The organism is Sphingomonas sp. BL-S-29 (assembly GCF_055521495.1).
Map to the genome: position 1 here is coordinate 1,710,293 of NZ_CM145482.1, position 56,369 is coordinate 1,766,661.

48 protein-coding genes (1 of these 48 cut by a window edge) are annotated in these 56,369 nt (G+C 66.7%); 23 read left to right on the top strand and 25 right to left on the bottom strand.

Features of this window, described 5'->3' with window-relative positions; translation table 11 throughout:
• Nucleotides 1–230 precede the first annotated feature (230 nt).
• Complete coding sequence (locus ACZ1I2_RS08235; RefSeq protein WP_465174450.1) at nt 231–500, top strand: hypothetical protein; 270 nt, start codon at nt 231–233, stop codon at nt 498–500.
• Between the two features lie 237 nt (nt 501–737).
• Nucleotides 738–1,046 (top strand): hypothetical protein, encoded by a 309-nt coding sequence (locus ACZ1I2_RS08240; RefSeq protein ID WP_465174449.1) that lies wholly within the window; start codon nt 738–740, stop codon nt 1,044–1,046.
• 387 nt (nt 1,047–1,433) lie between these two features.
• On the opposite strand, the gene ACZ1I2_RS08245 is transcribed toward ACZ1I2_RS08240, so the two are convergent.
• Nucleotides 1,434–2,237 (bottom strand): AraC family transcriptional regulator, encoded by an 804-nt coding sequence (locus ACZ1I2_RS08245; protein WP_465174448.1) that lies wholly within the window; start codon nt 2,235–2,237, stop codon nt 1,434–1,436.
• A 150-nt stretch (nt 2,238–2,387) separates the two neighbouring features.
• Here ACZ1I2_RS08245 and ACZ1I2_RS08250 point away from each other — a divergent pair, with 150 nt between their 5' ends.
• From ACZ1I2_RS08250 to ACZ1I2_RS08260, 3 genes are all read left to right on the top strand, one after another.
• Nucleotides 2,388–3,077, top strand: coding sequence for an O-methyltransferase (locus ACZ1I2_RS08250; RefSeq protein WP_465174447.1), 690 nt, complete (start codon nt 2,388–2,390; stop codon nt 3,075–3,077).
• Entirely contained in the window at nt 3,074–3,823 is a 750-nt protein-coding gene (locus tag ACZ1I2_RS08255; protein ID WP_465174446.1) for a siderophore-interacting protein, read from the top strand. The genes ACZ1I2_RS08250 and ACZ1I2_RS08255 overlap by 4 nt, the downstream gene beginning before the upstream one ends.
• Before the next feature lie 203 nt (nt 3,824–4,026).
• Nucleotides 4,027–5,310 (top strand): serine hydrolase domain-containing protein, encoded by a 1,284-nt coding sequence (locus ACZ1I2_RS08260; RefSeq protein WP_465174445.1) that lies wholly within the window; start codon nt 4,027–4,029, stop codon nt 5,308–5,310.
• A gap of 46 nt (nt 5,311–5,356) precedes the next feature.
• On the opposite strand, the gene asd is transcribed toward ACZ1I2_RS08260, so the two are convergent.
• The 6 genes from asd to ACZ1I2_RS08290 form a co-directional block, all read right to left on the bottom strand.
• Nucleotides 5,357–6,208: an archaetidylserine decarboxylase gene (asd, locus tag ACZ1I2_RS08265; protein ID WP_465174444.1), complete on the bottom strand. Its 852-nt coding sequence runs from the start codon at nt 6,206–6,208 to the stop codon at nt 5,357–5,359.
• 346 nt (nt 6,209–6,554) lie between these two features.
• Nucleotides 6,555–8,864 carry a TonB-dependent receptor gene (locus ACZ1I2_RS08270; RefSeq protein WP_465174443.1) on the bottom strand — a complete coding sequence of 770 codons (2,310 nt, stop codon included), beginning with the start codon at nt 8,862–8,864 and terminating at the stop codon, nt 6,555–6,557.
• Nucleotides 8,861–9,355 (bottom strand): MarR family winged helix-turn-helix transcriptional regulator, encoded by a 495-nt coding sequence (locus ACZ1I2_RS08275; RefSeq protein ID WP_465170154.1) that lies wholly within the window; start codon nt 9,353–9,355, stop codon nt 8,861–8,863. Before ACZ1I2_RS08275 ends, ACZ1I2_RS08270 begins: the two co-directional genes overlap by 4 nt.
• Nucleotides 9,356–9,508: 153 nt before the next feature.
• Nucleotides 9,509–12,316: a TonB-dependent receptor gene (locus ACZ1I2_RS08280; RefSeq protein ID WP_465181618.1), complete on the bottom strand. Its 2,808-nt coding sequence runs from the start codon at nt 12,314–12,316 to the stop codon at nt 9,509–9,511.
• A gap of 59 nt (nt 12,317–12,375) precedes the next feature.
• Complete coding sequence (locus ACZ1I2_RS08285) at nt 12,376–13,347, bottom strand: FecR family protein (RefSeq protein ID WP_465170152.1); 972 nt, start codon at nt 13,345–13,347, stop codon at nt 12,376–12,378.
• Nucleotides 13,314–13,892 carry an RNA polymerase sigma factor gene (locus ACZ1I2_RS08290; RefSeq protein ID WP_465170151.1) on the bottom strand — a complete coding sequence of 193 codons (579 nt, stop codon included), beginning with the start codon at nt 13,890–13,892 and terminating at the stop codon, nt 13,314–13,316. Before ACZ1I2_RS08290 ends, ACZ1I2_RS08285 begins: the two co-directional genes overlap by 34 nt.
• A 271-nt stretch (nt 13,893–14,163) precedes the next feature.
• On the opposite strand from ACZ1I2_RS08290, the gene ACZ1I2_RS08295 reads away from it, so the two are divergent.
• Entirely contained in the window at nt 14,164–16,659 is a 2,496-nt protein-coding gene (locus ACZ1I2_RS08295; RefSeq protein ID WP_465174441.1) for a TonB-dependent receptor, read from the top strand.
• A 2-nt stretch (nt 16,660–16,661) separates the two neighbouring features.
• Complete coding sequence (locus ACZ1I2_RS08300; RefSeq protein ID WP_465174440.1) at nt 16,662–18,188, top strand: CehA/McbA family metallohydrolase; 1,527 nt, start codon at nt 16,662–16,664, stop codon at nt 18,186–18,188.
• Between the two features lie 11 nt (nt 18,189–18,199).
• Here ACZ1I2_RS08300 and ACZ1I2_RS08305 read toward each other — a convergent pair whose 3' ends face one another.
• On the bottom strand, nt 18,200–18,469 hold the full coding sequence (locus tag ACZ1I2_RS08305; protein WP_465174439.1) for a DUF6356 family protein: 270 nt from the start codon (nt 18,467–18,469) through the stop codon (nt 18,200–18,202).
• Between the two features lie 20 nt (nt 18,470–18,489).
• The gene (locus ACZ1I2_RS08310) at nt 18,490–19,923 is read right to left on the bottom strand and encodes a glutamate ligase domain-containing protein (RefSeq protein ID WP_465174438.1); all 1,434 of its coding nucleotides are present in this window, start codon (nt 19,921–19,923) and stop codon (nt 18,490–18,492) included.
• Nucleotides 19,924–19,973: 50 nt separating this feature from the next.
• Between ACZ1I2_RS08310 and ACZ1I2_RS08315 the strand changes: the two genes are divergently transcribed.
• Nucleotides 19,974–20,792: an LD-carboxypeptidase gene (locus ACZ1I2_RS08315; RefSeq protein WP_465174437.1), complete on the top strand. Its 819-nt coding sequence runs from the start codon at nt 19,974–19,976 to the stop codon at nt 20,790–20,792.
• Here ACZ1I2_RS08315 and ACZ1I2_RS08320 read toward each other — a convergent pair.
• The 3 genes from ACZ1I2_RS08320 to ACZ1I2_RS08330 are packed head-to-tail and all read right to left on the bottom strand — an operon-like array spanning nt 20,789 to nt 21,875.
• Entirely contained in the window at nt 20,789–21,175 is a 387-nt protein-coding gene (locus ACZ1I2_RS08320) for a VOC family protein (protein WP_465174436.1), read from the bottom strand. The genes ACZ1I2_RS08315 and ACZ1I2_RS08320 overlap by 4 nt on opposite strands.
• A 31-nt stretch (nt 21,176–21,206) precedes the next feature.
• Nucleotides 21,207–21,500, bottom strand: a complete 294-nt coding sequence (locus tag ACZ1I2_RS08325) for a YciI family protein (RefSeq protein ID WP_465170144.1) — start codon at nt 21,498–21,500, stop codon at nt 21,207–21,209.
• 3 nt (nt 21,501–21,503) lie between these two features.
• Nucleotides 21,504–21,875 (bottom strand): VOC family protein, encoded by a 372-nt coding sequence (locus tag ACZ1I2_RS08330; RefSeq protein ID WP_465174435.1) that lies wholly within the window; start codon nt 21,873–21,875, stop codon nt 21,504–21,506.
• 47 nt (nt 21,876–21,922) lie between these two features.
• Here ACZ1I2_RS08330 and ACZ1I2_RS08335 point away from each other — a divergent pair, with 47 nt between their 5' ends.
• From ACZ1I2_RS08335 to ACZ1I2_RS08350, 4 genes are all read left to right on the top strand, one after another.
• Nucleotides 21,923–22,366 (top strand): MarR family winged helix-turn-helix transcriptional regulator, encoded by a 444-nt coding sequence (locus ACZ1I2_RS08335; protein WP_465174434.1) that lies wholly within the window; start codon nt 21,923–21,925, stop codon nt 22,364–22,366.
• A 68-nt stretch (nt 22,367–22,434) separates the two neighbouring features.
• Entirely contained in the window at nt 22,435–24,423 is a 1,989-nt protein-coding gene (gene thrS, locus ACZ1I2_RS08340; protein ID WP_465174433.1) for a threonine--tRNA ligase, read from the top strand.
• A 111-nt stretch (nt 24,424–24,534) separates the two neighbouring features.
• The gene (gene infC, locus ACZ1I2_RS08345) at nt 24,535–25,071 is read left to right on the top strand and encodes a translation initiation factor IF-3 (RefSeq protein WP_299913759.1); all 537 of its coding nucleotides are present in this window, start codon (nt 24,535–24,537) and stop codon (nt 25,069–25,071) included.
• Between the two features lie 255 nt (nt 25,072–25,326).
• Nucleotides 25,327–28,074: a TonB-dependent receptor gene (locus ACZ1I2_RS08350; protein WP_465174432.1), complete on the top strand. Its 2,748-nt coding sequence runs from the start codon at nt 25,327–25,329 to the stop codon at nt 28,072–28,074.
• A 201-nt stretch (nt 28,075–28,275) separates the two neighbouring features.
• Here the strand turns inward: ACZ1I2_RS08350 and ACZ1I2_RS08355 are convergent, their stop codons facing one another.
• Both ACZ1I2_RS08355 and ACZ1I2_RS08360 read right to left on the bottom strand, forming a co-directional pair.
• Nucleotides 28,276–28,656, bottom strand: coding sequence for a VOC family protein (locus tag ACZ1I2_RS08355; protein WP_465170139.1), 381 nt, complete (start codon nt 28,654–28,656; stop codon nt 28,276–28,278).
• Between the two features lie 20 nt (nt 28,657–28,676).
• Entirely contained in the window at nt 28,677–31,424 is a 2,748-nt protein-coding gene (locus ACZ1I2_RS08360; RefSeq protein WP_465174431.1) for a [protein-PII] uridylyltransferase, read from the bottom strand.
• Nucleotides 31,425–31,567: 143 nt separating this feature from the next.
• Between ACZ1I2_RS08360 and ACZ1I2_RS08365 the strand changes: the two genes are divergently transcribed.
• Nucleotides 31,568–32,323, top strand: a complete 756-nt coding sequence (locus ACZ1I2_RS08365; protein ID WP_465174430.1) for a DoxX family membrane protein — start codon at nt 31,568–31,570, stop codon at nt 32,321–32,323.
• Between the two features lie 127 nt (nt 32,324–32,450).
• On the opposite strand, the gene mutS is transcribed toward ACZ1I2_RS08365, so the two are convergent.
• The gene (mutS, locus tag ACZ1I2_RS08370) at nt 32,451–35,030 is read right to left on the bottom strand and encodes a DNA mismatch repair protein MutS (RefSeq protein WP_465177168.1); all 2,580 of its coding nucleotides are present in this window, start codon (nt 35,028–35,030) and stop codon (nt 32,451–32,453) included.
• 668 nt (nt 35,031–35,698) lie between these two features.
• On the opposite strand from mutS, the gene ACZ1I2_RS08375 reads away from it, so the two are divergent.
• Nucleotides 35,699–36,823: an MBL fold metallo-hydrolase gene (locus tag ACZ1I2_RS08375; protein WP_465174429.1), complete on the top strand. Its 1,125-nt coding sequence runs from the start codon at nt 35,699–35,701 to the stop codon at nt 36,821–36,823.
• A gap of 7 nt (nt 36,824–36,830) precedes the next feature.
• On the opposite strand, the gene ACZ1I2_RS08380 is transcribed toward ACZ1I2_RS08375, so the two are convergent.
• The 3 genes from ACZ1I2_RS08380 to ACZ1I2_RS08390 form a co-directional block, all read right to left on the bottom strand.
• The gene (locus ACZ1I2_RS08380) at nt 36,831–37,745 is read right to left on the bottom strand and encodes a hypothetical protein (protein ID WP_465174428.1); all 915 of its coding nucleotides are present in this window, start codon (nt 37,743–37,745) and stop codon (nt 36,831–36,833) included.
• Nucleotides 37,746–38,098: 353 nt separating this feature from the next.
• On the bottom strand, nt 38,099–38,986 hold the full coding sequence (locus ACZ1I2_RS08385; protein WP_465174427.1) for an AraC family transcriptional regulator: 888 nt from the start codon (nt 38,984–38,986) through the stop codon (nt 38,099–38,101).
• Between the two features lie 184 nt (nt 38,987–39,170).
• Nucleotides 39,171–39,743, bottom strand: a complete 573-nt coding sequence (locus ACZ1I2_RS08390) for a phage tail protein (protein WP_465174426.1) — start codon at nt 39,741–39,743, stop codon at nt 39,171–39,173.
• Between the two features lie 163 nt (nt 39,744–39,906).
• Between ACZ1I2_RS08390 and ACZ1I2_RS08395 the strand changes: the two genes are divergently transcribed.
• Complete coding sequence (locus ACZ1I2_RS08395; protein WP_465174425.1) at nt 39,907–40,212, top strand: hypothetical protein; 306 nt, start codon at nt 39,907–39,909, stop codon at nt 40,210–40,212.
• A gap of 180 nt (nt 40,213–40,392) precedes the next feature.
• Here ACZ1I2_RS08395 and ACZ1I2_RS08400 read toward each other — a convergent pair whose 3' ends face one another.
• The gene (locus tag ACZ1I2_RS08400; RefSeq protein ID WP_465174424.1) at nt 40,393–42,324 is read right to left on the bottom strand and encodes a TonB-dependent siderophore receptor; all 1,932 of its coding nucleotides are present in this window, start codon (nt 42,322–42,324) and stop codon (nt 40,393–40,395) included.
• A 343-nt stretch (nt 42,325–42,667) separates the two neighbouring features.
• Here ACZ1I2_RS08400 and ACZ1I2_RS08405 point away from each other — a divergent pair, with 343 nt between their 5' ends.
• The gene (locus ACZ1I2_RS08405; RefSeq protein WP_465174423.1) at nt 42,668–43,213 is read left to right on the top strand and encodes a hypothetical protein; all 546 of its coding nucleotides are present in this window, start codon (nt 42,668–42,670) and stop codon (nt 43,211–43,213) included.
• Between the two features lie 58 nt (nt 43,214–43,271).
• On the opposite strand, the gene ACZ1I2_RS08410 is transcribed toward ACZ1I2_RS08405, so the two are convergent.
• A complete protein-coding gene (locus ACZ1I2_RS08410; protein ID WP_465174422.1) occupies nt 43,272–43,724 on the bottom strand; it encodes a MarR family winged helix-turn-helix transcriptional regulator in 453 nt (150 codons plus the stop codon).
• Nucleotides 43,725–43,880: 156 nt separating this feature from the next.
• Between ACZ1I2_RS08410 and ACZ1I2_RS08415 the strand changes: the two genes are divergently transcribed.
• Together ACZ1I2_RS08415 and ACZ1I2_RS08420 are read left to right on the top strand one after the other, a co-directional pair.
• A complete protein-coding gene (locus ACZ1I2_RS08415) occupies nt 43,881–44,294 on the top strand; it encodes an organic hydroperoxide resistance protein (protein ID WP_465174421.1) in 414 nt (137 codons plus the stop codon).
• Between the two features lie 213 nt (nt 44,295–44,507).
• Nucleotides 44,508–45,515, top strand: a complete 1,008-nt coding sequence (locus tag ACZ1I2_RS08420) for an alpha/beta fold hydrolase (RefSeq protein WP_465174420.1) — start codon at nt 44,508–44,510, stop codon at nt 45,513–45,515.
• Nucleotides 45,516–45,618: 103 nt separating this feature from the next.
• Here the strand turns inward: ACZ1I2_RS08420 and ACZ1I2_RS08425 are convergent, their stop codons facing one another.
• A complete protein-coding gene (locus ACZ1I2_RS08425) occupies nt 45,619–46,950 on the bottom strand; it encodes a methyl-accepting chemotaxis protein (protein ID WP_465177167.1) in 1,332 nt (443 codons plus the stop codon).
• A gap of 355 nt (nt 46,951–47,305) precedes the next feature.
• Here ACZ1I2_RS08425 and ACZ1I2_RS08430 point away from each other — a divergent pair, with 355 nt between their 5' ends.
• Nucleotides 47,306–49,567 (top strand): NADP-dependent malic enzyme, encoded by a 2,262-nt coding sequence (locus ACZ1I2_RS08430; RefSeq protein ID WP_465170126.1) that lies wholly within the window; start codon nt 47,306–47,308, stop codon nt 49,565–49,567.
• A 151-nt stretch (nt 49,568–49,718) separates the two neighbouring features.
• Here ACZ1I2_RS08430 and ACZ1I2_RS08435 read toward each other — a convergent pair whose 3' ends face one another.
• Complete coding sequence (locus ACZ1I2_RS08435; RefSeq protein ID WP_465170125.1) at nt 49,719–50,507, bottom strand: SDR family oxidoreductase; 789 nt, start codon at nt 50,505–50,507, stop codon at nt 49,719–49,721.
• A gap of 126 nt (nt 50,508–50,633) precedes the next feature.
• The gene (locus ACZ1I2_RS08440) at nt 50,634–51,779 is read right to left on the bottom strand and encodes an acyl-CoA dehydrogenase family protein (protein ID WP_465174419.1); all 1,146 of its coding nucleotides are present in this window, start codon (nt 51,777–51,779) and stop codon (nt 50,634–50,636) included.
• A gap of 155 nt (nt 51,780–51,934) precedes the next feature.
• Between ACZ1I2_RS08440 and ACZ1I2_RS08445 the strand changes: the two genes are divergently transcribed.
• Nucleotides 51,935–52,765: an SDR family NAD(P)-dependent oxidoreductase gene (locus ACZ1I2_RS08445; RefSeq protein WP_465170123.1), complete on the top strand. Its 831-nt coding sequence runs from the start codon at nt 51,935–51,937 to the stop codon at nt 52,763–52,765.
• On the top strand, nt 52,762–54,225 hold the full coding sequence (locus ACZ1I2_RS08450; RefSeq protein ID WP_465174418.1) for an MFS transporter: 1,464 nt from the start codon (nt 52,762–52,764) through the stop codon (nt 54,223–54,225). Before ACZ1I2_RS08445 ends, ACZ1I2_RS08450 begins: the two co-directional genes overlap by 4 nt.
• Nucleotides 54,226–54,228: 3 nt before the next feature.
• Here ACZ1I2_RS08450 and ACZ1I2_RS08455 read toward each other — a convergent pair whose 3' ends face one another.
• On the bottom strand, nt 54,229–54,687 hold the full coding sequence (locus ACZ1I2_RS08455) for a hypothetical protein (protein ID WP_465170121.1): 459 nt from the start codon (nt 54,685–54,687) through the stop codon (nt 54,229–54,231).
• A gap of 203 nt (nt 54,688–54,890) precedes the next feature.
• On the opposite strand from ACZ1I2_RS08455, the gene ACZ1I2_RS08460 reads away from it, so the two are divergent.
• Nucleotides 54,891–55,439 (top strand): CHAP domain-containing protein, encoded by a 549-nt coding sequence (locus tag ACZ1I2_RS08460; RefSeq protein ID WP_465170120.1) that lies wholly within the window; start codon nt 54,891–54,893, stop codon nt 55,437–55,439.
• Between the two features lie 196 nt (nt 55,440–55,635).
• On the opposite strand, the gene msrB is transcribed toward ACZ1I2_RS08460, so the two are convergent.
• Nucleotides 55,636–56,133 carry a peptide-methionine (R)-S-oxide reductase MsrB gene (gene msrB, locus ACZ1I2_RS08465; protein WP_465174417.1) on the bottom strand — a complete coding sequence of 166 codons (498 nt, stop codon included), beginning with the start codon at nt 56,131–56,133 and terminating at the stop codon, nt 55,636–55,638.
• Between the two features lie 234 nt (nt 56,134–56,367).
• On the opposite strand from msrB, the gene ACZ1I2_RS08470 reads away from it, so the two are divergent.
• A protein-coding gene (locus ACZ1I2_RS08470) for a carboxymuconolactone decarboxylase family protein (RefSeq protein WP_465170118.1) crosses the window boundary here: on the top strand, nt 56,368–56,369 show a 2-nt sliver of it. 463 nt of this gene lie beyond the right edge of the window; just 2 of its 465 coding nucleotides fall inside the window; its start codon straddles the right edge of the window (only 2 of its three bases are visible, at nt 56,368–56,369); the stop codon falls past the right edge of the window.

Here is a 56,369-nt window from a genome sequence, read left to right on the forward strand (position 1 = left end):
TCTTTACTTGTTCCGATAGAACGAAATGAGCACAAAAGACTCGACTCGTTACGCTTTTTTAACGATAACTCAGCCTGACGTGATTTGGGGCGGCTGTGGCGGCCCCGGCTCGGATCATCCGCTAACGAGTGCAATCCCCAGCGGACTAGCGTGTTATGCCGGGATAAAATGTCCCTTAAAGGCGATAGGCCAAGGCGGTTGCATCATCCCAAGAAGGGAAAATGCACGTCATGCCCAACTATATCGTTACCTACGATCTCAACGCGCCGGGGCAGAACTACAACGCGCTCTACACCGCGCTAGAGGCGTATCCCAACCATTGGCATTATCAGGAATCAGCGTGGATCATTGGCCCGTCAGGTAGCGCCTACGATGTCGCCGAAAGCATCAGGATCCACTTGGATACAAACGACACTCTGTTTGTGACCCGAGTGACAGAGGACTCTGCGTGGTGGAATTTTGACGACAAGGCATCTGACTGGTTTCGCGGGGTGATTTGAACACGCAGCCCGCCATAATGGGCGAGCCGCAGCGGCAAATGTCATTCGAATGGGTCACTGGTATCAGGATACATTCAAGACTTCGCGTTGCCGGAGAAATGACCGCCGGCGTGTCGAATCGCCTTTGGGAGATCGCGGACATTGCGCAACTAGTCGCGAATGCAGAAGTAGCTCCAGAGCGCGCGGCGCTTACAAGAAGCGGACAATGTGATAGCTTTCCCGCGAAGGGGGAAAGCTATGCGAATCACCTCGGTAAAAACCCTTGTGCTTTGCTCGCCGTTCCTGATGTTTGCAGCCCCTAGCGCCGCTCATGCGCAGGCAGGGCCTGTGGGCGCACCCGGACGCTACATCATTGTTCACAGTCCTCACGTTCAGCGTGATACGGTGCTGCTTGATACGGCAACGGGGAAAACATGGCAGCTTCAGACGTATTCGTCTCGGGAAGGCGAGCCTGTGGTGTGGGTTCCATTGGCGAGACAGGACAACCCGGCTGAGATGGCAGCATTTTTCCGGGACAACCCCTCAAAAACCAAACCCACCCCCTGACCCATTCAAACTGACCCGCTACCCGTAAACCCATAAACTTGCACGAACCAAGCTGACGGACATAGACTGAGCGTTCTCTCAGCCGAGCCGGGAGGCAAGACTTGGCGAGGGGATCAGCTGGGGCTCCGAGAGGAGCAAAGGGGTTTCTCCCGCCCTCCCAGCACCAGCTCGCAAACCGCGAGCGCCGGTGCCTTGGTCAGAACCAGAAGACCTGCCTCAGTCGCGTCCTGAATAATTTCGATCCAAACGCCGGCCTGTCACCGGCTGCCCTGCTCATATGCCTGCTTTGTCATGTAGATGACGTCCTGCGTGACTGTTATGCGAGCTTGCCGGGCTCGGGCTGGGGATCGCTTCCCGTGGCAGGAAAAGCGGCAGACAAAACGCACCTCACCCCGAATATCGCTCCGCCATGTACCGCCCAGGCGAAGTACCGAGCGCCTTGCGGAACATCGTGACGAAGCTGGGCACGCTCTCATAGCCCAGGTCGCCGGCGACCTGCTGGATCGAGGCGCCGCCGGCCAGCCATTTCACCGCCAGAACCACGCCGAGTTGCTGGCGCCAGCGGCCGAAGCTCATGCCTGTCTCCCGGCTGATCAGCCGCACAAGGGTCCGTTCGCTCATGCCCGCGCGCTGCGCCCAACTGTCCAATGTGCCCCGGTCCGCCGGGGATGCCATCATGGCGTCGACGATCCCGCGCAGGCGCCTGTCGGTCGGCATCGGCAGGTGAAGGTCCTCGACCGGCGCCCCCGCGAGCTCGTCGAGAAGGACTGCCACCAGCCGCGCCGTCGCGCCGCCTTCCTCGTAGAAATAGGGCAGATGCGCGGCGCGCGTCAGGAGCTCGCGGAGCAGCGGCGTCACGGAGACCGCGCAGCAGGTGTCGGGCAGGCCCGTGCCGGCGTCGGGATCGACAAAGGCGTTGTAGCCTTCGAGCACGCCGGTCGCCCGGATGGCGTGCAACGCGTTGCCCGGTATCCAGATCGCGCTGCGGGGCGGCACGATCCACAGCCCGCCGTCCACCTCGCAACTGAGCGCGCCGCGCTGCACGTACAGCATCTGGCCTTTCCGGTGGCGATGAGGCTCGAGCTCGAATCCCCCGACGTCCGACATCATCGCGCCGAAGGCCACGATCGGCCGGGGCACGTCGTCGGGATCGACCCATTCGAAATCCTGCAGTTCGTTCAGGATCGGCATGACGGCGCACCGGGCAAATGGGAGTGCGTGGCGAGATCGAATAACATTCTGTCCAGCCTTCGTAATGACGCCAAATCCGGTTCCCGGTAATCGATCCGCATGCGCCCGTCGAGGCCGGCGGCGCCCCCGGAATCGAAAAAAGGACATGTCGTGGACACATTGAGCAGCCCTCGCGTCGCGGCGCTTCTGGGCAATTTGCACCGGGACGCCGAAGCGGCGGATCGCGCGCATGCGGACGCGATGCGGGCGGCCATCGACGCGCCGGGCGCGTCGATCGAGCAGCTGGTCGCCGATCTGCTCGCCAGCGAAAGGGATTATCGAACGACCTATCGCAGTTATGCCGACAATTTCCTCGCCGTCTCGCCGGACTATGGCCGCTTTCTCTATGCGACCGCGCGCGCCTGCAAGGCGAGGCGGATCGTGGAGTTCGGCACGTCGATGGGCATCTCGACGCTCTATCTTGCCGCCGCGCTGCGCGACAATGGCGGCGGGCAGCTGATCGGCAGCGAGATGGAGCCGGCCAAGGTGGCGCGGGCACGCGCCCATCTCGACGCGGCCGGCCTGGCCGATCTGGTCGATATCCGCGCGGGCGACGCGCTGGAGACGCTCCGGGACGTCGGCGGCGATGTCGACCTGTTGCTGGTCGACGGCGCCTTCTCGCTCTACCTGCCCGTGCTCAAGCTGATCGAGCCCCGGCTGAGGGCCGGCACGGTGATCCTCGGGGAAAACGCGTTCGAGCCGGGATATCGGGAGTATGTCCGCGATCCGGCGAACGGCTATATCTCGCTGGCGCTGCCGGACGAAGGTCGCGGCAATGAATTCACGGTGAAGCTGTCATGATGCTGGCGGCGGACTCACCCGAACGCCCCGGCACCCGGGAGCCGGGGAGGATCGGCAAGGCGCTGATGCGCCTGCTGATGAAGCGCGCGACGGTGGTCGCGAGCGAGCGGCTGGCCGATCGTTTCTGGCTGATCACGCTCGAAGGCCCCGCGCTCGAGGGTGTCGCCTGGGCGCCGGGGCAAAAGGTCCAGATCGCGATGGGTTCGGCCTTCCTTGCCCGAACCTATACGCCGATCGAATGGAATGCCGCGACCGGGCGGGCCTGCCTTCTCGGCTATGCGCATGGGGACGGCCCGGGAAGCGCCTGGGTCCGGGCGGTCAGGCCCGGCGACTCATGCGATATCTTCGGCCCGCGTGCCTCGCTCGACCTGCGTCGCCTGGCCGGTCCGCTCGCGATCATCGGCGACGAAACCTCGATCGGGCTCGCGTACGCGGCGACTCATCGGGAGGGGGCGCGATCCGTCGCCTGCCTGTTCGAGGTCGACGATGTGGAGGGGGCCGGACAGGTGGCGTCGCAGCTCGGCCTGCATGATGCCGCGTTCTTCGCGCGAAAGCCGGATGACGCCCATTGGGCGGAGATGGAGGCCGCGCTCCCTGCCCTCGTTGCAGGCGGCGCGTCGTTCGTGCTGACCGGAAAGGCCGGCACGATCCAGCGGCTGCGACAGGGCCTGAGACAGCAGGCGGTCCCGGCGGCGCGCCTCGTCACCAAGGCTTATTGGGCGCCCGGCAAGACCGGCCTGGACTGAGCGTGGAACTGACGTGCGTTCGATGAAAAGTTGAATGGCGGGTCTGTAACGGATCGACCTTTAGATTCAGGACACTGGCGATCGCGGTCCTGACAGCGCTCGTTCGTCCGCCGGTTATGGCCAAGCCCGCGCCGGGCGGCTAGGCGGACCGGCAGTCAGAACAATGCGTGCCCGAAACGCCATTTCGGGAAGGTCGGAGACGGATGAGCGGGTCGGGGAAGCGTTGGTACGGAAACAAGCTGGTCATGGGCCTCGCGCTCGCCCTCATCCTGGGTGGCGCTGCGATGCTCGGCGTAACCTGGTCGCGGCTGTTGCCCGGCAAACACGCGCGGACGGTCTCTCAGGTGCTGTCGATCGACATCCCACCGCCCGAAATGCCATCGAAGGTCGATTATAGCCTCCTGGAAAAACGCATAGCCGGCCTCATGCAGGAGCCCGACATGGTCGGCCTGGCCGTCGGCACGGTCGAGCATGGGCGGGTCCGGTTCCTCCGGGGCTATGGCGAGACGGTCGCGGGCTCCGGCAATCCCGTTACGCCCGATACCGTGTTCCGCTGGGCCTCGCTTTCCAAGGCCGTGGCGTCCGCGCTCGTCACCAAGCTGGCGGAAGACGGCAAGCTGTCGCTCGACGCGCCGCTGGCGTCGATGGGCACGACACTCACGCTTCCCGGCGATTCCCGGGCGGTGACGGTCGCCGACGTCCTGTCGCACCGGGTCGGTCTCGTCCGCAACGCATGGGACGAGCGGCTGGAGGCCGGGGAGGATCCGAAGGCGCTGCGCGCGGCACTCGGCACGCTGCCGCCCTTTTGTCCGCCCGGCACCTGTTATGCGTATCAGAACATCGCCTATGACACGGCGAGCGAGATCGTCGAGCATGTGACGGGCCGCGACTATGCCAGCGTCGCGCGCGCAAGGCTGTTCGAACCGCTCGGCATGACTCATGCGAGCATCGGGCGTGCCGGCCTGGAAGGCGCGGCGAGCTGGGCGCATCCGCACCATCGGAACAAGATCCCGGCCACCGTGACCGACATTTATTATCGCGTGCCGGCGGCGGGCGGGGTCAACTCGTCGATCCGCGATCTCGCGCAGTGGATGCGCGCGCAGATGGGCGAGGCGCCGACGATCTTGTCGCCGCGCGCGCTCGAGACGATGCACCGCGCCAGGGTGCCGACCCCGCCGCATGGCCCGCGCGGCCCGATGGATCGCGCCCTGGGGAATGCCGCTTATGGGCTGGGCTGGCGCAGCTTCACGTACGCCGGACATGCCCTGGTCGGGCATCGCGGGTCGGTCGACGGCTATGGCTCGCTCATCCTGTTCGATCCCGCCGAAAGAAGCGGCATCGTGATGCTGTGGAACAGCAGCGGGGGCCAGGCGGCGCGGCTTCAGCTCGAATTCTTCGACATGCTGTACGGCCTGCCGGCGCACGACTGGCTCGAGCTGGCGGCGCCGAAGCCGGGGGTGAAAACCCCGGGCGCCGCGCCGCGATAAAGCGGGGCCCGTCGCGCGGGCGGTGCATGCCGCGTCGGAAAGGGTCTCAGCCCGGCCTGTTGCCCATCATCTCGCCGAGGCGCACGGGCCGTTCGGGTGCCCAGTCCCGGTTGAAGGCGATGGAGCCGCGACGGAACAGCATCACGATCGTCGAGCCAAGCAGGAAGCGGCCCATTTCCTCGCCCTTTTTCAGCAGGATGTCCTGGCCGTCATAGGTCCAGTCGGACATCTTGCCGGTGCGTGTCGCATTGACCACGCCGTGCCAGACGGTGGCCATGCTGCCGACGATGGTCGCGCCGACCAGGACCATGACGAACGGGCCGTGTTCGGGCGAGTCGAACACGCACACCACGCGCTCGTTGCGCGCGAACAGGTTGGGCACGCCGCGCGCCGTGGTCGGGTTGACCGAGAAAAGCGCGCCCGGCACGTGGATCATCCGGGTCAGCCTGCCGTCACAGGGCATGTGCAGGCGGTGATAATCCCGTGGCGACAGGTACAGATTGGCAAAGCTGCCATGGCGAAACCGGGCCGCCAGGTCGCTGTCGCCGCCGAGCAGATCAATGGTGGTGAAGCGATGCCCCTTCGCCTGAAGCATGTGATGGTCGTCGATCGCGCCGAACTGGCTGATCGCGCCGTCCACCGGGCAGGTGAAATCGGCCTCGGCCAGGGGCCGGGCGCCCGGCTTGAGCGGGCGGGTGAAGAATGCGTTGAAGCTGGCATAGCTGGCGATGTCCGGATTCGCGGCCTCGCTCATGTCCACGCCGTACCGCCGGACGAACCAGCGGATCAGCGGGAGCGTCATCGCGCTTCCCTCCGCCCCCGCAACATGACCGGCGAAGCGGGTCAGGCGTTGTTTCGGCAGCAGGTGCTGAAGCAGGATCTTGAGGCGATCGGACATGGTCAGGCTCGAATGAGGGGCTTTTGCGGGGCAAGCGTTACCGCGCGCTTCCCGCGCGGATGCGTCCGAATGGCGGAACTGGTGGTCAGCGGTGCGGCAGCTTTCCGACGATAGTCCGTGGAAAGCAAGGCGGCCCGTCCCGGCAGGGTGATCGCATCTGGAGCGGGGCGGGTTGGAAAGGCGCGGAAGAAGGGGTTCACGCGAAGGCGCGAAGGCGCGAAGATATTCGGATGCCATCGAATGGACCGCGTATCGCGGACGGACGATCCAAAAACTTCGCGTCTTCGCGTCTTCGCGTGAACCAGCTCTTCCTTTTTGCCACGCCAGATACAAGAACGCGGTGCGCTCAGAATTTGAAGGCGGCGCTTACCCCCCATTCGCGCGGCCGCCCATAGCTCGCCTCGGCCAGGCCGAATGCGCCGGAGACGTTTCCGGAGACCAGGTACAAGGTGTTCGTCAGGTTCGTGCCGAACACCGCGAGCGTGATGGCGCGGCCCGGCAGCGCGTAGCTGAGCCGGGCGTTGAGCAGCCCATAGCCGTCGTCAGTGATGATCGGCGAATTGGCGACATCGTGATAGATGCGGCTGTACATGGTGTAGTCGATGCGCAGCCCGGCCTCGCTCCCGTCCGAAAACTCGTGGCTGAGATCAAGACCCGTGGTGACGGTCCATTCCGGCGCCTTGACGAAGTGGCTGGCGAGCGTGATCGGCAGGATCTGGGTCGGGCCGAGGCCCTGGCCGATCGAGGTGTATTTGGCATCGAGATAGCCGACCCCGGCGTTGAAGGTGAGCCATTTCGCCGGGCGCATCACCGTCTCGAATTCGGCGCCGTTGATTTCGCCCGCCGCCGCGTTCGCGACGAAGTTGGTCGGCGTCTGGTTCACCGTCAGCTGGATGTCCTTGTAGATCGAATGGAACGCCGCGATGTTGGTGGTCAGCCGGCCATCGAGCCATTGTGCCTTCAGCCCGGCCTCCCAGGTGGTCAGCTCCTCGGGCGCATATTGCGTGACTTCGGCATCACTCACCAGCGGTCGACCGTTGAAGCCGCCCTGCTTGAAGCCCTTCGAATAGGAGGCGTAGAGCAGCACGTCGTCGGCCGCCTTGTAGTTGATGCCGAAGCGCGGCGTGAACTTCTCGAAGGTCGCTTCCTTGGTCACGTTGGTGAACTGCACCAGGTCGCGCTGGCGCACGTTGATCGAGGTGAATTCCTTCTTGTCGCTGGTGTAGCGTCCGCCGACCGTCACGCTCAGTCTCGGCACGATCTCGAAATCGATCTGGCCGTACGCGGCAAGGCTACGGTTGTTGGTGTAGTTCCGGATGAACACGGCGGGCGTGAAAGGCGGCGGGGCGGCCGGCGCCTGGAGCCCGATCGCCAGGTCAGCGGTCGCGATGTCGGATGCCTTTTCCTTGAAGTAGAAGCCGCCCAGCACATAGCTCAGGCGTCCGTCGAGCGCCTTGCCGGTCAGCTGCAGCTCCTGGCTGAGCTGCCACTGCCTGTCGCGGTTGGTGGTCTGGCGGAAGACGAACGGCGTGTTGTCGCCGTCGCGCGTGAAATAGGCCTTCATGTGGCGATAGGCGGTGATCGACTTCAGCGTCGCGCCGCCGATATCGTAGGAGACGATGCCCTGGACGCCCCACAGGTCGAGATCATTGTCGTTGGGCCCGCCGGCATAGGTCTCGAACGGGCTCGCCGTGATGAAGCTGGGGTTGAGGGTCTTCGCGCCGTTCGGGGCGACGATGCCCCGGCTGGGCGCGACATAGGTGTTGTAATTGGCGAGGAACGGGATGCCGGTGATGCCGGGCGCGTTGCCGACCGCGAGCAGATCGGACGGGGCCGATGTCTCGCGCGCCCGGGTATAGTCGGCGCCGATATCGATCGTCAGGCCGCTTCCCTCGGGCTGGATGCGCAGCTTGGCGCGGATCATCTGCGCCGAGCGGTCGCCCTGGGTGTCGCCGTCGACCAGCCGCTTCACATAGCCGTCGCGGTTGAGCGTGGCGCCGGAGAGCCTGAGGCCGACCACGCCCGGCACGATCGGCACGTTCACCGCGCCCTTGACGTCGATCCGGTCGAAGCGCCCATAGGTCGCCTCGATTCGTCCCGACGTCGTGTCGACATTTGGCGAGGCAGTGTTGATCAGCACCGCGCCGCCGATCGTGTTCTTGCCGAACAGGGTGCCCTGCGGCCCGCGCAGCACCTGCACGCTGTCGATGTCGACCGCATCCATCACGCCGCCGATCGAGCGCGCATAATAGACATCGTCGACATAGAAGCCGACGCCGGGGTCGCTGAAGATCGCGAAGTCGTTCTGGCCGACGCCGCGCACGAAGACCGTGGCGTTGTAGTTGCCGCCCGACAGGGCGGCGGCGCCGTCGAAGCGGATGTTCGGGGTGAACTTGGCCACTTCGTCGAGGGTCGCGACATTGCGCTCGGCCAGCGCGGCGGCGCCGAACGCGGTGACCGCGACGGGAACGTCCTGGAGGCGCTCCGAGGTGCGCCGGGCCGTGACGAGGATGTCGTTCCCGTCGATCGGCACGTCCTGTTCGGCACTGGCCGCGCTGCCCGACGGATCGGCGGTCGGACCAGTATTCTGCGCATGCGCCGCGCCGCTCGCCAGCATCGCCGCGACCGCGATGCCGCTCGAAAGAAGACCCCTCATTTCACCCTCCTCAATAACGCTCTCTTGCTCGATGGCAGGCGTGGTTCGACTGAACTATGTGCTTGGCGGAGCTTGAGCAGCAGGCGCCTGAGCTCGGCCCGTTCGTCCCCGGTGAGCGGCGCGAAGAACCATTCTTCGTGATCCGCGGTCAGCTGGACGACTTCGGCGCGCAGCTGGTGGCCCATCTCGGTCAGGTGGAGTGCGTTGCTGCGCCGGTCCCGCCCGGGCCGCCGCTCGACCACGCCGATCGCGACAAGATTGTTCACCGCGGCCATCGTGCTGGCGCGATTGATGCCGAGGACATTGCCCAGCTCGGTCTGATCGCAGCCGGGGTGCAGGCCGATATAGGCCAGCGCGGTCGCGCGGCCGGGAGGAACGCCGAGCTTGGACATCTCGTCCTGCAGCGCTTCCATCGAAAGCATGTCGACGCGGCGGAGCTGATAGCCCGTCCGATCGGCGATCTCGCCGAGGCGAGCGTCGTCATTCTTCATCGATTCTCCCCTTCTGCCACTCGCGAGCAGTTATGAGAAGAATGTACGTCAGCCATACAGTTATGGCAACTAGCAATTAGAACGGAGACCCGAGCAAGTTTTCGGGCCCTGATTTACTCGAGGGTCCGCTCGGCGCCCGGCCGCAGGCAGGTCTCAATAGGACAGGCTGAGCGTCGCGCGGACGGTCCGGCCGAATTCCGGCCGGGCGAGGAAATAGCTGCCCATGCCGTTCACGTCGAAGGAGCCCGCGCGCGGATTGCCTTCGGTCAGGCCGAGCGTGTTGGTGAGGTTGGTGACATGGAGCGCGACGCTCAGCCGCTTCGTCAGCGTCGCATTCGCGTCCAGGTTGATCAGCGAGAAGGACGGCAGGCGCTGCGAATTGGCGATGTCGGCGAAGCGCGCGGAATGATGCACGACGTCGGCATCGAGGCGCAGCCTGCCATGGAACAGCGTCAGGCTCGGCGTGGCGCGCAGCGACAACTCCGGCACGCGGATCAGCTGGTTGCCGGTGACGTTGCGCGTGACCGGCTGGCCATAGACCAGCTCGACATAGCTGAAATTGCGGTAGCGCGGGTCCTGCAGCGTCGCCTGCACGTCCAGCTTCAGCGGGCCGACCAGATCGGCATGCCCGGCCAGCTCAAGGCCGATGGTCGAGGTGTCGGCGATCGAGGTCCGGTCGACATAGCTGTTGGTGTCGGGATCGAAGCGGTGATCGGTAAAGGGCAACCGCGCGAAGTGGGTGCGGAACGCGACCGCCGACAGGTTCCAGTGCCGATGGCGCAGGGTCAGCCCGGCCTCTGCCATGGTGATCGGCACGACGGCTTCGTCGGTGCGGTTCGGCGCTGCGTTGAACTCGCTCGCGCTGGGCAGCCGGGCGATGCGCGTGACGCGCAGGAACATGCCCGTGCTCGGCACCGGGTTGAAATTGACGCCCGCCGTCCAGCTGAGGCCGGAGAAACGGCGGCGGATCGGCTCGAACACACCAGTGCCGGTCAGCACCGCATCGTCCGCCAGCGTGGTCGGATCGCCCAGATCGACCGGCGTCGAATCCTCGACCCTGCCGCCGATCCGGACCTGCTCCCACCGTCCGCCCAGGTCGATCCGCCAGTGCGGCGCCACTTTCCACTCGTCGGCGAGATAAAGCGCGACGTTGGAGGTGCGCAGCGTGACGGCGTCGAACAGCGATCCGTAGCGCGTGAATCCGTTATCCGTCAGCGCGCCGAGGTCCCGCCCGCTCGGGTCGACCGCCACCACGTCGAGCCGCCGCGCCTGGCCGCGTACGTCGAGCAGCACCGTGCCCATCGTCCGGTCGAAATCGAGCCTGGCATCGTCATAGGTAACGCCCAGGGCAAGGTCGTGATGGCCCCAGCGATCGATGCTGCGCGTCAGCCGGGCGTCGCCAACCCATTCCCGCATCGGCATCCAGACCGACAGCAGGTTGGCGCCGACCACCAGTCCATTGCCATTGCTGCCGGGCAGGAACGGCGCGCCGGTATCGGCGTAGCGGATCCGCGCGGCGGCAGTGCCGGGAAAGGCCGAGACCAGTTGCGGAAGGACGCCGGAGATATAGTCCGTGCCCGCCATCGGCCGGCCGACCGGGAACAGCCCGTTGCGCAAGGTGCTGCCGGTACGCAGCCGCGCCTTGACCTCGAGCGCGCCCCGGTCGCCGAGCGCTAGCCTGCTTGTCATGGTGTAGACGGTGATCCGGCTGTGCGTGCCCTGCGACAGGTCGAAATCGCGCGGGCCGGCGGCGGTCCGGATCGGCACATGCAGATTGTCCGGCCCGGCCAGCGTGTCAGTCAACGGGTCGAAGCCGGGAATGCCGCGGACCTGGCCCGTGCTGTCAAACCGGAGCGGCACGGGCAGATAGAGGATGACGCGGTCGTCGAGCCGCTTCACGTTGAACGACAGCCGGGCATGGCCGTCGTCATAGTCGATCCCCGCGCGGATCTGGCCGCCGCGATCGGCGGGATAGCCGGGATCGCGCAAACCGTCGTCGCGTCGATAGAAGCCGCCGATCGAAACGCCCAGGTTCGGGGCGATCCGCGCGCCGGCGAATCCATCGATCCGCGCATAGCCGGCGCTGCCGCCGGTCGCCGACAGGGCATAGCCAGCGTCGCGCAGCCCAGTGCGGGTGACGAAATCGATGCTGCCGCCCGGCGCGTTGGGTGTGAAGATCGCGGAAGGGCCGCCGCGCACTGCCTCGACCCGCTCGACGGTCGAATCGAGGCGGTAGATCTGGTCGGTGTTCAGATAGCCGAGCCCGCCGTCATATTGCACCGGCAGGCCGTCCTCGAGCAGCGCGACCGAGGAATAGCCGTCGGTCGGAATGCCGCGCGACCGGACATTGTTGCTGGCTTCGCCCCCGGTCGATTCGACCCAGAAACCGGGGATCTGCTTGAACAGGTCGGCGGTGGACAGCGGACCCTTGCGCGCGAGCGTGGCGGCGTCGATCTGGGTGACTGCATAGCTCAGCTCGGTGTCGGCGAGCGGCGCTTCGGCGGCGCGGCCGGTCACCACGATATCGCCCAGCTCGGGCGGTGGGGGCGGCGCGGGTGCCGGTCTCGGCACGGGAGTCCGCCGGACCGTCCGAGCCGGCGCAGGCGCCCGGCGCAAGGTCACCACGCGGTCGCTGAAGCGCGCGATTTCGAGCCCGCTGTCGCGCAGCAGCCGGTCGAGCGCCACGCGCACCGGCATCTCGCCGCGCAGCCCCGCGCCGCGCCGCGTGGCGGCCGCCTCATAGGGATAGAGCAGCTGGACTCCGGCCTGGCGCGCGAACCGGTCCAGCGCGTCGGCGAGGTTCTGCGCCGGAATGTCGAACCGGGCCGATCGCTCCGCCGGCGCCGCGTGCACCGGTGCCGCGAGCATCACCGCCGCGCCGCACAGCATGGCACCGGCCATGCGCAGGGCATGGCCAGCCACTGGCCCGAGAAAAAAGCCTATGCCGCGGATCGGACGCATGAGTCTCCAGTGGCGTCCCTGCGCGACAGCTTCGTGTCACCGCGCGACGACGCGTCGAGTCAGCCCTTTCGGCGGAATAGCAGGATCCGGCCGTCCTGCCGGCGATGGTCGATGGCGAAGCTCTCGTGCAGCGCCGTCAGGAAGCTATCGGGATCGTCGATCAGGAACTCGCCGCCAAGCCGGGTCGGGGCAAGACCTGTGTCCTGCAGTACGATCTTGTCGGGCAGATAGCGGTTGAATTCGGCGACCGCCCGATCGAGCGCCATGCCGTTGAACACGATCCGGCCATTCTGCCAGGCAGTGGCGGCCGCGATCGCGTCGGGCGACCATGGTGCGACGCGCGCCGCGCCGCCATCGACCGTCAGCGCGGTGCCGGCATGGATCGTCTCGGCGAGCGTGCCGCGATAGACTGCGGCGGCCCGGCCCTCCAGCACCAGCAGCTCGCCGCCATCCGGCGCGACCCGGAGGTTGAACCTGCCGCCGCTCAGCCGCGCATCGATCGGGTCGCTGTACACGCGCAACGGTTTCGCTGCCTGGCGGACGAGCAGGGCGGCCTCGCCGCGCTCGATCCACAACTCATGCTCGTCGGCAAAGCGCCAGGCGACGCGCGTATCGGTGTTGAGCGTCGCATGGCTGCCATCGGGCAGGCGGATCGTCTTGCGCTCGCCGACATTGGTCGAGGCATAGGCCCGGCGCGGCCAGGCGAGCAACGCGCCCGCGCCGCCAACGCCCAGCGCGGCAAGCAGGCCGCCGGTCACCGCCCGGCGCGAGAAGGTCCGCGGCATCGCCTGCTCGGCCTCGGCCTGCGGCGGGGGGCTTGGCTCGACCGGTGCATCGAGCATCGCGGACAGACGCGGATCGGCGGTTCGTCGCCACGTCGCGGCGACCTGCGCAAAGGCCGCAGCGTGCCGAGGGTCCGCATCGCGCCAGGCATTGAACGCCTGTTCGTCCGCGGTGCCGCCATCAAGCGCCACCAGCCAGTCGATCGCTTGCTCGCTCAGCTCCGCTCCAGCCTTTCCGTGGTCTCCCATGCAGTCGCTTGCTCCGTCTTCGCCTGTTCTTCTTGCCGATTCAGCGTGCGCGTCAACAGGCGAAGGGCCTTGATGAGATGTGTCTCCACCGTTGAGACGGAGATGTTCATTCTTTCCGCTACTTGGGCCGGCGGCAAGCCCTCAATTCTTCTCAGGACCATTGCCTCGCGCATGCGCGGCGGCATGTCCTGCAGCACCTTGACGACATGGCGCAGCTCGGACCGGTCCATCGCCACCACGTCCGGGGTCGGCTCCTGGTCGGGGATTTCCAGCGCGTGCAGCACCGCGCCCCGGTCGATCCGGACCACGTCGGCCCGGCGGAAACGCTCGATCGCCAGGTTGCGGACGATCCGCATGGTAAAGGCGTGCGGGTTGGCGATGCCGGCCCAGTCGTCGAGCGCGAACAGCCGCGCATAGGCTTCCTGCACCAGCTCCTCCGCCTCTTCCAGCTGGCGGACCAAGCTCATCGCATAGCGGCGCGTCTGCTGGTGGTGGATGAAGACGCGGTCGGCGAACCAGATGTCGATGTCACGCAGCCAGGCCATGTTTCGCGCCCCATCGCAGTATCGGATGAGCGGCGCCTAGTGTCTGCATATGACAGATGGTTGACAGTGCGCGGCGCCTGAATCGCCTAGCCCCGCCTTTGCCCTTGGCGAAAAAATTTTTCGACCGGCGATAGCGGAAACCGCTCCCCGTCCCGTCTGCGCGGCGAAGCACAACCGAAAGCCAATCGCCGTCGCGCACCCGAGCGGCGGAACGACCGGCCGCGTCCGTCGCGGTCCGGGCGATCCCGATTGGAAACCAAAGGGGACTATCATGAAGCCGTATCTGATGACGACGTCGCTGCTCGCCCTGCTCTGCGCCGGCGCGGCGCCGGCATGGGCGCAGGAAGCGCAATCCGGGGCCCAGGACCAGCAGGCGGCACAGGACCAGCAGGCGCAGGGTGACGACGGCGACGACATCATCGTCACCGGTCGCGCCGGCACCGGCCAGCGCACCAAGGCCGAGATGAGCTATTCCGTCACGCGCATCGACGAGGAGGCATTGCGCCTGCAGGCGCCGACCAGCGTGACCGAAGCGCTGAAGTCAGTCCCCGGCTTCTGGGTGGAATCCTCGGGCGGCGAGGCCAGCGGCAACGTCCGCGCGCGCGGCGTGCCGGTCGACGGCTTCGGCTCGATCCAGCTGCTCGAGGATGGCATCCCGGTCCAGCACGATCCCGCGCTCGGTTATCTCAACGCCGACCAGGTATTCCGTCTCGACGAGACGATCGACCGGATCGAAGTGGTGCGCGGCGGCCCCGCCTCGCTCTTCTATTCGAACGCGCCGGCCGGCGCGGTCAACTTCATCCCGCGCCAGGTGAGCGACCATGCCGAGGGCCTGGTCAAGGCGTCGATCGGTGCCGACAGCATGTACCGCGTCGACTTCTGGGCCGGCGCGCCGATCGGCGAATGGAAGTTCGCGCTGGGCGGTTTCTACCGCTCGGAAGGCGGCGTGCGTGATCCCGGCTTCACCGCCAATCGCGGCGGCCAGGTCCGCGCCACCGTGTCGCGCGAATGGGAACGCGCCAAGGTCAGCCTCGACGTCAAGCGCATGGACGATATCGTCGGCTTCTACACCGGCATCCCGATGCGCACCTATCCGGACGGCAAGATCCGCGCGGTGCCCGGCTTCGATGGCCATTACGGCACCGTCGCCGGCCCCGAGACCGAGCGCGTCCGCATGATCCAGGGTGACGGCAGCACCTATAATTTCGACAACAGCGTTGGCACCCAGGTGAAGCGCACCCAGATCACCGGCAAGTTCGAATTCGAGCCGTGGGACGACTGGAAGATCGCCAACACCACGCGCTACAACGACACCCGCACGCAGCGGAACGGCGTGTTCCCCAACACGCTGCAAAGCGCGACGAGCCTGCTGACCGCGCAGGCCGGGCTGCTGAGCCAGGTGCCTGGCGCCAGCAAGCTGCAGTTCCGCTACGCCACCGCGCCTTCGCAGGTCTTCGATACCGCCAACCAGAACGGCAACGGCCTGGTCATCGTGGGCGGCCTGCGCGGCGTGACGATGCCAGTGAAGGAGTTCATGAGCGACACCCGCCTGTCGCATCGGTTCGACATGGGCTCGACCAGCCACGACATCACTTTCGGCTATTATTTCGCGCATATCGACGAGGATTTCAGCCGCTATTCCTCGACCGCGCTGCTCGACGTGCGCGACAATGCCCGGCTGCTCGATCTGGTCGCGGTGGATGCCGCCGGCAACGTCCTGAAGACCTTCACCGACCATGGCATCTACAAATATGGCTATGAGTGGGAAGACGCGCATGGCGAACAGACCACCAATGCGCTCTACCTAGCCGACGAATGGCAGATCACCCCCAACCTGCGCGTCGATGGCGGCGTGCGCTGGGAAACGATGCGCGCACGCGGCACCGTCGCGCTGAAGAAGACGGTCAATCTGGGCACGCCGGCGACCTCGTCGATCATCACCGGCAGCGGCGTCTATGCCAATTACGACAATGATTTCAGCCACACGACCTGGACCCTGGGCGTCGACTATCAGTTCAGCAAGCATGCCGGCCTGTTCGCTCGCTATACCTCGGCCAATCGCCTGCCGAGCCTCGGCAACTACCTCACCAGCCCGACCGCGACGCCGGTCGTCCAGACGATGGACCTGGGCGAGGTGGGTCTCAAATATACCAGCTCGCTGCTCGACATCTATGCGACAGGCTTCTGGACCAAGTACAACAACGTCTCCTTCACCAATTATCGCTTCGACCTGAACGGCCCGGCGATCAGTGAGACGCGCTATGCCGACACACAGACCTTCGGCGTCGAGCTGGAAGGCACATTGCGGCCGGTCCGCTGGTTCGACCTGTCGGCGACCGCGACGCTCGAGGATCCGCGCTACAAGGGGCTGACTTATGTCGATGCCTCGAACAAGACGTTCGACTTCGACGGCAACCGCCTGATCCGCGTGCCGACCGTCAGCCTGCGCCTGGTGCCAGGCCTCAACCTGCTCGACGGCCGTATCCGCCTGCAGGGATCATGGGAATATGAAGGCGCGCGCTATGTCGACACCGCCAATTCTGTGCGGCTGCCGGCCTATGGCACGATCAACCTGAGCGCGCGGTTCGATGTGTCGCAACGGCTGTCGGTCTATGGCTATGTCGACAATCTCAACAACTCGCTCGGCCTGACCGAAGGCAATCCGCGCGCGGGCGAGCTGCAGAATGGCGATGCCGGTGCGAACACCTTTATCGCGCGTCCGCTGATCGGGCGGAATTTCCGCGCGGCCGTGATGTATCGTTTCTGATCATGACCCTGCGACTCGCGTCCGCCTTTCTCTTTGCCCTTGCCTTGGCCGGGCCTGCCGTTGCGCAGGCCGGCCAGGCGGGGCCGCCACCCGGGCGAGCGGACGCGGGTGTGCCCTGGCGCGTGCTCAAGGGCGAACTGACCCGCGCCAGTTTCGAACATTATACCGACGTCCCATTCGATCTGCCGGCCGGGGTGACGCGGATCACCATCCGCTTCACTTATGCCGGCAAGGAACAATGCTCGGTCATCGATCTCGGCCTGCGCGACCCGCAGCGCTTCCGCGGCTGGAGCGGCGGCACGCGCGACCATATGACGCTTAGCACCGAGGAGGCGACACCGGGCTATCTCCCCGGCCCGCTGCCCGCCGGGCGCTGGAACCTGATCCTCGGCGCGCCCAATATCCGCGAAGGTGCACACGCGCCCTATGAGGCGCGGATCTTCATCGAGCGCCAGCCGGCTATCACTGAGTTCGCCGACGCCCCGATCACGGCCGGGCCCGGCTGGTATCGCGGCGATCTCCACATGCACAGCGGGGACAGTGACGGGAAGTGCAAGGCCCAGTCGGGCGCGAGCATTCCGTGTCCGGTCTATCGCACGGTCGAAGCGGCGGCGGCACGCGGCCTCGATTTCATCGCGCTCAGCGATCACAACACTACCGCGCACTATAATGCGCTGCGCGAATTGCAGGGCGCGTTCGACCGGCTGCTGCTCGTGCCGGGGCGCGAGGTCACCACCTTCTGGGGGCACAGCAATGTCTTCGGCCCCACCGATTTCCTCGATTTCCGCATGAACGGCCCGCGCTGGGACCAGGCACGCACATGGATCGACGCCGTGCACCGCGAAGGCGGGGTGGTGTCGATCAACCATCCCGGCGCGCCCTCGGGCGAGCTCTGCATGGGTTGCGGCTGGCGGGTAGACGACCTGCCGGACGGCGCGGTGGATTCAGTCGAGGTGGTCAATGGCGGCACGATGCGCGAGACGCGGGCCGCCGACACCCCGTTTCAGGGCTTTGCTTACTGGACGAAGCTGCTGAACATGGGCCGGCACGTCACCGGCATCGGCGGCAGCGACAGCCATGAGGCCGACCGCCCGGCGAGCGAGCCCGGTGCCATCGGCAGCCCGACGACGGTGGTCTACATGACTGAGCTGTCAGTACACGGCTTCCTCGCCGGCATCCGCTCGGGCCGGGTGTTCATCGATGTCGAGGGGACGAAGGACCGCTTTCTCGACCTGACGGCATCCGCCGGCGAGCTCCATGCCGGGATGGGGGAGACGCTACGCCTGAGTGCTGGCCAGGCCGTGCAGTTTGCCGTCGCCCTCAAAGGCGTGGCGAGCGGTTCCGTGCAACTGGTAATCGATGGGCGCGCAGAGCCGGCCTATCGCGCGCCATTCGAGGCAGGCCAGCCCGTCTCGCTCGCTTCGTGGCGCAGCGACGGACGGCCGCACTGGATTCGCGCCGAAGTCCGCGACGACGGGGGGCGGCTGCTGCTGATCGGCAACCCGGTCTATATCGCGCGGGCGCAATAGGCCGCCCGCAGTCAGATCACATATTCGACGGTGGCCATCTGAGTCTGCGCCGCCCGCGCGGCGTTGCGCTTGGTCACCAGCTCGGCGTGCAGCGCGGAGACGGTGTCGCTGCCGGCGGTCTTGAACAGGAACGGCAGGAAGGCGTGCAGCCAGCAGCGCAGGCCGCCCCACATCATCTTCATCCCGAAGCGCGAGGCCACGCCGAAATGCTCGGTATAGCTTTCGCCGACCGATTTCGGGTGATCGAGGAACAGGCGGCGGAACATGGCGGGCCTCATCATTTGCGCGTGTTGTCGCGATATCATGCCTGTGGCCGGTTGCCAGTCTTGTTCGCGATACTTGCCAGCATATCCGCGGCAAGCTGACTGAGCGTGTCGTCGCGCGCGCCCATCACCACCACACGGTCGCCCGGCCGCGCTTCAGCGACGAGATGCGCCGCGGCGGCCTCGCGCGCCGGGATGTGCAGCGCGTTGCGCCCAGTCGCCGCGACATCGGCGATGATGTCGGCGCTGGTCACCTCGCGGTTGACGGTGCCGCCCATATAGACCGGGTCGGGCAGGACGAGCAGGTCGTCCTCGCCGAGCTTGTCCGCCAGGGTTGCGACCAGCTCGCGGCGCATCACCTTCAACGGGCCGTATCCATGCGGCTGGAACAACACCAGCAGCCGCCCGGGAAAGGCGTGGAGGGTGTCGAGCGTCGCGGCGATCTTGTCGGGGTTGTGGCCGAAATCGTCGATCACCGCCACGTCGTTCGCTTCGCCGACCAGCTCCATCCGCCGCCTGAGGCCAGTGAAGCCGCCGATCGCGCGTGCTGCCTCGGCCAGCGACAGGCCCGCCGCCCGCGCCGCGCCGATCGCAGCGAGCGCGTTCGAGACATTGTGGCGGCCGGGCACCTTCAGCGACACCGCGACCGGTGCCGCGCCGCGTTCGGACAGGCTGAAATCCACGCCGAACGGCCGCTGCACCAGCCCGGTCGCGACCAGATCCGCATCCTGGCCGCCTGCATCCCCGATTCCGAAGGTCAGGCGGCGTTCCGGCGGCATGGTCATCGCCAGCGCGGCGCCATCGCCATTGTCGAGGTTGATCACCGCGGTCCCGGCGCGTGCGATGAACGCGCCGAACAGCGCGCGCAGCTCGTCGAGCGACTTGTGGTCGAGGCTCACATTGTTGAGCACTGCGACCTTCGGCCAATAGAGTGCGATCGATCCGTCGCTCTCGTCGACTTCGCTGACGAACGCGTCGCCCCGGCCGACCAGCGCGCTGGCGAAGGGCGCGTCCGGGCTCGCGAAATTCTTCATCACCGCGCCGTTCATCACCGTCGGGTCGCGCCCCGTCGCGTGCAGGATCCAGCCGATCATGCCCGTCACGGTCGATTTGCCCGAGGTGCCGGCGACGCCGATCGGCAGCGGGGCGGCGTTGAACAGACTTGCGAGCAGCTCCGCGCGGCTCATCCGCTGGGCTCCCACCGCGTCCGCCGCGACGATATCGGCGACGGTCGATTCGACCGCCGCGGAGGCGACCACGGTCTGGCTCGCGGAAGTGATGCCGCTGCCGTCCTGTGGGAACAACGCGACGCCCTTGGCGCGCAGGTCCTCGAACTTGGCGGGCAGGCGAGCCTGGTCGAGGGTCCGGTCGGAGCCGGCGACCTTCGCGCCCTGGCCGGCGAGGATCATCGCCAGCGGCATCATGCCGCTGCCGCCGATCCCGACGAAGAAGTAGGATTTGCCGTCGTGCATGGCTGGGCGCTATCGCGGGATTTCGACATCGGGGCAAGCGAGAGGGAATAATGCGGATCGGAATCGTCGCGCCGGGAAGGCCGATCGACCGGATGATCGCCGATCGTGCCGCCGCGGCCGCGGCGATCTGGTTTCCCGGCGTCGATCTCGTCTTCCATCCGCAATGTTTCGACAGCGACGGCGGGCATTTCGCCGGCGTGGATTCGGTACGCGCGGCCGCCTTCCTGGAATTCGCCAATGACGCGGCGTTCGATGCCCTGTGGTTTGCGCGGGGCGGCTATGGCGCCAACCGAATCCTGCATGCGGTGATGCCGAACCTGTCGGCCGCGGCGGGCAACAAGCTGTGGTGCGGCTATTCGGACGCGGGTTTCCTGCTCGGTGCGCTTTATGCGGCGAGGATCGGGCATGCGGTCCATGCGCCGCTCGTCAGCGACATCGCCCGGGTCGGGGGCGACGCATGCTTTGCCCGGACTCTCTCCTGGATGACCGCACGCGACCGTGGCGTGCTCGAGCCGAGCCTGGGCGGGCAGCCGGCCGTCGCGTTCAACCTGTCGATCCTGAATGCAATGGTCGGCACGACCTGGCTGCCCGACCTGACCGGGCACGTGCTGATGATCGAGGAGATTTCGGAACCGCTCTACCGGATCGACCGCATGCTGTTCCAGATGGCACACGCAACCCGGTTGCGCGGGATCGCCGGGTTACGGCTCGGGCGGATGAGCGACATCATTCCCAATGATCCGCCCTTTGCCGAGCAGGCGCCGCAGATGATCGAACGCTGGTGCCGCGAGATGGACGTGCCGTTCCTGGGGAGGGCGGACATCGGCCACGACGCCGACAACAAGGTCGTGCCGTTCGGCGCCTTCTAGTCGATCGACGCATCCGCCTGGCGCGGCGTGACGTGCCACAGCACGCCGGCCGGATCGTACAGATAAGCCACCACCAGCCCCCAGGGCTGCAACGCCGGCGCGCGCGGCGGCTGCACCCCGAACCGCGCCGGCAGGTCGAGCGACTGGAGATGCGCCCACCACGCATCGAGATCGTCGACCAGCAACTGCATCATGGAGTTTTCCGCCCATTCCTTCTGATAATAGTTCTGGAGGACGAACCCGCCGGCACCGATCCCGAAGATGGCGACCTCGCCATCGAGCAGCTTGGGGAAGCCGAGCGCCTCGTAGAACGCCTTGCTCTGCGCGAAATCCCGTGCCGGCAGGAAGGGACGGGCGATCTCGTTACCATCGGGAACATGCATGGTCGGCTCCATCCGGTAGGAAGGGATTGATTCAATCGCGCGGTAATTCGCGGATTTCGATCGTGCCACCACATTCGAACACGGGATTGCCGGTCAACAAGGCGCGCGCTGCGGTCAAATCCCGGGCTCGTACGCGCAGATAGCCACCCAGATGGGAACTCAAGGTGGCGGGGACACCCTGTTTCCGGAAAGTCTCGCCCGAGCCGATCGCGCTGCCACCATCGAACATGCCGGTTTCGCGCAGGGACGACAGGTAGCTGGACCACATTTCCGGTGTCAGCGGGGCAACGGCGTCATTGTGCATCAGCAGGATGAAATCGCGCATGACCTATCGTACCAGCCTGCTCGGCCAGCCGATGCGGACCAGCGTCTCATCCGGGTCGCTCAACGCGAATTCGTACATGCCCCAGGGCTTGTGAACCGGTTTCTTCTCTTTCCCGATGATCTCGTCGCCGAACGCCGTGGCGAGCGCATCGACTTCCTCGGTGTAGAGATACAGGCCGAACGGGTTTCGGCCCGGCACCAGCCACCCCTCAACCGCGGGCTGGAGATGGATGTCGCCGCCCTTGCCGTCGGTGAGCATGCGATACTCCTCATAATCGCTCGCGCTCCCGGGCGGCCGGGCGAAGCCGAGCCGGTTATAGAACGCCTCGGTGGTATCGAGATCGTTGCACGGCAGGATCGCGGTCAGACGATGCATGTGGGACATGGGGAACCTGCTGGTTGAGTCGCCGCAATCGATACGCTATGCGTATCATTATGTCGAGCGTCGTGGACCGGGATTCCGATATCGCCCTCATCGCCCGCGCGGTGCTCAAGCTCAGCCGGCGGATGCGCACGGACGCGTCGCCGGGTGAGCTCACGCCTGCTATGGTCGGCCTGCTTGCGACGCTCCACCGCGAAGGCGCGATGCCGGGCGTGGCGCTCGCCGCGAAGGAGGGACTCAAACCGCAATCGCTCACCCGACTGCTCGCCGCGCTGGAGACGAGCGGCATGATCGAGCGGGCGCCCGATCCGGAGGACCGCCGCAACCTGATCATTGCGATCACGGTGCCTGGCCGCCAGTCGCTGCGCCGGGCGATGCAGCAGCGCCGCCGCTGGCTCGCCGAGGCTGTGGCCAATCGCTTGTCCGACGAAGAACGCGAACAACTGGTCGCGGCGGCAGAGCTGATGCTTAGAATCGTTCACTGACTTGCCTATATGGGCCTTGCGTGCATAAGCCCGCGCTCCTTGCAGACACAGAAAGTACCGATTTCGTCATGTCCGAGATGTTCCGCATAACGCTGCCCGACGGTTCCGTCCGTGAGGTTGCGCCGGGGACTACCCCCGCGGACATCGCCGCGGCGATCGGTCCGGGCCTCGCCAAGGCAGCGATCGCCGCGCGGGTCGATGGCGACCTGCGCGACATCATGCGCCCGCTCGAGGGCGACGCGCACCTTGCGCTGGTGACCAGCCGGGACGAGGCGGATGCGCTCGAACTGGCGCGCCACGACTATGCGCATGTGCTGGCCGAGGCGGTGCAGAACCTGTTTCCGGGCACGCAGATCACCTTCGGCCCCTCGACCGACGACGGCTTCTATTACGACTTCGCGCCGAAGGACCGGCCCTTCACCGAGGAGGACCTGCCCGCGATCGAGCAGGCGATGCGCGACGTCATCGCCCGCAACGAGCCGCTGGTCCGCGAAGTCTGGCAGCGTGACGACCTGATCGCGCTGTGGCGCAAGCAGGGCGAGACGTTCAAGGCCGAATGGGCCGCCGAACTGCCGGGCGACGAAGAGCTGACGGTCTATCGCGCCGGAACGTGGCTCGACATGTGCCGCGGCCCGCATCTGGCCTCGACCGGCAAGCTCGATCCCCAGGCGTTCAAGCTGACGCGCGTCTCGGGCGCCTATTGGCGGGGCGACCAGAACAACGCAATGCTCAGCCGCATCTACGGCACCGGCTGGCTCAACAAGAAGCAGCTCGACCAACATCTCTTCCGCCTGGAGGAAGCGGCCAAGCGCGACCATCGCAAGATCGGCCAGGAGATGGACCTGTTCCACCTCCAGCCCGAGGCGCAAGGCTCGGTGTTCTGGCATCCCAAGGGTTTCATCCTGTGGCGCCAGCTCGAGGCCTATATGCGCCGCCGGCTCGATGCCGCCGGCTATGATGAGGTAAAGACGCCGCAGCTGATGGATGCGCGCCAGTGGGAGCAGTCCGGGCATTGGGGCAAGTACCGCGAGAACATGTTCGTCGTGCCGGACGAGATTCCCTCGACCGACGATGAAGCGCCCATCCTGTCGGGCAAGTCCGACCTGATGGCGCTGAAGCCGATGAACTGCCCGGCGCACATCCTGATCTTCCGCCAGGGCATCAAGTCGTACCGCGACCTGCCGATCCGCATGGCCGAGTTTGGCTGCTGCCACCGCAACGAGCCGCACGGCGCGCTGCACGGCATCATGCGCGTGCGCCAGTTCACCCAGGACGACGCGCATATCTTCGCCCGCGAAGATCAGCTGATCGAGGAGATCAAGGCGTTCTGCGACCTGCTCGACAGCGTCTATCGCGATCTCGGTTTCGAGAAATATGCGATCAAGCTGGCGCTGCGCCCGGACAATCGCTTCGGCGACGATGCGATGTGGGACCGGGCCGAGCAGATCCTGCGCGACGCAGTCGAGGCGACGGGCCGCGCGACCGAGGAATATGGCTGGGAGGAACTGCCGGGCGAGGGTGCCTTTTATGCGCCCAAGCTCGAATTCCACCTGACCGACGCGATCGGCCGCACCTGGCAGGTCGGCACGATCCAGGCGGACACCGTGCTGCCCGAACGACTCGACGCCAGCTATGTCGGCGAGGACGGCAATCGCCACCGCCCGGTGATGCTCCACCGCGCGATCCTCGGCACGTTCGAGCGGTTCATCGGCATCCTGATCGAACATCATGCCGGCCGCTTCCCGCTCTGGCTGTCGCCGGTGCAGGCGGTCGTCGCGACGATCGTCTCGGATGCGGACGATTATGCGAAGGTGGTGGCGGACAAGCTCGCCGCGGCCGGCCTGCGCGTCGAGACCGACCTGCGCAACGAGAAGATCAACTACAAGGTGCGCGAGCACAGCCTGGCCAAGGTCCCGAATCTTCTCGTCGTCGGCAAGCGCGAGTCGGAGGAAGGTACGGTCGCGCTGCGCCAGCTTGGCAGCGATCGGCAGCAGATATTGAGCCTCGATGACGCGATCGTCATGCTGAAAAAGGGCGCGACACCGCCCGATCTTTAAGCCGATCTGTGCGTTGTCCCCGGTTAGCGCCGGGGGCATCTTCCCCAACACGCCAAAAATCACTATATCGCCCTGTCCAACCACCAAGGAGCAGTACCTATCCGTCCTCCCATGATCCGGCGCCCGCAAGGGGCGCCCGTGCCGCTCAACGGCCCGCGCTTCAACGAATTCATTGTCTCGCCCAAGGTCCGCGTGATCGATCAGGACGGCGAGAACCTCGGTGTCATGTACACCCGCGAAGCGATGGAGCAGGCGCAGAGTGTCGGGCTCGACCTCGTCGAAGTGTCGCCCAATGCGGATCCGCCCGTCGCGAAGTTCCTCGACGTCGGCAAGTTCAAGTACGAGGCCCAGAAAAAGGCGAACCTCGCGCGCAAGTCGCAGAAGACGCAGGAGATCAAGGAGATCAAGATGCGTCCGAACATCGACGATCACGACTATGACACCAAGATGAAGAAGGTGATCGAGTTCATCGGCGAAGGTGACAAGGTCAAGATCACCCTGCGGTTCCGCGGCCGCGAGCTCAGCCACGGCCAACTCGGCATGGCGCTGCTCCAGCGCGTCCAGGCCGATGTGGTCGAGACCGCGAAGGTCGAGGCCTATCCGCGCATGGAAGGCCGCCAGATGCTGATGGTCCTCGCGCCCAAGTAACGAGCCGGCAACACGATTTTTTCCCGCGGCGACGGCGTCGCCGCGGAACTTTTCGGGCGACCCTGCCCATCTCCAGCATTCCGTAGCGTAAGCCCGTCGGTCAACAGGACCGACCCGGGCCCTTTGTGGCGTCCCTGCATCACCGATATTCAAAAATCGAGGTCGTATCGATCTCGCTTTGGACGAATACGCCTTTCGGGCTATCGGATGAGGATACCCAATACTCAAAAAACAAAATCTGGAGAGAATGTCGCAATGCGTAAATCCGCGTACCTGCTGTCTGTCGCCGCCATCGCGTTCACCGTACCCGCTTTTGCGCAGGACGTGCCGGCCACTCCCCAGTCCGAGACGCCTGCCGCCGCGCAGGATACCGCCGATGAGAGCAGCGCCGACATCATCGTCACCGCGACGCGCCGTGCCGAGCGCCTGGCCGACGTGCCGATCGCCGTCTCGGCGGTGAGCCAGCAGGCCCTGCAGAATTCGGGCGCGACCGACATCCGCGCGCTGGCGCAGCTCGCGCCGTCGCTGCTCGTCTCCTCCACCGGCAGCGAAGCCAACGCTTCGGCGCGCGTTCGCGGCATCGGTACGGTCGGCGACAATCCCGGCCTGGAGAGCTCGGTCGCGGTGTTCATCGACGGGGTCTATCGCAGCCGCACCGGATCGGGCCTCAATGACATTGGCGAGGTCGACCGGATCGAAGTGCTGCGCGGGCCGCAGGGTACCCTGTTCGGCCGCAACGCCAGCGCAGGCCTGATCAACGTCATCACCAAGGCGCCGGCGTTCGAATTCGGCGGCTATGGCGAGGCAAGCTACGGCAATTACAACAATATCCGCGTCGCCGGTGCCGTGACCGGCCCGATCACCGACACGCTCGCCTTCCGCATCGACGGCGTCTATGGCAAGCGCGACGGCTTCTATTACGACACGGTCAACAAGACCGACTATAATGACCGCAACCGCTATTTCGTGCGCGGCCAGCTGCTGTTCCAGCCAAGCTCGGACTTCTCGATCCGCCTGATCGGCGATTACACCTATCGCAACGAGAAATGCTGCGGCGCGGTCTATGTCGATCTGCGCGAGAAGACCGACCCGACCCCTGGCGTGCCCGGCGACTATGCCGTGTCGGCAACCAACCGCATCGTCGACATCATGACGAGCATGGGCGCCGTCTTCCCGAGCGCGAACGATCCGTACAACCGCCGCATCGCGAACACCGCGGGCCGCGCCTATAGCAACGTGACCAAGGATTATGGCGGCTCGGCCCAGATCGACTGGAATTTCGGCGGCGCCTCGCTGACCTCGATCACCGCCTATCGCGAATACAAGGCGGGCGGCGCGTCCGACATCGATTATGGCAGCCTCGACATCGGCTACCGTCCTGCGGACGGCAATAATTACCGCCAGTTCCATACCTTCAGCCAGGAATTGCGGCTGAACGGTTCGGCGTTCGGCGACAAGCTCGACTGGCTGATCGGCGGTTATTACAGCCGTGAGGACCTGCAGGTCGTCGACAACCTGAAGTTCGGTACGCAATACGGCATGTTCGCTGCCTGCCGCGTCGTCTCGGGCGTCAGCCCGGCGGCGGTGCTGCGCAATCCGAACGCGCCGGGCTGCCTGAGCGCGACCGGCATCGCGACGCTGAACGGCGCGCTCGGCGCCGCGGCGCCGCTCGTCATCGGCAACCTGAACCGGCTGAGCACGCTCAACGACCTCGGGTCGATCCGCGATGTCTACAATCAGCGCAGTGAGAATTTCGCGGCCTTCACCCACAATATCTTCAAGGTCACCGACCGGCTGAGCATCACTATCGGCGCGCGCTACACGCATGAGAAGAAGGACTTCAACGCCAGCTTCCAGAACAACAACACGATCTGCCCAGCGCTTCAGGCTGGCACCGCGCAGGGTGGTCTCGGCGGGTTGCTGACCAATCCGGCGCTGGCGTCGACGGCAGCGGGCATCATCACGCTCGGCTGCACCGGCAACTCGACGATCGGGCTCAACGGCAAGACGATCAGCGACAGCCTGAGCGAAGGCGAGTTCACCGGCACCGGCGTCGTCTCGTACAAGCCGGTCGACGGGCTGATGGTCTATGCGAGCTATTCGCGCGGCTACAAGGCGGGTGGCTATAATCTCGACCGTTCGGACCTCGGCCCGGCCTATCTCGCCTCGACCACGGCGACCCCGAATGCGGCGCTGCTGCGCTTCGACCCGGAGACGGTCAATTCCTACGAGGTCGGCCTGAAGTACAGCTCGCGCAAGTTCACCCTGAACGTCGCCGGTTTCCGTCAGGAGTTCAGCAACTTCCAGCTCAACACCTTCAACGGCACCAACTACATCGTCCAGAATATCGGATCGTGCAAAACCAGCCTCAACGGTGCGGACGGCGACAACAGCGCGGCCACCGGTACCTGCACCGCGGGCGTGAAGTACGGCGTGCTGTCGCAGGGCGTGGAGATCGAGGCGGGGCTGTACCCGGCGCGCAACTTCGCGGTGAACCTGGGCTATACCCTCGCCGCGACCAAGTACCGTAACAATCTGGTCGGCAGCAAATCGGGCGAGGCGCTCGATCCGTTCCTCGCGCTGCTGCCGGGGCAGCAGATGTCGAACGCGCCGCGCAACGTGGTGACCATGTCGACCAGCTGGACGCCGGAAATCGGGACCAGCGGCATGTCGGCGCTGTTCTATGTCGATGGCCGCCTCAGCTCCGACTACAACACCGGGTCCGACCTGTTCGTCGAGAAGGCGCAGGACAGCTTCTTCCTGATGAACGCGCGTATCGGCCTGCGCGGCGCCGACCAGAACTGGAGCCTGGAACTCTGGGCGCAGAACCTGCTCGACACCAAGTACGAGCAGGTCGCGTTCAACGCGCCGTTCCAGGGTGCCGGATCGCAGTCCCAGGTGCAGAAGTTCGGCGCGCCGGCCTTTGCGACGGGGAACCAGATCTTCTCCGCCTTCCTGGCTGAGCCGCGTACGTACGGCGTGACCTTGCGCAAGCGTTTCTGATCGAGAGCGGTGGCGTTTCGGCGCCACCGCAGCCTTTGTCGGGGGCTGCCTCCCCCCCGTTCGCCCTGAGCTTGTCGAAGGGCTGTTCTTCCTTTTGCCGTCCAAGAGAAAGAGCAGTGCTTCGACAAGCTCAGCACGAACGGTGAGGGGTGGATCGTACCCAGCGAAGGTTGCTCTACCCGGCAGCGTACGTCGTTTGAATCAAGCCGGCGGCTCCCACAGCTCGATCGCATTGCCTTCCGGGTCGTGGATGCGGGCGAACTGGCCGACCGAGGGGTCGTTCCATTCGGGCTTGGTGATGATGTCGATGCCGGCGGCGTTGAGCTGGTCGAGCAGTGAGTCGAGATCGCTGACGCGCAGGTTGATCATCCACTGCTTGTCTTCGGCGAAATAATCGGTGCTTTCCTTGAACGGCGCGAAGACGACCGGGCCGCCTTGCGTCGTCCACGACCATTCGTCCGGCGTGCCTTCGGCGGTGGCCATGCAGCCCGCCCCGACATTCAGATGCTCGCGGTACCAGGCGGACAGGGCGTCCGGATCCTTCGCGCGGAAAAACAATCCTCCAATTCCCAGTACCGGCATGTCGTTTCTCCCATGTCAGATCAGGCGGCTTCCCTCGCTGGCGTGCCCGCCGCCGCGTCGAGCAGGCGTTTCTCGATGGCCTTGAGGCGCGTCCCGCCGGCGATCTTGTCGCCGATCAGGTCGGTCAGATAGAAGGTGTCCACCGCGCGCTCGCCATAGGTGGCGACATGCGCCGAGTGAATCGTCACCTTGGACTGGAACAGCGCATGCGCCAGCTGATGCAGCAGCGCGGGCCGGTCGCGCGCATTGACCTCGATCACGGTGAAGCGGTTCGAGGCGCGGTTGTCGATCAGCACGTTGGGCGCGATGTCGAATGCCTCGGCGCGGGTGCGCGGCAGCGGCTTGGCCATCAGCCGGTCGGCGAGCCGGGAACGGTTGGCCAGCGCATCCTCGATCGCGCCCTTCAGCCGGTTGAGCTGCGCTGAATCGTCGAACGGGCGGCCGACCGGATCTTGGACGAGAAAATTGTCGAGCGCCATGCCGTCGCGCGTGGTGTGGATGCGCGCATCGATGATGTTGCCGCCCGCCACGCTGATCGCCCCGGCGATGCGGTAGAACAGGCCGGGATGGTCGGCGGCATAGACGGTGACGAGCGTGGCGCCGCGTTCCGGATAGACCTGCGCCGCGATGAACAGCTGGGCCGAGCCGGCTTCCTCGATGATCCGAGCGTTGCGGACCAGCACATCCTCGGGCTCGGCGACCCAATAGGGTTCGGGCAGGCGCTTCACCAGCGCGGCGAAGCGGGTGTCGTCCCAGCCGAGCGCTGCCTGAAGTGTCTCCTGCTTGGCGGCGATGCGCTCGCTGCGGCCCTTCTGCTTGTGCCCGAGCCGGAGCACTTCCTCCGCCGATTCATACAGGTCGGACAGGAGCTGGCGCTTCCAGCCGTTCCATACGCCCGGCCCGACGGCGCGGATGTCCACCACGGTCAGCGCGAGCAGGAGGCGCAGGCGCTCCGGGCTCTGCACGATGTCGCAGAAATCGAGGATGGTCTTGAAGTCCGACAGGTCGCGCTTGAACGCGGTCGCCGACATCAGCAGGTGCCAGCGGACCAGCCAGGCGACCGTCTCGGTCTCGGCCGGGTTGAGGCCGAAGCGCGGGCCCAGGCGATGCGCGACATCGGCACCGAGCAGCGAGTGGTCGCCGCCGCGGCCCTTGGCGATGTCGTGCAGCAGCACCGCGACATAGAGCACGCGGCGCGAGACGATCTGCTTCATGATCGCCGAGGAGAGCGGATGATCCTCGCTGAGCTCGCCGCGCTCGATCTTTGCCAGCAGGCCGATGGCGCGGATGGTGTGCTCGTCGACGGTATAATGGTGATACATGTCGAACTGCATCTGCGCGACGACCTTGCCGAAATCGGGCACGAAGCGGCCGAACACGCCGGCCTCGTTCATCCAGCGCAGCACCGTCTCCGGATCGCGCGGTGACGTCAGCACTTCGAGGAACAGCGCATTGGCCTCAGGATCGCGGCGGATATCGTCGGCCAGCTTCGCGTCGCGCGCGGCGGCGCGCATGGCGAGCGGATGGATTTCCATGTGGTGCCGGTCGGCCAGCGCGAACATCTCGATCAGGCGCACCGGTTTTTTCCGCAGGAAGTCGTCCGAAGGCAAGGCGAGCCGGCCGCGATCCACGGTGAAGCCGTTGAGTTTGCCCGGCGCACGGCGCAGCGTGGGCAGGCCGAAACGGCGGCCGCGCGCCGCGAACTTCTCGTCGAGATGGGCGAGGAAGACGCCGGTCAGGTCGCCGACGGTCTTCGCCTGCAGGAAATAATATTGCATGAAGCGCTCGACGCTCGACTTGCCCGGCCGGTCGGCGAAGCGCATCCGTTCGGCGATCTCGCGCTGCAGGTCGAATGTCAGCCGGTCCTCGGCGCGCCCGGAGATGCTGTGCAGGTGGCAGCGCACCGCCCAGAGGAAATTCCCGGCGCGGTGGAACAGCCGGTATTCGGCGGGGCTGAGCAGGTCCGCGTCGACGAGCTGCGCCGGCTCGCTGACATTATAGGCATATTTGCCGATCCAGAAGAGCGTGTGCAGATCGCGCAGGCCGCCCTTGGCTTCCTTCACATTGGGTTCGACGACATAACGCGTGTCGCCCATCTTCTTGTGGCGCACGTCGCGCTCGGCGAGCTTGTCGGCGATGAACTGGCGGGCGGTGCCGGCCTGGACCTCGGCGTGGAACTTGGCCGCGGCCTCGTCATACAGTAGCTGATCGCCCCAGACGTAGCGCGCCTCGAGCAGGGCAGTGCGGATCGTCACGTCGCCCTTGGCCTGGCGCACCATCTCGTCGAGCGAACGGCTGCTATGGCCGACCTTCAGGCCGAGGTCCCAGAGCGCATAGAGCATGGTCTCGATGACCTGCTCCGCCCAGCCGGTCTGCTTCCAGGGCGTGAGGAAGCCGATATCGATGTCGGAATAGGGCGCCATCTCGCCGCGGCCATAGCCGCCGACCGCGATCAGGGTCAGGCGCTCGGCGACGGTCGGGTTGCTCAGCCGGTAGAGGCGGGTGGTGGTGAAATCGTAGAGCAGCCGCAGGATCTGGTCGGTCAGGAAGGCCTGGGCGGCGGCTGCCTCCAGCCCACGCGACGGAAACTCGATCAGGCGGCGGCCGATCTCGGCACGGCCGGCGTCGAGCGCGGTCTTGAGGATATCGGTCGCGGCGCGGCGAAGCGCGAGCTTGTCCTCACCCTCGAGCGCGGCGAGCGCGTCAGCCAGGGTGCGGCGATCGATGATCGCGCGGCGATGGGGGAGGGAGTCGAAGCGGCCGGTCATGATCGGGAGATAGGGGCTTGGGGGGGCGGCGTCACGTTCGCGCTGTTCCCCCGGACGTTGGCGGGCAGCGGAATTGCGCACGAGCCCTCTTTGGCACAGCATTCACTCGGGCAGGCGCGGGCCGCCGCCGGGGGAGGGAGGACATGGACGCAACGCCATCGCGGCTTCAGTCGCTGATCGATACGGACGGGCTGGCGATCGGCCTGGGCGCGGTGGGGCTGGGCGTGCTGGGGCTGATCTCGCGGGACTTCGCGTTCCAGTGGCAGCCGGTGCCGATGGGCTGGCCGGCCCGTGAGGTGCTGGCGCTGCTGAGCGGGGCGGTGCTGCTGCTCGGCGGGGTGGCGGTCATCGCGCGGCGGACCAGTGTTTTCGGAGCCGCGGTGCTGGCCTTGTGGTTCGGGCTGTTCGCGATCGGGCTGCATCTGCCGCTGGTGATCGGCGCGCCTGGGGTCGCGTCGCTGCTCGGTCTTGCCGAGCAGGGTGCGATCGCGCTGGGCGCGGCGTTGTTGTTCGCGGTGCGGGCGCCCGGGCGTTTGCCGGAAGGGGGCGTGCCGGTGATGCGCGTGCTGTTCGGGCTGTGCGCGATCGAGTTCGGGACGGCGCATTTTGTCTATGCCGACTTCACCGCCGCGATGGTGCCGGGCTGGATCCCGGGGCATCTGTTCTGGGCTTATGTCACGGGCGCGTGTCATTTTGCGGCCGGGGTGGCGATTTTGGCGGGTGTGCGGGTGCGTCTGGCGGCCGGGTTGCTGGCCGTTATGTGCTGGGGGTTTGCGGTCCTGCTGCATCTGCCGCGGGTTGTCGGCGATCCCGGGAGCCGGATGGAGTGGACGATGTTGTTCGTGGCGCTGTCCATTGGGGGCGCGGCCTGGGCGGTGCGGTTGGTGAGGCGACAGTAATTCTTCTCCCCTCCCGCTGGCGGGAGGGGTCGGGGGAGGGCCTGCTGGAGCCGCGTCGGGTCGCGTGAGGACAGGCCCTCCCCTAGCCCCTCCCGCAAGCGGGAGGGGGATAAGGGGCCCGCTCCACTCACGACTCTCTCGCCAGCGCCTTGAGCCGGTACAGCACCTCCAGCGCCTCTCTCGGTGTCAGCGCATCGACGTCGATCGCCTCGACCTCGGCCCTCAATGCGTCGGTTTCCTCCTCCACCTCGGCCGCCATCGCGGCGAACAGGGGAAGGTCGTCGAGCCCCGCCGCCAGCCCGCCGGTCTTGGCGCGCCCGGCCTCCAGCTTGGCGAGGACCGCCTTGGCGCGGGCGATGGTGATCGGGGGCAGGCCCGCGAGGCGCGCGACCGCGAGGCCGTAGCTGCGGTCGGCGGGGCCTTCGCTGACTTCGTGGAGCAGGACGAGCTCGCCCTTCCATTCGCGGGCGCGGACATGGTGGAGGGTGAGCGCCTCGCAGCGTTCCGCGAGGCGGGTCAGTTCGTGATAATGCGTCGCGAACAGGCAGCGGCAGCGATTGTCCTCATGGATCGCCTCGACCACCGCCCAGGCGATGGCGAGGCCGTCATAGGTGCTGGTGCCGCGGCCGACCTCGTCGAGGATGACGAAGCTTGTCGGCGTCGCCTGGGCGAGGATCGCGGCGGTCTCGACCATTTCGACCATGAAGGTCGATCGGCCGCGCGCGAGATTGTCCGAGGCGCCGACGCGGCTGAACAGCCGGTCGACCAGGCCGAGCGTGGCAGCGGTCGCGGGGACATAGGCCCCGGCCTGGGCGAGGACGGCGATCAGTGCGTTCTGGCGCAGGAAGGTCGATTTGCCGCCCATGTTGGGGCCGGTGACGAGCCAGAGGCGCGAATCCTCGGAGAGGTTGCAGTCATTGGCGACGAAGCGCTCGCCGCGGGCGGCGAGGGCGTTCTCGACCACGGGGTGGCGGCCGCCCTCGATCTCGAAACAGCTATGCTCGACCAGCGTGGGCCGGACCCAGCCGCCCTCCGCTGCGCGCTCGGCGAGGCCGGCGGCGACGTCGAGGCGGGCGAGCGCATCGGCTGTGGCGGCGATCGGTTCGCGGCGGTCGAGGGCAGCGGCGGTGAGGTCCTCAAGATGCGACGCCTCGGCGGCGAGGGCATGAGCGCCGGCCTGAGTCACCTTCATCGCCACGTCGTGCAGCGCGGGGGCGTTGAAGCGGACCACACCGGCGAGCGTCTGGCGGTGGGTGAAGCCGCTGTCCGCCTTCATCAGCGGGTCGGCGGCGCGGGCGGGCACTTCGATATGATAGCCGAGCACGCCATTGTGGCGGATCTTGAGCACCGACACGCCGGTCTGGGTGCGGAACTCGGCCTCCAGCGCGGCGATGGCGCGACGGCCGCCGGCGCCGGCATCGCGCAGATCGTCGAGGGCGGCGTCATAGCCCTCCGCGATATAGCCGCCGGCCGCGGCGTCGATCGGCGGCGAGGGGACGAGCGCGCGGGCGAGCAGGTCGATCAGGCCGCCATGGCCGCGCAGCTGCGGGGCAAGCTCGGCGAGCAGGGTGGGGGGCTGATCGATGCGGTCGAGCCGTTCGCCGAGCTTCCACGCGCCGTCCAGGCCGTCGCGGAGCTGGCCAAGATCGCGTGGGGAACCGCGGCCGGCGGCGAGGCGGCCGAGCGCGCGGCCCACATCGGGCAGGCTGCGCAAGGTGGAGCGCAGCGCCTCGCGCAGGCCGCTATCGTCGTGGAGCAGCTGGACGAGATCGAGCCGCGCCTCGATGCGGGCGCGATCGACCAGCGGCGCGCCGATATCGGCGGCGAGGGCGCGGGCACCGGCGCCGGTGACGGTGCGGTCGATGGCGTCGAGCAGGCTGCCCTTGCGCTGGCCGGAAGCGGTCGCGGTCAGCTCCAGGCTTTCGCGCGTGGCGCCGTCGATCGCCATCTGCTGCGCCGCCTGGAGCAGGCGCGGCGGGCGGAGGAACGGCAAGGCGCCCTTCGCGGTGTGATCGAGATAGGCGACGAGCCCGCCCGCCGCGGCGAGCCCTGCGCGGCTGAACTGGCCGAAACCGTCGAGCGTGGCGACGCCGAACAACGCCTTGAGCCGCGCTTCGCCGGTCGCGCTGTCGAACTCGCTGCGGGGGCGCAGCGTGGTCGCGGCTTCGGCAAAGGCGCTGGTTTCGGAGGCGATCGTCTCGGCCGGGGCGAGGCGGGCGAGTTCGGCGCCGAGGCCCGCGGCGTCGGTCTCGATCAGCTCGAACCGCCCGGTGGAGACATCGGCAGCGGCGAGGGCGACGCCGCCTGCCACTTCGCCAATGGCGACGCACCAGTTGGCGGTGCGGGCGTCGAGCAGCGCCTCTTCGGTGAGCGTGCCCGCCGTGACCACGCGGATGATCGCGCGGGAGACGAGCGCCTTGGAGCCCATGCGCGCCTTGGCCTCGGCCGGGCTCTCGGTCTGCTCGGCAATGGCGACGCGGTGGCCGGCCTTGATCAGCCGGGCGAGATACCCCTCCGCCGCATGGATCGGCACGCCGCACATCGGAATCGGCGCGCCGTCATGCTCGCCGCGCGCGGTGAGCGCGATGTCGAGCACGGCGGCGGCGATCTTCGCATCCTCGAAGAACATCTCGAAGAAATCGCCCATGCGGTAGAAGAGCAGGCAATCCGCGGCCTCGGCCTTCAACGCGAGATATTGCGCCATCATCGGAGTCGGGGCGGGGGAAGAGGCGTGCATCCCGGGCTGGGTAGCGGGATTTTCCGGCGTCGTCATGGGGCCTGTGAGCGCGCCGCCGGGGAATGCGCAGTGGCGGTGTTGGAGGGGCATGCGGGCGTGCAGTAACCGGGTGGAACATGTGTTGGAGACGGTCCCGGTTTGCGGAAAAGGCTCGAGTATTCGTCGAATTTCGCGAGGTACCTGCGAAGGGGGAAGAATCGGGTGTTTCTTGGTGACTGTACGCGAATTAGTGGAACGTGCGACATCACAGATCCGCGAATAGGAACGAAAGGCCGCCCGCCGCGCGGTTGCATGCTTCACCCGTATTTTAGATTTATTCGACGAATTACGCGAGGGGTATCGTTTTTTCATCAGGCTCTTCTTCGGGTCGAAAATGAATAGTGTTGGCGGATATCGTCGAGATCGGCGCAGGCCGGCACGTGGCGGGAGATTTCAACAGAGATGGGGCTATGGTTGAATCGACCGGGAGCTGCGCGACCAGCGCCGTTTCAGAGACCTTTCCAACTGGGCCCCGGCCTGCGCCGGGGAAGCAAAAAAAGAATAGAGGCAGGCGCGTCCAGGGGCGCTGCTTCGGCGCAAGATGTGCTTAGGTGCGTGTACCGATGTCGTGATAGCTTCCGCTCGACAGGAGGCACGGAATGGCGGATTCGCAGAGGCTTGTCTTGACACGGCGTGCGGTGCTTGGGGCGGGAGCGGTGGGGTTGCTCGCCGCGGCCACGCGGTCAACTGCCGCTCCGCCGCTGCTCGCCGTGCCCGAGGTCGACAGCCTGAGCGTGCAGGTCGTGACCGACAACGCCACCTTCGGGCCGTTCCTCGAAAATCTGGACTTGCCGGGCATGAAGGTGCTGCGCACCGGCGGCGGGCCGGCGCATGCGCCGCGCATGCTGCCGCACGCCTTGCTGGGCGAGTTCGGCCTGTCGATCGTCGGGGAATCGCGGCTGGCGGGGCAGGTACGCCGGGTGATGATCGATTTCGGCTATTCGCGCGAGGTGCTGGCCAACAATCTGGCACTGCTGGGCATCGATCCGGACTCGATCGACGCGGCCGTGCTGAGCCATGGACATCTCGATCATTATGGCGGCTTTCCCGGCCTGTTCGGCGGGAAGGCGCCGGCCCGGCCAGTGCCGCTGACGGTCGGCGAGGAAGAGACCTTCTGCGAGCGGGTTGCGATGGTCGGCGATCCGCCGCCGGTGATGGGCGCGCTCGATCGCGCGGCGCTCGCCAGGGCCGGCTTTGCCGTCAGCGTGAACCCCCGACCGACGATCATCGCGGATCAGGCCTTCACGACCGGGGTGATCCCGCTGGAGAGTTTCGAGCGGGCGGCGATCCCGACCCGGATGCGGCCGGGCGTGGGATGCGATCGCGCGCTGCTCTCGCCGGCCAAGCGCGATCTTGTCGAGCCGGCCGATGACGGCGAGCACGAGTTGGCGACCTGTTATGCGGTGAAGGGCCTGGGGCTGGTGGTGATCGCCTCGTGCAGCCACCGCGGCGTGATCAATTCGGTGCGGCGCGCGCAGGCGGTGTCGGGGATCGACAAGGTCCATGCGGTGATCGGTGGTTTCCATCTGGTTCGCCCGCGCACCGAGGACGAGGCGCGGCGCACCGTCGCCGAATTCGCGCGGATCGACCCGACCTATATCATCCCGATGCACTGCACCGGCGAAGTGTTCATCGCCGAGGCGCTGCGGCTGATGCCGCAAAAGGTCGTGCGGCCCTATGTCGGGTCGCGCTTCGTGTTCGGGGCGGCTCGCGCTCCGGGATGATAACTGTTTATTGAGCCGGTGGCGTCGGTGGCTCGTCCTTCGAGGGGGTCGGGGGCGGCGCCTTGTTGCCCAGCACCGACGCCCGCAGCCCCTTCCATGCCGCGACCAGCGCAGCCGCCGCCACCAGGACGGCAGTGAGCGCCTTCAGCCAGTCGGGGAAGCCGGTGAGCCAGCCCCACAAGGTCGCCGCGCCGATCGAGACATGGATCGGTTGCGGCTCGACCGTGGGTCGCAGCTCCTGCGCATTGCCCTGGCTGTCGATCATCACGACGGTGGTGCGCAGGACGAGCGAGAGGTCGCCGCGGGATTTCGCGGTGACCGACCAGCGCCAGAGCGCGTTCGAGTCCTCCGACACGGTCTGGATCTCGGGCGAGAGCGGCTTCACCTCGAAGCCGGCGCCTTCGAGCGTCGCCTTCATCTTCTGGCCGACGAACGGGTGGTAATCGACCGTGGTGCCGGTGCCGCCGGCCTCGTCGGCCATCTCGTGCGGGGTGCGGTCGCCGGGCAGGGGGCGCAGCGCCGCGGTCTCATTGCCTTCCGGCGTGCCGTCCTCGGCTGCCGTCTCGTTGCCCGTTGCCGGGGTCTGGCTCGCGGCGGGGGTCGGGGTGGGTGTCGGTGCAGGAGGCGGGGCCGGCGCGGTGCCGAGCGCAAGCGTCACGAAGGTGGTTTCGCCCTGGCGCATCTTCGACGGCGCCTTGAACGACGCGTTGCCGCGGCGCGACCGGTCGAGCCAATATTGCGCGTCGGCGCAATCCTCCTCGGTGAGCCGGGTGCCGGTGACGCGGCACGGATGCAGCGTGCCTGCGGCGACGGCCTCGTTCTCGACGATGGCGACCGTGTTCGTGCTGGCGGAACGCTGGTCGCACCCCGTCTGGGTCAGCAGCAGCGCCGACAGCAGAAGCGTGGTTGCACGCAGGTTCATTGGCGGGTCTCCCCCCATGTTCGGCACCGTGACCATGCGCCTGAGGAAGGCGGCCCGCAATCGGCGCGCGACGGAGAAGCGTCGAACCGGTGGCGTTTATTGCGCGCCATATTGCGGGGCTGGCGGCTGGAGTCGCTTGCAGTCCACATCGGAGGCGAGATGGCGGTTTTGGAATTAAGTAAACTGTCACCGAAATAACCTGTCACCGAAATAACCGCTTTCGCGCGTGGTCGTATCCGGGTTGAAGGGCTGTAACTGGAGTGATTGGCGCCGGTCCGCTTTCCGATCGCGAACGGATCGACCGAGCGGAACGCGCCTGCCGCTGCCGTCTGAAGCGACAGGCCGTCCGCGCCCTATTTCAGCGGCAGGAACAGTTCGGCGATCACATCAGGTCCCGGCGCGTCCGGTGACATGGACAGGTATCGCCGGCAATAGAGCGGGAAGTCGCGCGTTTCCTCGCCGCTGGCGGGGAGCCAGTCGCGATAGAGGTAGAGCGCCGGTGCCTCCAGATTGTGGCTCGCGCCGTTGACGCGCAGCACCGCGCAGCGCCCGCCGGGGATCAGGCCGCCCTTCATCGTCGCATCGTCGGCGGCGATCGGCCGGTCGGTCCCGACGCAGATGTCCATGCTGTACTCGGCCGGGTTCGCCGGGGTGCGTTCCGACCGGAAGATGTTGAAGGTCGGGCTGGTCGCGGGCGACAGGCCGGCGGCCTTGCGCCAGGCGATGAACCGCTCGATCGTGTCGCCGAGCATGGCCCGGTCGCCGCGATGCTCCAGGATCGCCACCGGGATCGGCGGCTCGTCGCGGATCGTCACGTCGTCGTTGGTGAAGGTCTTTTCCATGAGCTTGCTCCTTGCGTTCTCGAAGGGCCCGAAGGCCGCGAGCCACGGCTGCCAGTCCGGCGCCTTGCGGAACGACGATGGCGATTGCCCGAACCGGCGCCGGAAGGCGCGGGCAAAGGCATCGGGCGCGTCATAGCCCGCGTCCATCGCGATATCCGTGACGCTCTGGGCATTGCCCCGATCGGCGAGCCGGTGCGAGGCGCGCTTCAGCCGGGCAAGCTGGACATAGCGATGCACGGACAGCCCGAAGGTCGCCCCGAACTGCCGGTGGAAATGGAATTTCGAAAAGGCCGCGACGCGGCTTACCGTCTCCAGGTCCAGATCATCGTCGAGATGCCGGTCGATATGGTCCAGCACCCGCTGCATCCGGGCATGATAGGTCTCGAGCGCCGCCTTCATCGTCCATTCCTTCCGTGGCGGCGCCAGCTAGGCGCTCATGGCGGGGGCGCGCTCGACCGATCTTGCGCTTTGGCATGGGGCGAGCAGGAAAGGGTGAAGCACGGCGCGCAGGCGAGAGCCGACCGCTGCGGAAAGGCAATATTGGTCGCCACGGGTGGCCGCTCTCGTGCGTGGGCGGCGCGGATCACGAGCCCGCATATTTGATGATGTAATGGACCGCGATGTTGGCCGGGCGGGTTTCGTACCGGCTGGTGCGGATCGGCTGATCCGAGTCCTTGGCCGGGACCGGGCGGCCGGTCGTTTGGGCCGCCTGCAGGGTGGGGCCGCCGGGGGCCGCGCCGGGCTCTCCGCCCGACTGGGCATCGACCGCCTGATAGTTGTGCCCATGATCCTGCAGCGCGCTGTCCTGAGTCGATCCGGCGCCGGTGCCGCTGCCCCCCGCCGGCGCGCGGCGGATGGCGGCGTCGGGATCGTTGCCGCTGCCCAGATCGGTGCCGCGCAGAAAGGCACCGCGATAATCGGGGATGTTGAAGGTGCCGTCGCCGCCGCCATAGAGCGTGCCGAGCACGGCGAAGAGCTGGGGATACTGCGCCGCCGTCAGCGCGCGGCCGTCGCAGATCATCCAGCCCGAGGCCTCGAGCAGCGCGCCGCCCCGGTCCGGATCGATCGCGCCGGCATAGGCCGAGACGGCGCCGACGGGCAGGCCGCCGATGCCCGCCCGGCCGGGAACGGGCGCGTTCAGGGGATGGTCGGTCATGGCACGGCCTTTCGCTGCAAAGCCCGAGCATCGGGCGGGGCGGGGGCAGCGTCAACCGGCCGGCGGTAGCTGTACCCCGGATGACTGCCGCGTTCAGCGTCCCGACGCGATCGCCGGCATAGCTTCTGCCTGCCCGACTCAGCGGGCAGGAAGGGACCAGACGATGAAGATCTCGCACATCTTTGCCGCAACCGGCCTGGCGGTTGCTTCACTCACCCTCAGCACAAGCGCCGACGCGCAGCGATGGGACGGCCATCGCGGCGGCTGGAACGATCGCGGCTATCGCGGCGATGATGGCCGCGGCTGGGACCGTGGCTGGCAGGGCCGGGACTATCGCGGCTATCGCGGCGGCTGGTACGGGCCACGCTATCGGCACCGGCCTTATCGCTGGCGCGGCGGCTATGGCTGGTATGGGCCGCGGTGCTGGACCGAATGGCGGTACGGGTACCGGGTGCGTATCTGCCGCTAATGCTCGCGGATCGGCGGGAGGAGCGGGGCCCGCCGGTCTGGGGGTTGGCTTTGCCGGTTCAATTGGCGGGAGTGGCGCGCCAGCCTTGCTCCGCTACGTCCGGCTGGTCGCGGCGAAACTTTCTTCGAAGCGTCATTTCCCGATGTATCGAACCTGGCGAAGCCACGTCTGACCGCGCGCTCAAACATCCACCGCTAGGTACCCCGTCAGATACCGCCCGCTGTTCGCCGCATAGACTCCCGGCCCGTTCGTCCCGAACCCCTGCTGGTCGAAGATATTGCCCGCCTGCAGCCGAAAGGTCGCCGGCTTGCCCGCCAGTTTGAACTGGTAGCGCCCGCCCAGGTTGAGTTGCGCGCGGGAGGGGATGATCACCAGGTTGTCGATCCGCGCGGCGACGGTGCCGCGGTGGAACAGGGCGGCGTCGAGCGACAGGCCCTCGAGCATCGGCGTGCGCCAGTTGAGGTTGAGGTTGAACAGGTGGTCGGGCAGCCCGACCGGGCGCTTGCCGATGGTGCCGACCGCATTCGCGTCGCGCGTGATGCGCGGGCGCAGGACGAAGCCGCCGGCGACCATGCCGAGCCGCGGCGTGAGGTTGCCCGAGACCGAGAATTCCGCGCCCTGGCTGCGTGTCGTGCCGGTCTGGGTATAGATATTCGCCGTGTCGAAGCTGAAATAGGGGCGGCGCAGGTCGAACACGCCTGCCACCGCCTTGATGTTGCCGGTGACGAGCCAGCGCACGCCGGCATCTTTCTGCTCGGTCAATATGGTCGGCAGCGGCTGGTTGCGGTTGGCGGCGTTGGGCGGGGCGAGGCCGCTTTCCTCCAGCCCGCGGGCATATCCGGCATAGAAGGTCAGCCGCTTGATTGCGGTGATCGCCACCGTGCCGTTGTAGAGCCAGGGATGCGAGCGCGCCGTCACGCCGGGGAGGCCGGGCAGGCTGGTGGTCTTGGTATAATCGGCGCGGGAGACGCCGAAGCTCAGCTCGCCCACATCCTTCCAGCGGCCGTCATAGGCGGCGCCGTACGTCGCCTGGCGCACCCGGTCGTGCGATTGCGGGCCGAACACGAAGGCGGGGCGCGGCGCGGTGACCGGCGTGCCGATGCGGGTCGGGCCGAGATCGACCTCGTCCGATCCGCCGAACATCCGCCGTGCGTCGCGCTGGCGCATGCTGAGGTGGAGGACGTGAAGGCGCGGGCCGTCGGCGATGCTGTGGGTGATGCGCGCCTCGCCGCTGAGCGAGACGTTCTTGGCGCGCGGATCGGCGATGACCAGGCGGCTGGCGGTGCCGTCCGGCTTCACGTCGATCAGCAGGTTGGTGAAGCTGGTCGCCTGGTCGAACACCGAGCGGAACGCGCCCAACCGGATCACCCAGTCCTTGGCCGGGGCGACCGAGGCGAGCACGCCGTGATTGGTCGCGCTGTAGCGGAAATCGGCCCAGCCCGGGCCGTCGAACCGGCGGGCGGGCGGCTGGGGCGGGAGGTACGCGCCGGCCGAGATGTAGAAGGGCCCGGCTTCGTCGTTATAATCGTTGGAGAGCGTCCAGAAGGGCAGGATCTCGACGCCCGGCGCCGGCGTCCAGCGGGCAAGCAGGCCTTGCGCGTGGTTCCAGTTGTCCGTGCCGTCGGGGAATTCGACATGGTTGGCGGTCAGACCATAGCCGAGCGAGAGATTGCCGGTGACGGGGAGCGAGCCGTCGATCTCAAGCCCATAGCTGCCATAGGCATCGCCGTTGAGCACGATCGACGCGGAGGATTTGGCCGAGGGGCGGCGCAGCGCATAATCGACGATGCCGCTGGGCGCGGCGAAGGGATAGCCCTGCGCGGACAGGCCGACCTTGATGCTCGAGGATTCGGAGACGATGCTGGTCAGGGTGAATTGCGGGTCGAAATACAGGCCATCGATCCGGACGTTGCCGGCGGACGTGGGCGAGAAGCCACGGGCGCTGTTGGCGGTATAGATGCCGATCGATTCCCGCCCGACGCTATAGCCGAACGCATCCTCGGCCTGGGTGACGGCGTTGTCGCTGCTGCGGTCCTGGGCGGCGGCGGGGAGGGCGACGAATAGGACGGGGCACGCGGCTATCCCGAGTAGAATTGTCGTTTTCCGGGCCATGAGCGCTCCCCACGCTGCGCGTTATGTTGTTTTATGACACTAGGACGGCGGCGTGCGGGCGCCAATCGGGTTCCCACCAACGACACATAAGCGGGGTCGAACGTCCCGCTGTGTTTAGGCGAGTGGAGTAGGAAGAGGTTTCGCGCGGAGGCGCGGAGGCGCAGAGAATTTGAGGCGCGATGATCGCGCACAAGTTCGTTCCGGACGGGCCAGATCATTAGCACTATCTGCGTCCCGGCTCTTCTCTGCGCCTCCGCGCCTCTGCGCGAACCATCATATCGCGGCTCGTCTTTGGTCGAGCGCGCGTGCTATCCGCGGGGGTGATGCGAACGGGGAGGCACCTTTGATCCACAGCTTGCGCGCCATTGTCGGCCTTGGCGTCCTGTCGATGCTCGCGGCCTGCGGGTCGGCGGAGGAGGCGCAGGCGCCCGCCGCGCCGCCGGCCACGCCGAGCTTCGACCAGACGGTGCCGGGCGTGCGGGCGACGATCGCCGGGCTGGGCGCGCCCTGGGCCAAGCCGAGCAAGGACGAGATCGTGCCCGATCCCGCGGGCGGGACGATCATCGCGACCAGCGGGGATGGAGGCGATGCGAAGCTCTATCGCTTGCCCGATGGCTGGATCCGGCAGGTCGCGCTGACCTCTGGTGTGGGCAAGAAGTGCGGCGATCCGGCGGATGTCGAGCGGGCGATTCCGCTGCTGCTGACCGGGCTTGCGACCAAGGTGAGTTTGACGCCCGCGCAGGCGGTGCGGCTCAAGGTGGGGCTGGCGGAGGCGGCGCCGGTGTCGGTGGATATCGGTGCGGTGCGGATCGCGGTGCAGGGGGGCTGTGTGCAGCAGGTGACGGTGACGGCGATCGGCTCCTTCACCCCGGCGGCCAAGCGGCTTTAGGGACCGATCACCACGTCGCTCGAAACGAACGGAAGGAGGAAGGCCGGTCCGGCTGGACTCAGGTCTGGTTCCGCGTCGATTCCAGCAGATTATCGCGCAGCTTGCCGATCGCCCGTTGCAGGACGGGGAACTCCTCCGCGGTCAGGCCGGTCGCCTCGGCGAGGTTCACGCACAGGCTGCGGCGGTGCAGGTCGCGACCGGCATCGGTAAGGCTGATCAGCACCTGGCGCTCGTCCGCAGCGGCCCGGGTGCGGCTGAGGAACCCCATCGCCTCGAGCTTTTTCAGGATCGGGGTGAGCGTGTTGGATTCGAGGAACAGCTTCTCGCCCAGGCCACCCACGGTCTGATTGTCTTCCTCCGCGAGCGCGACGATCACGATATATTGGGTATAGGTGATGCCGAATTGTTCGAGCAGCGGCTTGTACGCCCGGCCGAAGGCGAGGTTGGCCGAGTAGATCGAGAAGCAGAGAAAGTTCGACAGTTTCAGGTCGGGCGGGATGGCGACGTTCATGGCGGATCCTTGGCGGCGGCGCGGATGCCGTCGATGCATAGTATATATATCGCATGCGATTAAATCGGAAGGGGGTTGACTCGCGTTTTGATCGGCCTATTTAGATCGCATCCGATTGAAGCGGATACGATGAATATTCAACCAAGGAGCCAAACCATGTCCGAGACCAAGACCCTTTACACCGCCAGGACTCACACCACCGGCGGCCGCGATGGTGCCGCGCAGAGCAGCGACGGACGGCTCGACATCAAGTTGTCCTCGCCGGGCAGCACCGGCACCGGCACCAATCCGGAACAGCTGTTCGCGGCGGGCTGGTCGGCCTGTTTCATCGGCGCGATGGGCGTGGTCGCCCGCGCGATGAAGGTGACGCTGCCCGCCGAGCTGGCGGTCGACACCGAGGTGGACCTGGCGAGCGGCGAGGACGGCTATTCGCTCCGCGCGCGGCTGAACGTCAGCCTGCCCGGCGTGGACGTCGACACCGCCCGCGCGCTGGTCGACGGGGCGCATCAGCATTGCCCTTATTCCAAGGCGACGCGCGGCAATATCCCGGTCGAGGTCAACCTGGTCTGAGCTTCGCTTGCGGCGGATGGCAGGGGCGCGGGCGGCTTGTGCCGCCCGCGCCTTTTTCGTGTCCGTGGCGGGCGAACCGCTCCCTGGCGTTCGCGCTTACCCCTGCACGTCGGGTGATCGCGAGGGGACGGCCTATACCTTTGGTCAGCTGCGTGACGCGGCCGGAGGCGTTACCTGTCGGTCGCACCATCCACTGCCAGGGGCGAGAAGATCATGTCCGAGACGATCGACCAGAACCGCCGGCGCCTCATCGGGGCAACGGCTGTGAGCATCGCCGCCGCGCCATTCGTCGCCATCGGATCGGCCCAGGCGAGCCCGCCTGCCGCCTTCGGGCCGCTGAAGCAGGTCGATGCCGGCCCGCTGACCATCGGCTATGTCGATGCCGGCCCGGCCGACGGCCCGCCGGTGATCATGCTGCATGGCTGGCCCTATGATATCCACGCGTTCGTCGAGGTCGTGCCGTTGCTGGTGGCCAAGGGGCACCGGGTGATCGTGCCGCATCTGCGCGGGCATGGCACCACCCTGTTCCGCTCGGCCGATGCGCCGCGCAACGGGCAGCAGGCCGCGCTGGGGCAGGACGTGATCGCACTGATGGATGCGCTGAAGATCGGCACCGCGATCGTCGCCGGATTCGACTGGGGCGCGCGCACCGCGTGCATCGTCGCGGCGCTGTGGCCGGAGCGGTGCAGGGCGCTGGTGTCGGTCAGCGGTTATCTGATCGGCAGCCAGGAGGCGAACCGCATGCCGCTGCCGCCCAGGGCGGAATATCAATGGTGGTACCAATATTATTTCACGACCGAGCGTGGCCGCGAGGGCTATGCCAAATATCGCCGCGATTTTTCCCGGCTGATCTGGGAGACGGCGTCGCCGAAATGGCGGTTCGACGACGCGACCTTCGAGCGCAGCATGGCCTCGCTCGACAACCCCGACCATGTCGCGATCGTGATCCACAATTATCGCTGGCGGCTCGGCCTGGCCGAAGGCGAGCCGGCCTATGACGGCCTGGAGAAACGACTGGCCGCGGGCCCGGTCATCGGCGTTCCGACCATCACCATGGAGGGCGACGCCAATGGGGCGCCGCATCCGGACCCGGCCAATTACCGCGCGAAATTTTCGGGGAAATATGCGCACCGGACGATCGGCGGCGGGGTGGGGCATAACCTGCCGCAGGAAGCGCCGGGTGATTTTGCCCAGGCGGTGATCGACGTGGGTGGGTGGTAGGGCGGACCTTTCAGGACATTCCTTGTGCTCCCGCGAAGGCGGGAGCCCAGACTGGGCTCCCGCCTTCGCGGGAGCACAAGGGGGTTAGGCCATCGAGGCGATTTCAGGCCGCCACGCGCGCCGCGAAGTCGCCGGCGCTGCCCTTGAGCGTGCCGAGGCGGGCGTCGAGCCGGTCGAAACCGCGGCCGACACCGTCGATATCCTCGGCCACCGCCTCGGTATCCTCGCGGATCGCGGCGATGGTGTTGGACATGGAATCGGCGGCCAGCGCCGTCTCGTCGACGGCCGCCGTGATCGCGGTCACCGTCTGCGCCTGTGCTTCCATCGCATAGCGGATGCGATTGGCGCTTTCCTGAACTTCGGTCACGATCGACTTGATCGAAGCGTTGGTCTCGACCGTGGAGCGGGTGGCGGACTGGATCGCGGCGATCTTGCTGGCGATGTCGTCGGTGGCGCGCGCGGTCTGGCTGGCGAGCGACTTCACTTCCTGCGCGACCACCGCGAAACCCCGGCCGGCATCGCCCGCGCGGGCGGCCTCGATCGTGGCGTTGAGCGCGAGCAGATTGGTCTGGCCGGCGATGTCGCGGATCAGCCCGAGGATCGATTCGATCGACTGGGCATGGCCGCTCAGGGTTTCCGACATGCCGACCGCGGCGCCTGCCTCGGAGAGGGCGCGGGTCGAGATTTCGGCGGCGGCCTCGACTTCGCTGCGGGCATCCTCGATCGCGCGGATCAGGCCGGCCGAGGTGCGGGCCGCCTCGCGCATCGCGATAGCCGATTGCTCGGCGGCGGCGGCGACTTCGGACGCCTTGCCGAGCATGCCGCGCGCCGAGGTCGAGCTGGCCCCGGCCTGGCGGCGCAGCTCGCCGCCCTCCTGGGTGGCCGCCTCGACGAGATGGGCGAGCCCGTCGCGGAACTCGGCGGCGAGCCGGTCGCGCTGCCGCTTCGCGTCGAACTCGATATAGGCCGTGAAGAGCGACGCGTAGATGTCGCATTCGAGCGAGCGCAGCCGGAAGAACACGTCGTTGATCTGCTGGCGCTCTTCCTTCGAGCAATCATAGAGCCGCCCGAGGATCTCCAGCATCTGAGTCGCGCCGGCGCAGGTCATCGAGATGAGTGCGGTGAGCGAGACATTGGCGGCAAAGGCCTGGGCGACCATCCGCTCCGCGGCCCGCACCCAATCGAGCTGGTCGGGGCGGTCGTAACGGTCGCGCAGATAGGTGACGCCGGCCTGCACGGTCCATTCGGAGCCCTGGCCGCGATCGCCGAAGAAACGGCGCCACTGCGCCTGCTGAGTCTCGGCGACCCTGGCCAGCTCGGGCTCGGCGATGGTCCACATACGTCGCGCCATGGCGAGATCTTCAGCGCTGAAGCCGAACAGGCGCAGGCGATCGGCGAGATCGATCGCGTCGGCGGCATTTCCGGCGACGGGCATTTGCTTGAGCTGGACGGCATCATTCACGGCGGGGACCCTGTAACGGAGCAAGCAACGGGTGCGGATGACAGAAAGGCCTGGCACCACTGGCGCGGGCTTAGCCGATGCACGGTTAAGGACGGGTTATGCGTGGCGCCGTCAGGAGCCGGGGTGCGCCATGCTTTTCTGCCGAACAGGGGGTTTTTGCCGGGACAGGCTTGTCCCGGCCCGATCCTTGTCGCAAGAGCCCCAGCAACGAGCGGCGGGGTTGGGCCGGGATACAACTCCGGGATGACGTAGGGTCACTTCGTGTCTAAAGGCGATGATCCTATAGGATTCGTGCCCGCTGATGGTGACGAACGAAAGTGAGAGATGCATGGCCGACGAATCGAACGTCCAGTTTTCCGAGCGTGAGGCGCTGCTGTTCCATTCGGAAGGCCGACCGGGCAAGATCGAGATCATCGCCTCCAAGCCGATGGCGACTCAGCGCGACCTCGCGCTGGCCTATTCCCCGGGCGTCGCGGTGCCGGTCCGCGCGATCTACGAGGATCCGGCGACCGCCTATGACTATACCGCCAAGGGCAATCTGGTGGCGGTGATTTCCAACGGCACCGCCATTCTCGGCATGGGTAATCTCGGCGCGCTGGCGTCGAAGCCGGTGATGGAAGGCAAGGCAGTGCTGTTCAAGCGCTTCGCCGATGTCGACGCGATCGACATCGAGCTGAAGACCGAGGATGTCGACCGGCTGATCGATGCGATCGAGCTGATGGAGCCGAGCTTCGGCGGCATCAACCTGGAAGACATCAAGTCCCCCGAATGCTTCATCATCGAGCAGACTCTCCGCGCGCGGATGAACATCCCGGTGTTTCATGACGACCAGCACGGCACCGCGATCATCGCCGCCGCCGGCCTGATCAACGCGCTGTACCTGACCGGGCGCGACATCAAGGACACGACGGTCGTGATGAACGGCGCGGGCGCCGCCGCGATCGCCTGTGCCGAGCTGATCAAGGCGATGGGCCTGCCGCACGACCAGCTGCTGATGTGCGACCGCACCGGCGTGATCTGGCAGGGCCGTACCGACGACATGAACCAGTGGAAGTCGGCGCATGCGGTGAAGACCGAGAAGCGCTCGCTGGCCGAAGCGCTCGACGGCGCCGACGTGTTCATGGGGCTTTCGGCCGCAGGCGCGCTGCCGGCGGAGCTGCTGATGAAGATGGCGGCCAAGCCGATCGTCTTCGCCATGGCCAATCCCGATCCCGAGATCACTCCGCCCGACGCGAAGCGGGCGCGGCCCGACGTGATCATCGCCACCGGCCGGTCGGACTATCCGAACCAGGTCAACAATGTGCTCGGTTTCCCGTTCATTTTCCGCGGCGCGCTCGACGTGCGCGCGACGACGATCAACGACGAGATGAAGGTCGCCGCCGCCGAGGCGCTGGCCGCGCTTGCCCGCCAGCAGGTGCCGGAAGAAGTCGCGGTCGCCTACGGCGTGCGGCACACCTTCGGCCCCGATTACATCATCCCGGCGCCGTTCGACCCGCGGCTGATGGAGATCGTCCCCGCCGCCGTCGCCAAGGCAGCGATGGATTCGGGCGTGGCGACCAAGCCGATCCTCGACATGGACGCCTATCGCCAGACCCTGCGCGGGCGGATGAACCCGACGACGTCGGTGCTCAGCCTGGCCTATGAGGGCGCCAGGGCCCATCCCAAGCGCGTGCTGTTCGCGGAGGGCGAGGAAGAGGTCGTGTTGCGCGCGGCGATCGCGTTCAAGGACGGCGGTTACGGCACGCCGGTGCTGGTCGGGCGCGAGGATGTGTATGACCGTTTGAAGGCACTCGGGGTGACCGATCCGGACAGCTATGAGCTGCACAACAGCCGCAACTCGCCGCTGGTGCCCAAGATGGTCGACTTCCTCTACAACAGGCTGCAGCGACGCGGCTATCTGCGCCGCGACGTCGAGCGGATGATCAACCAGGACCGCAACATCTTCGGCGCGGTGCTGCTCCAGCTCGGTGAGGCCGATGCGATGATCACCGGCATCACCCGCACCTATGCGCACACCATGCGCGAAGTGCGCCGCGTGATCGATCCCGAGGCCGGCCGCACGCCGTTCGGCATCCATCTGATGGTCGGGCAGAGTCACACCGTGTTCATGGCCGACACCACGATCAACGAGCGGCCTTCCGCCGAGGAACTGGCCGATATCGCCGAGCAGACCGCGATGGTCGCGCGGCGCATGGGGCATGAGCCGCGTGTGGCGTTCCTCAGCTATTCGACCTTCGGCAATCCGGAAGGAAACTGGCTGGAGAATATCCGCGCTGCGGTGAAGGTGCTCGATGAGCGCCAGGTGAGTTTCGAATATGAGGGCGAGATGGCGCCGGATGTGGCGCTCAACCCGAAGCAGCTGGCGAATTATCCGTTCGCGCGGCTGTCGGGCCCGGCGAACGTGCTGATCATGCCGGGGCTGCAATCGGCGAATATCTCCGCCAAATTGCTGCGCGAGCTGGGCGGCGACTCCGTGATCGGCCCGATGCTGGTCGGCATGGAAAAATCAGTGCAGATCGCGCCGATGACCTCCACCGCGAGCGAGCTGGTGACCCTGGCGGTGCTGGCTGCGGGCGGCATTGCGCGCTGATTAATTCCTCCCCGAGCTTGCTCGGGGAGGGGGACCAGCGAAGCTGGTGGAGGGGCTTGGAGCGCGGGGCAGACGTTCCGCGCTCCAAGCCCCTCCACCACCCGCTGAAGAAGCGGGCGGTCCCCCTCCCCGTTCCGGGGAGGAGTTAGCATCACGCGTCGATCGACGTCCCCAGTGCCGCGTTCACCAGGCCGCCATCGACCGTGATCGTGTCACCAACCACATAATCGCCGGCGCGACTGGCGAGGTAGATGGCGGCGCCGGCCATGTCCTCGTCGACGCCGATCCGCTTGGCCGGGATGCTCCGCGCGATGGCGTCGCCATGGTCGCGGGCGGCCTTGTTCATCTCGCTGGCAAAGGCGCCTGGCGCGATCGAGGTGACGTTGATCGAATCCGTGATGAGCCGGGCGGCCATGCGCTTGGTCAGGTAGATCAGCGCCGATTTGGACGCGTGATAGCTGTACGTCTCCCACGGGTTGAGCCGCTGACCGTCGATCGAGGTGATGTTGATCACCTTGGCCGGGCGCTCGGGACTCGCCGCCGCCTTGAGCGCCGGGTGGAGCGCCTGAGTGAGGAAGAAGGGCGACTTCACGTTGAGATCCATCACCTTGTCCCAGCCCTTTTCAGGGAATTGCTCGAACGGCTCGCCCCAGGCGGCGCCGGCGTTGTTGACGAGGATATCGAGCTTGTCGCTATGTTCCGCGAGCTGGGCGGCGAGTGCCTTGCAGCCGGCGACGGTGGAGACGTCCTGGGGCAGGGGGATGCATTTCTCGCCCAGTTCCGCCGCGGTCTCGAAGCAGTTGTCGGCCTTGCGCGAGGAGATGTAGACGGTCGCGCCCTGGGCGATGAAGCCGGCCGCGATCATCTTGCCGATTCCGCGCGAGCCGCCGGTGACCAGGGCGATACGGCCGTCCAGGCGGAAGAGGTTGGTGGTGTCCATTGTCGTCTCCTGAATTCCCCTCCCGCTTGCGGGAGAGGCTAGGGGAGGGCCTGTCCTCCCCGCGAGCGTCATTGTTCGGGGACAGGCCCTCCCCCGACCCCTCCCGCCAGCGGGAGGGGAGAAATCCTATCCCCCGCGCTTTATCGTCTCACGGGCGATGATGAGTTGCTGTATCTGGCTGGTTCCCTCGTAGATCCGGAACAGGCGTACGTCGCGGTAGAGGCGTTCGATGCCGTAATCCGCGATATAACCCGCGCCGCCGAAGATCTGCACCGCGCGGTCGGCAACGCGGCCGACCATCTCGCTCGCGAAATATTTGGCAGCGGCGGATTCCATCACCACATCGCGTCCCGCATCCTTCGCCGCCGCCGTCTCCAGCACCAGCGCGCGGGCGGCGAGGGCTTCGGTCTTGGAATCGGCGATCATCGCCTGGATCAGCTGGTGCTCGGCGATCGGCTTGCCGAACTGCTTGCGGTCGCTGGCATAGGCCACGCAGTCGGCGATCAGCCGCTCGGCCACGCCGACGCAGACGGCGGAGATGTGCAGCCGCCCGCGATCGAGCACGCGCATTGCGATCTTGAAGCCCTCGCCCTCGGCACCGAGCCTGTTGGCGGCGGGCACGGGCACGTCGTCCAAGATCACATCGGCGACCTTGGCGCCCTTCTGTCCCATCTTCTTTTCGGGCTCGCCGATTGAGAGGCCGGGCAGGTCGCGCGGCACGAGGAAAGCGGAGACGCCGCGGCCGCCGGCTTCCGTGCCGGTGCGGGCCATCACGGTGAACAGGTCGGCCTTGTCCGCATTGGTGATGAAACGCTTGGTGCCGGTGAGGCGATAGACGTCGCCGTCCTTCACCGCCTTCGTCTTCACGGCGCCCGAATCGCTGCCGACATCCGGCTCGGTGAGCGCGAAGCTGGTGACGATCTCGCCGCTGGCGATGCGCGGCAGCCACTGCGCCTTCTGCTCGTCCGATCCCGCCATCACCAGGCCCTGGCTGCCAATGCCGACATTGGTGCCGAAGCTCGAGCGGAAGGCCGGCGTGGTGCGGCCGAGCTCGATCGCGACGCGCACTTCCTCGCTCATGGTGAGGCCCAGGCCGCCATATTCCTCGGCGATCGACAGGCCGAACAGGCCCATGTCGCGCATCTCGCCGATCACCTCGGCGGGGATCGCATCGGCTTCCTCGACAGCGGCTTCGAGCGGGCGCAGGCGCTCGGTGACGAAGCGGCGGACCATGTCGATCAGGGCGTCGAAAGTTTCGGGATCGAGGGCCAAGGCTTAGTCTCTCATCGTCACGAGTCCGGGTGACGGTTGGTAGTGAAGGGCACGCGGTCCCGCAAGCGCGCGCAAACCCGAAATTCCAAAAAGGCCGCATTGACCGGGTCGAACCCCATACTATGCTGACCAAAATCATGATGCAGGAGAATGAAATGCGCTTTTCAGGCAAGCGCGCCGTGGTGACCGGCGGCGCTTCGGGGATCGGCCGCGCGACGGCGTTGCGGCTCGCCCAGGAGGGCGCGGAGGTGTGGATCGGCGACATCGACGAAGCCGGCGGGGAGGATGTCGCCGCCACCTCGAACGGGCGGATCCACTTCCTGCGCACCGATGTGATGGAGGTCGGGGACATCGCCGCGCTGATGGCGGCGGCCGATGCGGCGGGCGGTCTGGACGTGGTGTTCAACAATGCAGGCGCCGGCGGATCGCGTGATCCGATCGACGAGATCTCGCCCGAGGACTGGGACAGGACCCAGGCGCTGCTGCTGCGGTCGGTCGCGATGGGCATCCGTTATGCCGCGCCGCTGATGATCGCGCGGGGCGGCGGGGCGATCGTCAATACGGCCTCGATCGCGGCGCTGCAGACCGGCGCGGCGCCGACCGCCTATTCAGTCGCCAAGGCAGGGGTGCTGCATTTGACGACCATGGCCGCCGCCGATCTTTCCCGTCACAATATCCGGGTAAACGCCGTATGCCCCGGGTTCATCACCACGAACATCTTTACCGCGGTGCTAGGCATAGAAGGCGAGAAGCGCGAGATGGCCAATGGCGTGATTCGAGGTATAGCGGCGCATGCCCAACCCATGCAGCGCGCCGGAAAGTCCGAGGATATCGCCGCTGCCGTCGCCTATCTGGCGAGCGACGATGCGAGCTTCGTCACCGGCACGCACATCACGGTGGACGGCGGCATGACGATCGGGCCGCGTCACAGCTGGGATCCCGCCGCGCCGTCGCTGTTCGCCGCGCTCGATCGGTTCGCGTCTTGAGTGGAGTCCTGATCGCCGCGCCGCCGCCGCGCACCCTGAGCGCGCGGAGCCGCTGGTCGTTCGGCTTCGGATCGATCGCGTACGGCGTGAAGGACAATGGCTTCGCGACCTTCCTGCTGCTGTTCTACAATCAGGTGATCGGCCTGCCGGCGAGCACCGTCGGCATCGCCATCATGTGCGCGATGGTGGTCGAGGCGTTCGTCGACCCGGCGATCGGCTATCTTTCCGATCACACGCGCAGCCGCTGGGGGCGGCGGCATCCCTGGATGTACGCGTCCGCCCTGCCGATCGCGATCGGCTGGCTGCTGCTGTGGAATCCGCCGCAATGGTCCGAGACGGCGACCCTGTTCTACGTCTTCGGCAGCGCCTTGCTGGTGCGCATCGCGCTGTCCGCGTTCGAGATTCCGTCCTCGGCGCTGGGCCCCGAGCTGAGCTCCGACTATGACGAGCGCACGCGTCTCTTTTCCTATCGCTACCTGTTCGGCTGGGGCGGCGGGCTGGCGATGCTGGCGCTGGCCTATGGTGTATTCCTGGTGCCGGATGCGACTCATCCGGTCGGCCTGCATAATGCCGACGGCTATTCGCGCATGGCGCTGTTCGGCGCGATCGTGATGGCCGTGTCGATCACGCTGTCGTCGATCGGCCTGCATCACGAGATCAAATATCTGCCCAAGGTCCCGAAATCGACTGCACGCTTCGGCACGCACCTCGCCCAGTTTCGCGCGACGGTGTCGAACAAGGCGTTCCTGATCCTGATGGCGGCCGGCGTGTTCGCCTATTCAGCGCAGGGCATCTCCTTCGCGCTGTCCAACTATCTCTATTCCTATGTCTGGCGGTTCGAGGGATCGGACTATCAATGGCTCTCGCTCTCGCTGCTGCTCGGGGCGATCGGTGCCTTCTTCATCGCGCCGCTGCTGACGCGGGGCGGCAACAAGCCGCGTGTCGGCATGATCCTGTCCTTCGTCAGTGTCAGCCTGTTGGTGGCACCCTATGTGCTGCGGCTGCTCGGGCTGTTCCCGGCGCCGGGCTCCGCGCTGATGCTGCCGCTCCTGCTGCTGATCTTCATGGTCAACACCGCGTGCAGCGTCGGGGCCTTCATCCTCGGCGCGGCGATGCTGGCCGATGTGGTCGAGGAATCCGAGACGCGTACCGGCAAAAGGTCCGAGGGCGTCTTCTATGCCGGCAGCTTCTTCGTGCAGAAGATGGTCGGCGGGGTCGGCATCTTCATGGCCGGGGCGATCCTGGCCTTCGCGGCTTTCCCCGCCGCGGCGCGGCCCGGGCAGGTGCCGGTCGCGACGATCGACCGGCTGACCATGGTCTTCATCTGCCTCGAGCTGGTGTTCTACGGCCTGGCCGCGCTGTGCTATTCGCGCTTCCCGTTCGGCCGGGCGGAGCATGAGGCGCGGCTGGCGCGGAGCACCGCGGCGGCGGAACGCGAGGGCGCGCCGCACGCGCCCTGATGCCTATCCCGCGATCAAGCGGATGAACGCGCTCGATACCCAGCCGGACTTGCATGGGCCATTATAGGCGCGCGGCGACGCCACCGGGGCGGCGACGCCGCAATCCGTGTCGGGCGCTTCGGCCGGCGCGACCACCACGCCCATCCAGCGCTGGTCGATCGAACGGGTGCAGACACGAAGCTGGGTGCCGGCCTCGAGCCGCATCAGCTCGTCGGCCTCGGTGAAGGGCGCGGCGCGCACCGGCAAATAGGCTTCACCGCTGGGCAGGTTCACCACGCGGCCAAGACTGTTGCAGGCCTGGAAAGCGGGGCCGCCTTCGCCGATCCGCACCGGCTGCGTACCCGGGCTCAGCGCGACCGACGTTTCGTTCTCGTTCAGCAGGACATTGTCATTGCCGCCGGCGCCGCTCCGGTCCGAACAGGCGAGAAGGAGCAGGCACAGGGCCGGGACGAACGATTTCATATAGGTGATTCTACCGATGATGCGGCGCCTTGGCGAGCGCGCATTGCGCCGCGCGCGCCAATCGGCGTGCGGCGAGGGGCAGTCATCGCCCGGTAAACACGGTTCGTCCTAAAAGGTTCCCTTCGTCGAGCCGATGGGGTTCCCCATGCCGGTTCGACCTGCTCTTACAGGCTCACGAGTTTAGCGGGACCTGAGGGGGCCACATGAATTTCCGGGCGTTTGCAGCGCGTTTTGCGCTGGTGGCTTCGTGCAGCCTGATGGTGGCGACCCCCGCCATGGCGCAGTTCTGGCAGTGCGCTCCCTATGCCCGCACCATTTCCGGCATCGCGATCCACGGCAACGCCAATACCTGGTGGAACCAGGCAGCCGGCCGTTACGCCCGCGGCCATGCGCCGAAGGTCGGCGCCGTGCTGGCTTTCTCCTCGACCGGCAAGATGCGCCTCGGCCATGTCGCGATGGTCAGCGAAGTCGTCAGCGACCGCGAGGTCCTGCTCACCCACGCCAACTGGTCGCGCCGCGGCGGAATCGAGCGCAATGTCCGCGCGGTCGACGTATCCGAGGCCGGCGACTGGAGCATGGTCAAAGTGTGGTACGGCCCGAATGGCGGCCTCGGCACCAGCGCCTACCCGACCAAGGGTTTCATCTATTCGGATCGTGACGCGAGCACCGACATGGTCGAGAGCGAGACGCAGGAGCCGATGGCGCCGCTGACGATCGCGTCGCTCGGCATGTCGGACGAGATCAGCTTCTGATTTCTTTCCCTCTCCCTTGACGGGAGAGGGTTGCGCAGACTTGGTCCGCGTTCTTCACGCGGGCCTAGTCGGAGCTGGGTGAGGGTGCGCGCTCGCCCTTCCGCGAGCGCGTTTGTGGCCCCACCCTCTCCAACTACGACTAGGCAGCAAGCTGCCAAGTCTTCGTATCCTCTCCCGTCGAGGGAGAGGAAGGTCGTCACACCTTACCCGGCCTGAACGTCATCGCCACGCCATTCATGCAATAGCGCTTGCCGGTCGGCTTCGGTCCGTCGTCGAAGACATGGCCGAGATGCCCGCCGCAGCGCCGGCAATGCACCTCGACGCGCGAGAAGCCGAGCGTGCGGTCTTCGCGAGTGCGCACCGCATTCTCCAGCGGCGCCCAGAAGCTCGGCCAGCCGGTGCCGCTCTCGAACTTGGTCTTCGACGAATAGAGCGGCAGCGCGCAGCCGGCGCAGGAGAAGATGCCGGCGCGGTGCTCGTCGTTGAGCGGGCTGGTGAACGGCGTCTCGGTCGCTTCGTGGCGCAGGGTGCGATAGGCGGCGGGGGAGAGCTTCGCCTTCCACTGCGCGTCGGTCATCGTCACTTCGAACGTCTCGGGTGCTCCGGCCGAGGCGCTGCCGCGACAGCCGAACAGCGCGAAGGCCGCGGCGCCGGTGCCGGCAAGGGTGAGGAAGCTGCGGCGGTCTGGGGTCATGATCGTCCTCGAAGGGCTTGATAAGGCATATGTAGGTACGCGGGGCCGCCCCGACGAGATGCACGGCGCGTCCGGAAGGGTCGTCGTGAAACGGAATCACCACGTACGCTATTCGTCGGACCCCGAGTGTCGGTTACGGAGACCCAGCGAAAAAATTCGCTCCCCCATGTCACACTCGCCGGGGCTATCCCGTCATGTTTGCATGCGTGCATGGTGCACGCTTGGAGACAGACCAT

Excerpts from the sequence above, each read along its gene's own strand:
- ACZ1I2_RS08235 (WP_465174450.1), top strand. The coding sequence starts at position 231 with ATGCCCAACTATATCGTTACCTACGATCTCAACGCGCCGGGGCAGAAC.
- ACZ1I2_RS08240 (WP_465174449.1), top strand. The coding sequence starts at position 738 with ATGCGAATCACCTCGGTAAAAACCCTTGTGCTTTGCTCGCCGTTCCTG.
- ACZ1I2_RS08245 (WP_465174448.1), bottom strand. The coding sequence starts at position 2,237 with ATGCCGATCCTGAACGAACTGCAGGATTTCGAATGGGTCGATCCCGAC.
- ACZ1I2_RS08255 (WP_465174446.1), top strand. The coding sequence starts at position 3,074 with ATGATGCTGGCGGCGGACTCACCCGAACGCCCCGGCACCCGGGAGCCG.
- ACZ1I2_RS08260 (WP_465174445.1), top strand. The coding sequence starts at position 4,027 with ATGAGCGGGTCGGGGAAGCGTTGGTACGGAAACAAGCTGGTCATGGGC.
- asd (WP_465174444.1), bottom strand. The coding sequence starts at position 6,208 with ATGTCCGATCGCCTCAAGATCCTGCTTCAGCACCTGCTGCCGAAACAA.
- ACZ1I2_RS08270 (WP_465174443.1), bottom strand. The coding sequence starts at position 8,864 with ATGAGGGGTCTTCTTTCGAGCGGCATCGCGGTCGCGGCGATGCTGGCG.
- ACZ1I2_RS08275 (WP_465170154.1), bottom strand. The coding sequence starts at position 9,355 with ATGAAGAATGACGACGCTCGCCTCGGCGAGATCGCCGATCGGACGGGC.
- ACZ1I2_RS08280 (WP_465181618.1), bottom strand. The coding sequence starts at position 12,316 with ATGCGTCCGATCCGCGGCATAGGCTTTTTTCTCGGGCCAGTGGCTGGC.
- ACZ1I2_RS08285 (WP_465170152.1), bottom strand. The coding sequence starts at position 13,347 with ATGGGAGACCACGGAAAGGCTGGAGCGGAGCTGAGCGAGCAAGCGATC.
- ACZ1I2_RS08290 (WP_465170151.1), bottom strand. The coding sequence starts at position 13,892 with ATGGCCTGGCTGCGTGACATCGACATCTGGTTCGCCGACCGCGTCTTC.
- ACZ1I2_RS08295 (WP_465174441.1), top strand. The coding sequence starts at position 14,164 with ATGAAGCCGTATCTGATGACGACGTCGCTGCTCGCCCTGCTCTGCGCC.
- ACZ1I2_RS08300 (WP_465174440.1), top strand. The coding sequence starts at position 16,662 with ATGACCCTGCGACTCGCGTCCGCCTTTCTCTTTGCCCTTGCCTTGGCC.
- ACZ1I2_RS08305 (WP_465174439.1), bottom strand. The coding sequence starts at position 18,469 with ATGATGAGGCCCGCCATGTTCCGCCGCCTGTTCCTCGATCACCCGAAA.
- ACZ1I2_RS08310 (WP_465174438.1), bottom strand. The coding sequence starts at position 19,923 with ATGCACGACGGCAAATCCTACTTCTTCGTCGGGATCGGCGGCAGCGGC.
- ACZ1I2_RS08315 (WP_465174437.1), top strand. The coding sequence starts at position 19,974 with ATGCGGATCGGAATCGTCGCGCCGGGAAGGCCGATCGACCGGATGATC.
- ACZ1I2_RS08320 (WP_465174436.1), bottom strand. The coding sequence starts at position 21,175 with ATGCATGTTCCCGATGGTAACGAGATCGCCCGTCCCTTCCTGCCGGCA.
- ACZ1I2_RS08325 (WP_465170144.1), bottom strand. The coding sequence starts at position 21,500 with ATGCGCGATTTCATCCTGCTGATGCACAATGACGCCGTTGCCCCGCTG.
- ACZ1I2_RS08330 (WP_465174435.1), bottom strand. The coding sequence starts at position 21,875 with ATGCATCGTCTGACCGCGATCCTGCCGTGCAACGATCTCGATACCACC.
- ACZ1I2_RS08335 (WP_465174434.1), top strand. The coding sequence starts at position 21,923 with ATGCGTATCATTATGTCGAGCGTCGTGGACCGGGATTCCGATATCGCC.
- thrS (WP_465174433.1), top strand. The coding sequence starts at position 22,435 with ATGTCCGAGATGTTCCGCATAACGCTGCCCGACGGTTCCGTCCGTGAG.
- infC (WP_299913759.1), top strand. The coding sequence starts at position 24,535 with ATGATCCGGCGCCCGCAAGGGGCGCCCGTGCCGCTCAACGGCCCGCGC.
- ACZ1I2_RS08350 (WP_465174432.1), top strand. The coding sequence starts at position 25,327 with ATGCGTAAATCCGCGTACCTGCTGTCTGTCGCCGCCATCGCGTTCACC.
- ACZ1I2_RS08355 (WP_465170139.1), bottom strand. The coding sequence starts at position 28,656 with ATGCCGGTACTGGGAATTGGAGGATTGTTTTTCCGCGCGAAGGATCCG.
- ACZ1I2_RS08360 (WP_465174431.1), bottom strand. The coding sequence starts at position 31,424 with ATGACCGGCCGCTTCGACTCCCTCCCCCATCGCCGCGCGATCATCGAT.
- ACZ1I2_RS08365 (WP_465174430.1), top strand. The coding sequence starts at position 31,568 with ATGGACGCAACGCCATCGCGGCTTCAGTCGCTGATCGATACGGACGGG.
- mutS (WP_465177168.1), bottom strand. The coding sequence starts at position 35,030 with ATGATGGCGCAATATCTCGCGTTGAAGGCCGAGGCCGCGGATTGCCTG.
- ACZ1I2_RS08375 (WP_465174429.1), top strand. The coding sequence starts at position 35,699 with ATGGCGGATTCGCAGAGGCTTGTCTTGACACGGCGTGCGGTGCTTGGG.
- ACZ1I2_RS08380 (WP_465174428.1), bottom strand. The coding sequence starts at position 37,745 with ATGAACCTGCGTGCAACCACGCTTCTGCTGTCGGCGCTGCTGCTGACC.
- ACZ1I2_RS08385 (WP_465174427.1), bottom strand. The coding sequence starts at position 38,986 with ATGAAGGCGGCGCTCGAGACCTATCATGCCCGGATGCAGCGGGTGCTG.
- ACZ1I2_RS08390 (WP_465174426.1), bottom strand. The coding sequence starts at position 39,743 with ATGACCGACCATCCCCTGAACGCGCCCGTTCCCGGCCGGGCGGGCATC.
- ACZ1I2_RS08395 (WP_465174425.1), top strand. The coding sequence starts at position 39,907 with ATGAAGATCTCGCACATCTTTGCCGCAACCGGCCTGGCGGTTGCTTCA.
- ACZ1I2_RS08400 (WP_465174424.1), bottom strand. The coding sequence starts at position 42,324 with ATGGCCCGGAAAACGACAATTCTACTCGGGATAGCCGCGTGCCCCGTC.
- ACZ1I2_RS08410 (WP_465174422.1), bottom strand. The coding sequence starts at position 43,724 with ATGAACGTCGCCATCCCGCCCGACCTGAAACTGTCGAACTTTCTCTGC.
- ACZ1I2_RS08415 (WP_465174421.1), top strand. The coding sequence starts at position 43,881 with ATGTCCGAGACCAAGACCCTTTACACCGCCAGGACTCACACCACCGGC.
- ACZ1I2_RS08420 (WP_465174420.1), top strand. The coding sequence starts at position 44,508 with ATGTCCGAGACGATCGACCAGAACCGCCGGCGCCTCATCGGGGCAACG.
- ACZ1I2_RS08425 (WP_465177167.1), bottom strand. The coding sequence starts at position 46,950 with ATGCCCGTCGCCGGAAATGCCGCCGACGCGATCGATCTCGCCGATCGC.
- ACZ1I2_RS08430 (WP_465170126.1), top strand. The coding sequence starts at position 47,306 with ATGGCCGACGAATCGAACGTCCAGTTTTCCGAGCGTGAGGCGCTGCTG.
- ACZ1I2_RS08435 (WP_465170125.1), bottom strand. The coding sequence starts at position 50,507 with ATGGACACCACCAACCTCTTCCGCCTGGACGGCCGTATCGCCCTGGTC.
- ACZ1I2_RS08445 (WP_465170123.1), top strand. The coding sequence starts at position 51,935 with ATGCGCTTTTCAGGCAAGCGCGCCGTGGTGACCGGCGGCGCTTCGGGG.
- ACZ1I2_RS08455 (WP_465170121.1), bottom strand. The coding sequence starts at position 54,687 with ATGAAATCGTTCGTCCCGGCCCTGTGCCTGCTCCTTCTCGCCTGTTCG.
- ACZ1I2_RS08460 (WP_465170120.1), top strand. The coding sequence starts at position 54,891 with ATGAATTTCCGGGCGTTTGCAGCGCGTTTTGCGCTGGTGGCTTCGTGC.
- msrB (WP_465174417.1), bottom strand. The coding sequence starts at position 56,133 with ATGACCCCAGACCGCCGCAGCTTCCTCACCCTTGCCGGCACCGGCGCC.